Raw genomic sequence first — 57671 nt, 5'->3', positions numbered from 1 at the left:
AGCGTCGGGCCAAGAGTCCGTTGCCTGCCCAGAAAGTAGAGCAACCGACAGAAGTATTGGCGCAGGCAGCCAAACGTCAGGTGGAAGAAGAAACACGCCAGCGAAAGTTGGTGGATTCGTTGCGTAATGCACCCAGGTTATCGGCAGACGCGGCGAAGCAGACGCCTGCTTCATCCAGGCAAGGTGTGGACCTTCATGCATTGCGGCAACAGGCGAGTGAGATCGCCCGCCTGGAAGCGGAAATCAGCCGGGAGCAGGACATCTATAACCAGAGGCCGCGTAAAGCCTTTGTCGGCGCCCGCTCCAAGGCGGTTGTGGAAGCACGTTATGTTGATGATTGGCGCTTGAAGATAGAGCGTATTGGTAACCGGCTATTCCCCACCAATAAGCGTGGTGAGCGTTTGTATGGCCGTTTATTGGTTACCGTCGAGATTCATGCAGATGGGCGCAAGGTGTTGGTTGGGTTTGACCGCCGGCCTGGTTTTAGCTCAGACCCTGAGCTGGAAGCTGCGGCCCGGCGGATTGTAGAAAATTCGGCGCCATTTCCTCCATTGCCAACGGGTGTGGTTGACGCGTCTGGTAAGCCTGCGGATATTTTGTCGATTACCCGCACCTGGACTTTCCGTCGTGGTGGCGACAACAGCCTTGAACAGGTGTCTAGTAATTAAGAGCCTGTCTACGATCTTGCTGCGCAGCTTTGATTCGGGCTTCTGTACAGAAGTACAGCCGGTTTCTGCGCTACGCTTCACCCTGCTGACGGTTGCTCGCGACAGATCGTAAACAACTTCTAACGGACTAATGTTCGGGCAGGTCGCGCTGGGCGCCGGTGGAGATGAAGTTCGAACCTTCTTCGGCAAGACGGCGGGCCTGTTCCAAGGTGCGCTTCAAATGCGGAAGCGCACGACCGATTTCCTCTGGGTGTTTTTCTAGAAGCTGGGCAAGCTGGTGCAGTTGGGTCAATGGCTGAGCCAGGCCGGCGCAGATATTTTCGAGCAACTTCTCTTTGATCAGCGAATCCGCTTCCAGCGCTTCCATCTCTTTTTTGTACCGTGACTCACGCAACTTATAAGGCGCGATATCCTGAGCGATCAGGCTGTAGCCACGTAAGGCCCCCCCTTTTTTGTGTCCCAAAAGGGTAAGGACAACCGGCAAATTACGGCCGTCCCGGCTTAAGAGCGCCAATTCGCCATGCCAGCTGCCTTCGCTGGTCGCCAGTGGCAGGCAGGTTTGCAGGAAATGCGGTTGAGCCCATGGAGGCAGCAGATCGGTGATAAAGAGACTGTCCACGGCTTCCGGTTGGACTTTCAGCATCCGTTGGCCGGCCGGGTTCAGGTTGCGCAGTTTACCCGCGGTGTCAGCCCAGGCAATGGCATCCTGGCTGCGCTCGTACACCTCCTCGTATACGCTGTGTAGCTGCCGCATGTGCCGTTGGCTGTCCATGTCACGCAGGGACGTCAGTACACAGTCTCGGCCTGCATGGCGGATTGGGCTGCTGACTGCTTCAACCCAACGTGAATCGCCATCGCGTGGCGTAATCATCCAGTCATAACGTTGGGTGAGCCCCTCTCTTACTGCTTCGATATGACGGGCTTCGGCACGCGCATCGAAACCTTCGGTGTAGGCAGAAAAGTCACTTAGGCGTTGGCGCAGCAACTCGGCTCTACCGCAGGCCAGCAGGGCAAGCGTGGCGGCATTGGCATCCAGAATATCGAGGGTGTTTGCATCGCGTACCAGCAATGCATCGGCAGCGGCGGTGAAAACCGTGTTGCCAAAGTCGTGACGTATCGCCGAGGTTGAAGGGGTTGGTGTGGGTGTGACCAGGCAGTCTATGCGAATTGGCTCGCCAGCTGCGTTGCTGATAAGCCGGCATTGCTGACAAACCCAGGTGAGATCGCCTTCTTCGCTGACAAGGCGGTAAGTCAATAAAATCCTGTCTTGCCCATCTACGCGTAGTTTATCGAGACTCATCCAGACGGTGGCTTTGTCATCAGGGTGAATCGCTTCCAGCCAGAAATTCGGATGATCGCGCAGCATTGCTGCGGGTTCACCGTACAGCTCGGTGGTAGAGGAGGACAGATAAAGCAGCTTGTCACGGCTGGGTGTTAACGCAAACAATACAGCCCGCAGGTTGGTAAAGATGGCGCGGCTATGCTTGAAACCCTCTGCAATCGTGGATTCTGAGAGGGTAGGGCTGTTCGGGAAATACTTTCGGATGTTTACGCTCATGTCATGAAGCGCTATGAAAGGGGGCGGAAGATATAATCGCCAGCATAGCACTGCAACCTAAACTTGGAGTTCTCCCCTATCCGTATCCTTGGTATTGATCCCGGCTTGCGTACGACGGGCTTTGGCGTGATTGAAGCGCAGGGGCAGTCTCGCGTTTATGTTGCTAGTGGTTGCATCCGTAGTGGCGAGGGCAGTTTGCCCGAACGTCTTCACGTATTGCTGAAAGGTGTACGGGAGGTCTGCGATCATTATCGGCCGCAGCAGGCCGCTATTGAGCAGGTCTTCGTCAATGTGAACCCACAGTCCACCTTGCTGCTCGGGCAGGCTCGTGGTGCGGCGATTTCAGCGTTGGTGCTGGCTGGCTTGCCGGTGGCGGAATATACGGCCTTGCAAGTCAAACAGGCCGTAGTGGGAAATGGTCATGCGGCGAAGGAGCAGGTCAGCCATATGGTGCAGCGGCTGCTCAGCTTGAATGGCGAGCCCCAGGCCGATGCTGCAGATGCCCTGGCTTGTGCGCTTGCCCATGCGAGCCATGCTACGGGTGGGCTGGCGACGGTTGGCATGAAGTCTCGACGGGGGCGCTGGGTTTCCCTTTAACTTTTTTGAGTTGTTTCACGGTCGCACAGCGGCATCGTGAGCAGGTCCTAGTCTTTTATTCTCGAACTCGATTTGATAGAAAGTCCGCCATGATCGGCAAACTGACCGGCACGTTGCTGGAGAAGCACCCTCCCCATATTTTGCTGGATGTTCACGGAGTGGGTTACGAGCTGGATGTGCCAATGTCCACGCTGTACGTCTTGCCGCATGCTGGAGAGCTTGCTTCGCTGTATGTGCACTTCGTGGTGCGTGAAGATGCTCAGCTTTTATACGGCTTTGCCAGCCGGACTGAACGTGAAACCTTTCGCCAATTGGTCAAGGTAAGTGGTATCGGCCCAAAGATCGCACTGGCGGTGTTATCTGGTATGACGGCGGATGAACTTGCTACGGCCGTGGAGGGGGAGGACGCCGCCCGCCTTGCCAAAGTACCAGGCATCGGTAAGAAAACGGCCGAGCGTTTGGTGCTGGAGTTGCGTGGCAAGCTGGTAGGGACAACGCCTCTGCAAGCCAAGGTTGCAACTACCCTGTTTGCAGTGCAGGCAAGTGCGAAGGACGATGTCGCCAATGCGCTGCTGGCACTTGGCTACAACGCCAAGGAAGCGGAGGCCGCCATCAAGCAGTTGCCGGAAGAGATAGGTGTCAACGACGGTATTCGCCAGGCCCTGAAGTCTTTGGCCAAGGTGTAGCCATTGTGATTGCAGGTCTTTGATAAGAAAGTGAAAGCAATGTTGTGCGCAGCAGTGCAAAATGTCGCAATGCATGGCGAAATACTAGCGACCGTCACAGATATTTTAGAAATCCATCGAACCTGTTCAAAGTCTTGCGAGCTCGGATAAGGTAAGGCGAAAACTTCTGAAGAGGTAGGGTCTACACAGGGTAAATGCGCATTCCGAGAATGGCTTTTACGTTGTATTTACTATGATTTGCGAGATTTTGAACAAAGCATTTGGTTGCTTCCCTAATAGCATACCCAGACAGTGAAATAATGATTCAGTCCGATAATCTTGCCAGTACTACGGAACGCATTGTTGCGCCCAGTCGCCAGTCCAGCCAGGAGGAAGCGTTGGAGCGGGCGTTGCGGCCCAAGCAGTTGGACGAGTATGTGGGGCAGGAAAAAGCGCGTGGCCAGTTGGAGATTTTTATCCAGGCAGCCAAGCAACGCGGTGAAGCGCTAGACCATGTGCTTTTGTTCGGGCCGCCTGGCCTTGGCAAAACAACGCTTGCCAATATCATTGCCCGTGAGCTTGGTGTGAATTTGCGCCAAACCTCTGGCCCGGTGTTGGAGCGCGCGGGTGATTTGGCTGCCATGCTGACCAATCTTGAACCGCATGATGTGCTGTTTATTGACGAGATTCATCGTCTCTCGCCGGTTGTTGAGGAAATTCTTTACCCTGCGTTGGAAGATTTTCAACTCGACATCATGATCGGTGAAGGCCCGGCTGCAAGATCGGTGAAGCTGGACCTGCCGCCCTTCACCCTGGTTGGCGCAACCACGCGGGCAGGGATGTTGACCAATCCATTGCGTGATCGCTTCGGTATTGTGGCCCGCTTGGAGTTTTACACGCCTGAAGAGTTGACCCGTATTGTTACGCGGTCCGCAGCATTGCTCAATGTACGTATCGACGAGCAGGGGGCATTTGAAGTGGCAAGGCGTTCCCGAGGTACGCCGCGGATTGCGAACCGGTTGCTAAGGCGTGTGCGGGATTTCGCTGAGGTGAAATACGATGGCCATGTCAGCCGTGAAGTGGCCGATGCGGCCTTGTCCATGCTGGATGTGGATCATGCCGGGCTGGATGTCATGGACCGGAAATTGCTCTCTGCGGTAATCGAGAAGTTTGGAGGCGGTCCTGTTGGGTTGGATAATGTCGCTGCAGCAATTGGTGAAGCGTCCGATACCATCGAAGACGTGCTGGAACCCTACCTGATACAGCAGGGTCTACTGCAGCGTACCCCGAGAGGGCGGATGGCTACACTGATCGCCTATGAACACTTTGGGCTTAAGCCGGCGGAATAATCAGCTGTTGCTGAGCGTACTGCGATTAATTGTTGTTCAGCTTGTGCTCAGCTTTAGTACCTAATAATGTGCGGTTCCACATTTTGGATACGCACCAGAATCAATCAGAAGGAAAGTCCGTTTGGAAGCTTCATTGACTCAAAACAATATGTCCATCTTCAGCCTGATCAGTGACGCCAGTTTGGCGGTACAGCTGGTTATGCTGGTGCTCTTGGTGTTATCACTGATGTCATGGTGGTTTATCTTCTCCAAGTGGTTTGGTTTGAACCATGCTCGGAAGAGAACCGACAGCTTTGAAACTGCATTCTGGAGTGGATCGGATCTGAATTCCCTGTACCAGCAGATCAATCGTGAAGGTCATGGTGTGGGGATGGAAAAGGTATTCGAAGCCGGATTTGCCGAGTTTCTGAAACTACGCCGTCAAACCGGGCTCGACTTGAGCGATTTGATGGATGGTACCCGTCGCGCCATGAAGGCCGCTTTCCAGCGGGAAGTGGACCGCCTTGATGCGCATGCCAACTTCCTGGCTACTGTGGGCTCGATTTCTCCTTATATCGGCCTTTTTGGCACGGTGTGGGGGATCATGAATGCGTTTCTGGGCTTGTCGAACGTGGGGCAGGCTACTTTGTCCCATGTCGCGCCTGGCATTGCAGAAGCCTTGGTGGCGACGGCTATCGGCTTGTTTGCAGCTATTCCGGCAGTGGTGGCATACAACCGGTTTGCCCACGATGTGGATAAGCTGGCGAACCGCTTTGAAAGCTTCATGGAAGAGTTTTCCAACATCCTGCAACGACAGGCGGCCAGATAGTGCTGCAGCGATTAGTGCGCCAGTTACTGATCGGCCTGCTGGCGCTGACTGCGCTAGCGGCGCAGGCAGGCGGGTTGTTTCTGTGGGAAGCGGAAAATGCTGGTAAGCGGGTCTGGTTGCTGGGTTCCATTCATGTGGGCAAGCTAGACTTCTATCCTCTGCCCGAGCCTATGGAAGCGGCTTATGTCCAAGCGGATCGTGTGGTTGTTGAAGCGGACATCAGCGACCCGAGCGTAATGAAAACGCTGCTGCCTCAGGCGCTGTTGCCAGAATCGAAATCGGTAAGTGACTTCCTGACCCCGGACCAGAACCAGCAGCTCGACATCGTGTTGAAGCAGTTGTCCTTGCCCCGTAAGCATGTTGAGAGGATGAAGCCCTGGTTGTTGGCAATATCGTTATCGGCAGTCGGTATGCAAGCCCAGGGTTTTTTGCCCCAGCATGGTGTGGACATGCATTTTCTGCAACGTGCCAAGCAGGATAAAAAAGTGGTGGCGGAGCTGGAGTCTCTTCAGGGCCAGTTTGCGGTCATGAACGGCTTTACAGATGAAGAGGCCGTCGCCTTACTGGATGCCACGACAGGCACCTTGGCGCGCAATGAAATGAAGTCGCTGCTGGAGGAGATGGTTGAAGCGTGGCGAAACGGAGACAGTGAGCGCATGCAAGCGCTGCTTGAGGCCAGCCAGCCAGATACACCTGCTCTGCGCAGTATGAATGAGAAGCTATTTGCCCGGCGTAACCGTGCAATGGTCGAGAAAATCATCAACCTGGCTGGGACAGGTGTTCCGCTCGTGATTGTCGGTGCAGGCCATCTGGTTGGTCCCGATAGCATCCTGGCCTTGTTGCAAGCACGCGGTTTCCGCGTCAAACAATATTGAGAAGCGAGATATGGCTCGTCGTGTTCGCCGCATCAAGGCGGAAATCAATGTAGTGCCCTATATCGATGTGATGTTGGTGCTGTTGGTTATTTTTATGGTCGCCGCGCCGATGTTGCAGCCTGGCGTGGTGAATCTGCCATCGGTGGACAAGGCAGATCGTGCGTTGGATGTGAAACCAATCCGGGTGGAAGTTGATGCCAAGGGCACGTTGATTCTGGCGGATGGTGCAGAGAAAACTGAAATTGCGGATGCAGATGCCTTGGTGGTGGCGGTGAAAGCCCGCACGGTAAGCCAAGCTCGTCCGGTGGTGATTGCAGCCGATAAAGAAGTCCGTTACGACGCGGTGATTCAGGTAATGAATGCTTTGAAGAAGAACGGCGTGGATCGCGTCGGTCTGGCGGTGCAGCCTCAAAAATGAGCCATACAGATCGACTCGAGGAGCATCGAGCGCTCTCTTTTGTGCTGGCGGTGCTGATGCATGGTCTGATAGCAGCTATGCTGTTTTTCGGATTGCAATGGCATACCAAGCCGGCTGCGCCGACGCAGGTGGAATTGTGGGCTGGCGAGTTGGAGGCGTCTCCAAAGCCAGAAACAGAGGTGCGGCCAACGCCACCTACGCCGCGCCATGTGAATGAACCTGAGACGCAACACACGAAGCGCCCGGATATTGCAGAGGAAAAGCCAAAGCCGGTAAAACAGCCGGAAAAGCTTAAACCGGAACCTAAACCAGAGCCGGTAAAGAAAGTCGAACCGCCCAAGCAGCCGGAACAGAAAAAGCCGGAACCTCAGCCTAGCAAAACTTCTCCCAAGACTGAGAGTGGGCAAGGCAAGCTGGAAAGCGATAAGGCTGGTAAGTTGAAGGCTCCGCCTATTGATGCAAGTGCAGCGCTTAATGCGTTGGAGAAGCGTCAGCAGGCTGCGGAAGCGAGTGCAGCGGCCAAGGCTTTCGAGCAGTACATGGAATTGGTGCGGAATAAAATCCGTCGCAACATGAGTTACCCCGACGATGGCGCTGGTAATCCGGAAGCTGAGTTTGAAGTGCGTTTGTTACCGGATATGACTGTGCTGGATGCAAAGTTGATCCGTAGCAGTGGCAGTGCAGCATTTGATGAGGCTGCCTTGCGTGCTATTTTGCGTGCAGCCCAGTATCCGCCATTGCCCGCAGAGGTCGAGTTCCGTACATTGCGGCAACATAAACTGAAATATCGACTAAAACCTTAGGCCAACGATTGAATATGTCTCTGATCAAGCTGCCTCGCATCCTGTATGTATTTGCTCTGCTGGCATTCTTTACTGCCTGGGCTGATGTGACCATTGAGGTAACCGGTGCTGGCGCTCGCCAGTTTCCAATTGCCGTGGCTGACATGGCGGGTGAAGCGCAGCTTAAAGAGCCAATCACTGCGGTGATTCGTGCTGACTTGGCGCGCAGTGGCCGCTTCAATTTGGTTGAGACGGGTGGCGTGGTGCCGTCGGAATCGCCTTTGGTTGAGCTGCCGGTTTGGCGTGACAGAGGGGCCGACAGCCTTACCGTCGGTTCGGTAAGGGTGGATGCCGCTGGTTTGACATACATTCGCCTCCGGGTTTTTGACAACCTCGGCCAGAAACACCTGGCCAGTTTCGAGATTGTTGCCAAGCCAAACCAGCTGCGCCGTGCAGCTCATCAACTTGCCGATCAGATCTATGAATTGTTGACGGGTGATAAAGGCGTGTTTGCTACCCGCATCGCTTTTGTCCAGAAGCAGGGTAAGCGTTTCAGTTTGCAGATTGCAGATGCGGATGGTCAGAACCCGCAGACAGTGGTGGCCGCAAACGAGCCCATCATGTCCCCAAGCTGGTCGCCTGATGGCGGTCGTCTGGCATATGTCAGTTTTGAGCGCAGGAAGCCAGTTGTCTTTGTGCAGGATTTATATGCGGGCACCCGTAAGGCAGTTGCTGCTTTCAAAGGCAGTAACAGTGCGCCGGCCTGGTCACCTGATGGGCGCAGTCTTGTGGTGACGTTGACGCTGGATGGTATCTCCCAGCTTTATCTGATACCGGCCGAGGGCGGTGCGCAGCGGCGTATTCAGCGTAGCCCGGGTATTGATACCGAGGCAACGTTTTCACCAGATGGTCAGTCTATTGTCTTTACCTCTGACCGTGGCGGCAGCCCTCAGCTTTATCGTGCGTCGCTGCTGGGCGGTGATGCAGAACGTATCAGCTTTGAGGGCAGTTATAATGTCTCGCCGCATTATTCTGCCGATGGAAAGACGCTGACATTTATTCGGCGCGAGACGGGTGGTTTCCGGGTTGCGACATTGGATTTGAGCAATCGCCAGACTTTGACGCTGAGTAGTGGCAGCTATGACGAATCGCCGAGTTTTGCACCCAATGGCAAAATGATTCTGTATGCCTCTGAAGTTGGTGGTCGTGGAACGTTGGCAACGGTGTCGAGCGATGGCCTGGTCAAACAACGTTTGATGGCCGAGGGCGATGTGCGTGAGCCAGCGTGGGGGCCGTATGCTGGCCAGCTTCCGCTCACTCGTCTACCTTTCAACCCCTAAAGCCCACGCGTACTTCAAAGTCCGCTAAGCTATTTGATTTTGCGGCTTTTTGCCTAATTACACTCAAGGAGAAACCCTTCATGATGAAAAAGACACTTGCCAGCGCGACTTTGCTCGCCCTGTTGACTGCATGTGCCAGCACGCCAGCACCTGCTCCGACTCCTGAGCCTGTGCAGGTGGATACCAAGCCTGCAACACCGGTCGACAATACTTACAAGCCAGTCGAGCCAGCCAAACTGGACCCGCTGAAGGATCCGTCGAACGTGCTGTCCAAGCGTGGTGTGTACTTTGACTACGATAAGTACGATGTCCGTGCCGACCAGGCTGCGTTGGTAGAGGCTCATGGCCGTTACCTCGCTTCCAACCCAGGCCGTTCGATGCGTATCGAAGGTAACGCTGACGAGCGCGGCAGCCGTGAATACAACCTGGCGTTGGGCCAGAAGCGTGCTGAAGCCGTACGCCGTGCTCTGAGCACTGTCGGCGCTCAGGACAAGCAAGTCGAAGCCATCAGCAATGGCGAAGAAAAGCCACGTGCTACCGGTCATGACGAAGGCAGTTATGCTGAGAACCGTCGTGCTGATATGGTTTACGACGGCGAGTAAGCTCTGGTGCTTTGCTAGAGGAGCTTAGGACCTATTTAATGATCTTGCTGTTGACCGTGCAACCGGTTTTTGCGGCAGATGGAATAGGTTCGAAGTCAAATAGCGCCCCGTGCTCTTGTACGGGGCGTTTTATCATGGAGTCCAAGCATGCTGAACCGGCTACTACCTTTTGCCTTGCTGAGTGCGCTGGCCCTACCTGGCCATGCGGGTTTGTTTGATGACGATGAAGCGCGTAAACAGATTTCCGAGATTCGTAATCAACACGAAAACCGGCTAAATGAGCAGCAACGCCGCATTGACCAGATTGATAGCCGCAGTGGTCAAAAATTGGTCGAGGTGTTGGGCCAGATGGGGGAGTTGAATCAGCAGATTGCCCAGTTGCGTGGGCAGCTGGAAGTGATCACATTCAATTTACAGAATCTGCAGAAGCGCCAGCAGGATTTGTATGTGGACCTTGATGGCAGGTTGCGGGCGATAGAAGAGGGTGTGCCGTCCGGGGGTAACCCTTTATCGCATGCACGTAGTGCCCAGTCAGAGGCTGAGGCTGCGACAGCCTATGAGGCAGCCTACGGTCTGTATCGTGAGGGTAAGCTTAAGCCCGCCATGGCTGCGCTAAACGAAGTCAGCAGCAAGTATGCTGGGACACAGGCAGCACCAAATGCCCTGTTCTGGCTGGGTATGGCCCATGCCCGTTTGGGTGATGGCAAGGGGGCATTGGTGTCGTTCCGTAAACTTGTCGACGGGTATCGTGATCACGCCAAGGCGCCCGATGCTTTGCGCGCCATGGGTAGCCTGCAGTTAGATATGGGTGACCGAAAGACTGCTGCCAAAACCTTTAAAGAACTGGTAACCAGCTATCCGGGTACGGAAGCAGCCAAGGAAGCAGAAAAAGAACTTAAGAAGCTGTAATTCTCGTTATGGGTCAGCCCCGATACATAGTTGCTTATATTCTGTGCGGGGCATTTGGGTAGCACACAAGCTCCATGCATTGGCATAGTCGTATCGTGAGCAGACTTAGTTCTTCGGTGCTACCGTTGGCTTATTCCAGCGCTGCGTCTTTTTCGTCCTCAGGCTTAGGCCTTGCCCAGAACAATCGGTCGGGTATCTGTTGCCCCATACCAGGGCGATACGCATTTTGTAGCGTTTGCCACGCGTAGTCTTCTGCTTCACGCGCAGCCTGCGGAATATCCATACCGTTGGCGACGAAAGCGGCGAACGCTGCGGATAAAGTGGTGCCCGCGCCATGGTAGCTGCCAGACAACCTTTCCCAGCTATCCAACCGCACCCGGCCGGAACGGTTAAACAAGGCATTGTTCACCGTTGATGTCTTTTCGTGGGTGCCTGTGACCAATACATATTCCGTACCGAATTGCCGAATACGCAGCGCAGCCTCATCCATGGTCATATCGTCTTGTTCGTCGGGGTCGTCAGTGGCCAGATGGCGCGCCTCAAGACTATTGATGGTGAGTATGGTCGTATGCGGCAGCAGGAGCTCACGGATGGCACCGATCATTTCCTCGTCAGCAAAGTCGTCGCTACCGCCCGTGGTGAGCACCGGGTCCAGAATCAGCGGGATGTCCGGATAGTCCGCAGCGATTTCGGCGACGACAGTCAGATTCTCCAGGCTGCCGACTACACCGACCTTGATGGCGGTAATCTGCATGTCTTCCAATAGAAAGCGCGCCTGGTCAGACACCATGTCCGCTTCAATGGCGAGGAAGTCCTCGGTACCGGCGGTATCCTGTACGGTTACAGCCGTGATGACGGGTAAGGGATGACAACCGAGAGATGACAAAGTCAGGATATCTGCGGCCAAGCCACCCCCTGCAGAAGGGTCGTTTGCTGCGAAGACGAGGACAATGGGGGGAGCTGGATTCATGAAGCGCTATCTTGAAATGAGTGGATAACTTGGGCTGGATCATGACAAAACAGCGGCCAAGGTTGGACAATACGCTAGAATTTTAGCCCATCGTGTCCTTCCCCTCGATTGCTCAGCTATGAAAAAGTATATGTGTCTGATTTGTGGCTTTATCTACGATGAAGCCGCCGGCCATCCTGACGATGGTATTGCACCCGGTACGCTATGGAGTGATGTGCCAATGAACTGGACTTGCCCAGACTGTGGTGCACGTAAGGAAGACTTCGAGATGGTGGAAATCTGAGCGCAGATGTGTTGTGCAAACAGCGCGGCCAGCTTTTTGCCACCTATGTTTTGGAGGTTCGATCATGTTGAAACGCAGTTTTACCTTGCTTGGCTTAAGCGCTGGTCTTTTGCTGAGCGCTTGTCAGCAAGTCAATACCACTGAGGGTGGGGCTATCGGCGTTCACCGTAAGCAGACCATGTTTACGATGCTGTCGTCCGAGCAGGTTGATCAGATGGCTGCCGAATCCTATGCGGCTACGCTCAAGCAGGCGCAGAGTAAAGGTATCCTGAACAAAGATGCTGCCATCACGGGTCGGGTCAAGGCGGTGGCAAAGCGTTTGATCCCGCAGGTAATCGTGTTTCGTAAGGATGCACTGGCCTGGAAATGGGAGGTCAATGTGGAGGACAGCCCAGAGCTGAACGCCTATTGCGCCCCGGGCGGCAAGATCATGTTCTTCACTGGCATCATCGAAAAGCTCAAGCTTAACGATGACGAAATTGCCGCCATCATGGGACATGAGATGGCCCATGCGTTACGCGAGCATGGCCGTGAACGCATGAGCAAAGCCTATGCACAGCAGATGGGTGCCAAATTGCTCTCGGTAGTAACTCAGGGCCAATACGACGGCTATATCGGCCTTGCGGGTAAAGTGACCGATGTCGCCTATAACCTGCCGAACAGTCGCCAGAATGAGTCGGAAGCCGACGCCATGGGCATCGAGCTGGCTGCACGTGCCGGGTACGACCCCGGTGCTGCTATTTCGCTATGGCAAAAGATGAGTGCAGCCTCAAAAGGCCAGCCGCCACAGTTTCTTTCCACTCACCCATCAAACGAGACGCGCATCAGCGAGCTGCAAGCCAATATTCCCAAGGTAATGCCGCTTTACCAGGCAGCCCGTAAGAAGAACTAGCCTTCTGGTTTTTCCTTTTATGGAAACAACTTCTCAAGAACCAGTCCAAGGTGCAGTACCTAAAGTAAGATGCAGCCGGTTTTCGCCGGCTGCTTTCATCTGGAAGAGGCATATGCTCTGGGTTAAAGCTTTTCACATTATCTTTGTCATGAGTTGGATGGCGGGGCTGCTTTATCTGCCACGCTTATTCGTCAACCATGCTATGGCAACCGAACCCGCTACGCAGGCGCAATTGCAACTGATGCAACGCAAGTTGCTACGGTTCACGACGATTCTGGGCAAGATAGCGGTCATCTTGGGCGTGTGGTTATGGCTGCAATGGGGCTTTGGTGGCGGTTGGTTGCATGCCAAGCTGGCCCTGGTGCTGGTATTGATCGCCTTTCATGTCTATTGCGCCATGCTGGTGCGTGACTTTGCCGCAGGGCGTAACACACGTAGCCATGTCTGGTACCGCTGGTTCAACGAAGTCCCCACCCTGTTGATGATGGCAATTGTCATCTTGGTGGTTGTGAAGCCTTTTTGAGGTGCAGGATGGCTAAAGAAATTGAGCGCCGCTTTAAGTTAAAAGACGATAGTTGGCGTGGCTTGGTGGAAGGCGAATGGCTTAAGCAGGGTTATTTGTCGGTCGAGCGTGAACGGACGGTGCGGGTTCGAATAAAAGGCGACGATGCATGGTTGACGCTGAAATCCAATATCTCCAATGTCTCGCGCCACGAATTCGAATACCCGATTCCCTTGCAGGATGCCGAGACAATCCTGGCAGCCATGTGCCCGATGTTGGTGGAAAAGAAGCGCTATCGTATTCAGCGGGACGGGCATCTTTGGGAAGTAGACGAATTTTTTGGCCAGAATGCGGGCTTGGTGCTGGCTGAGATCGAGTTGAATGATGAGTCGGAAGCCTATGTACGCCCCGATTGGTTGGGTGAGGAAGTAACCGAAGACCCGCGCTATACCAATGCCTATCTGAGCAAGCAGGCGTGGCCAACCTGGCCCGAGAATCGGTCTGCCTGACGCAATACAGTTTTCCTTGTTCCTGTCCTTGTGATGGGACAGTCTCATTGAGCGCATTCTGCGCGAGTTGATCGGATCGGAATTTCCCATGAGCAAGAACGAACAGTTGTTTCAGCGTGCGCAACGCCATATTCCTGGCGGCGTGAATTCACCGGTACGTGCTTTTGGCGCGGTTGGTGGTACGCCACGCTTTTTCCAGCGTGGTAGCGGCGCGTACGTGTGGGATGCCGATGACAAGCGTTATATCGACTATGTGGGTTCCTGGGGACCGCTGATTCTGGGTCATACCCACCCGGCGGTAGTGGAGGCGGTTCAACAAGCAGCTGCACAGGGAATGAGTTTTGGTGCGCCTACCGAACGTGAGATTGACCTAGCGGATCTGTTGTGTGAGATGTTGCCCTCCATGCAGCAGGTTCGGTTGGTGTCCAGCGGTACCGAAGCGACCATGAGTGCTATCCGGCTGGCGCGTGGCTTTACGGGGCGTGACAAGCTGATCAAGTTCGAGGGTTGCTACCATGGCCATTCGGACAGCCTGCTGGTCAAGGCCGGGTCCGGTTTGCTGACTTTTGGCAACCCTTCCAGCGCCGGTGTGCCGGCCTCGGTGGCGGAGCACACGGTGGTGCTGGCTTATAACGATGCGGCTCAGCTCGAAGAGGTTTTCGCTACCCAGGGTGACCAGATTGCAGCCATCATCGTCGAGCCCTTCTGCGGCAATATGAATCTGGTGCGGCCTTCGGTCGAATTTGTTGCTGCTATGCGCAGGCTGACTGAAAAGCATGGTGCGCTGCTGATTTACGACGAGGTGATGACGGGCTTCCGTGTGGGACTTGGCTGCGCCCAGGGACTGCATGATGTCAAACCTGACCTGACCACACTGGGTAAGGTTGTGGGCGGAGGTATGCCATTGGCGGCATTTGGTGGCCGTAGCGACGTGATGGCGAAGATTGCGCCGCTGGGCCCGGTTTACCAGGCAGGTACGCTCAGTGGGAATCCGGTAGCGGTTGCAGCGGGAATTACCACGCTGGAATTGATTCGCCAGCCAGGGTTCTTTGCCGCACTGACTGCCAAGACACGTGCGCTGGCAGAAGGCTTACAGGCTGCTGGGCGTGCTGCGGGGCAGACCTTCTCTGCCGATTCGGTAGGCGGTATGTTTGGTGTGTATTTCACACCAACCCCGCCTAAGTGCTATGCGGATGTGATGAGCAGCGACAAGTCGCGTTTCAATGCCTTTTTTCATGGTTTGCTGGACGAAGGTGTATACATTGCACCGGCTTTGTATGAAGCCGGGTTTGTGTCGGCAGTCCATACTGATGAAGACATCGCCGCTACGGTATCTGCAGCAGAACGGGCTTTCGCTCGCCTTGGGTAAGAAGTCTTAAGCTGGCAAGAAGCCACCCGACCGGGTGGCTTCTTTCATTTGAAACCTTGTCGCAACCTCAATCACTGCTGCGCAGTAAGAACCTGTTTAAAGTCTGCTATGCGTTAGCAATACGGCGTTAAAAACACCCTCGGAATGCTCATTTACCACACGTAAACTCCGCTTCCTCGGCTGTTTTCGCCTTGTCTTGCTCTAGCTCGCGAGACTTTAGATAGGTTCTAAGATCAAACAGATTCTAAAAGTCATCCTGTGGGTTTTCTGCGGCTGCAATAGCCGTTGCATTGCGTGCTTCAAGGGCTGCAACACGCGCTTCCAATGCAGTCAGCGCTTCACGTGTCTTGGCGAGTACTGCTTGCTGTACTTCAAACTCTTCACGCGTAACCAAATCGAGCTTCGCGAAACTGGCGCTGAGCACCGCACGTAGGTTCTTCTCGATATCACGTGCTGGTCCTGTGGCCATCACATCGGCGATCTTGCCGCTTACTTCATCGAACAGGCGTTGGGCCAGCATGGGATTTCTCCTTGGGTAAGTGATTTGAGGTGCAGTCTATGAACTTGTTCAGGGCCTGTCACGAGTAACCACCTGTGTAACACAAGTTTTGAAATGCGCTATGGGCATATATATGGGGGCATGTTTCCGATGCACCAGTATCGCGCGATGGTAAATAGATGCGCACTGAAACTGTGCGGTTATGATCGCTAGCTCGATGGGTTGTTATCTAAATTATTGATAATAAATAGGATATTTGTTGGCATGACACGTGCTATTCGTGCCTTGTCGAGTTAGTGGCCTGTCCATTCAAAGGAGCGAAGATGAAGTTCGTTACCGCCATTATCAAGCCGTTCAAGCTTGACGAAGTGCGTGAAGCTTTGTCCGCCATAGGCGTACAGGGAGTGACTGTCACCGAGGTCAAGGGATTCGGCCGCCAGAAAGGCCATACCGAGCTGTATCGTGGTGCAGAGTATGTGGTGGACTTTCTGCCTAAGGTAAAGCTGGAAATTGCCGTGAGAGAAGACATCCTGGAGCAGGTTATCGAGGGGATCGAGAAGGCGGCAAATACAGGCAAAATCGGCGATGGCAAGATTTTTGTCTTCGACCTTGAGCAAGTCATTCGTATCCGTACCGGTGAAACCGGCGCGGAAGCGTTGTAAGCCCTAAGGGAGGACTGAGTCATGAAAAAGCTACTTACGGCACTGGCTTTGGCTGGCGCGATGAGTCTGGGGAGCGCCTGGGCGGATGAACCAGCCACTGCGGCTGGTACCGCTGTTTCAGCAGAACAAGTGACAACAGCGGTAAGCGATGCAGTACAGGCACCTGCTGCTACTGCTGAACCCACGACAGGTGCTGCACCGGCTGCAGCACCAACGCCGACAAGCAACAAGGGTGACAATGCCTGGCTGTTTGTTGCCACAGCCTTCGTGATTTTGATGTCCATCCCTGGTCTGGCGCTCTTCTACGGCGGCCTGGTGCGCTCGAAGAATATGCTCAGCGTACTGGTACAGGTATTTGTGGTGTTCGCGCTGATTTCCATACTGTGGGTTGCGTATGGCTACAGTGTGGCGTTTACCGAGGGTAACGCCTTCTTCGGCTCATTCAGCAAATTGTTCCTCAAAGGTGTGACGCCGGATTCGCTGGCGGCAACCTTCAGTAAGGGCGTAGCGATATCAGAGCTGATCTATGTGGTGTTTCAAGGCTCGTTTGCGGCGATTACCTGCGGACTTATCGTCGGGGCCTTTGCCGAACGCGCCAAATTTGCAGCGGTGCTGGCTTTCGTGGTGCTCTGGTTCAGCTTCAGCTATCTGCCCATGGCGCATATGGTCTGGTATTGGACTGGTCCGGATGCGTATATCAGCCAAGCGGCGGCAGATGCAGCAACCGCCACCGCGGGTTGGTTATTCCAAAAGGGTGCGCTTGATTTTGCCGGTGGCACTGTGGTGCATATCAATGCGGCTGTGGCAGGTTTGGTCGGTGCGTACTTCGTAGGTAAACGTCTGGGTTATGGCAAAGAAGCGATGACCCCGAATAATCTGACCATGACCATGGTTGGTGCGTCACTGTTGTGGGTAGGCTGGTTTGGTTTCAATGCGGGTTCTGCATTGGAGGCCAACGGGGTTGCGGCTCTCGCTTTTCTGAACACATGGATAGCGACTGCGGTTGCGGCGTTCTCCTGGTTGTGTGTCGAGTGGTTGTGGAAGGGTAAGCCTTCCATGCTGGGCGCGGCATCGGGCGCTGTGGCGGGACTGGTTGCGATTACCCCTGCCTGTGGCTTTGTCGGTGTAATTGGCGCAATGGCTATCGGTTCGATTGCTGGCGTGGTTTGCCTGTGGGGTGTACACGGTCTGAAGCGGTTATTGGGGGCAGACGACGCACTGGATGTGTTCGGGGTCCATGGCGTAGGTGGAATTTTGGGCGCCATTCTGACCGGCGTGTTTGCCGACCCATCCCTGGGTGGTACAGGCATCTGGGACAATGTAGCCAATAAGGTCGCCGAAGGTTATTCCATGGGCAGCCAAGTATGGATACAAACCCAGGGTGTACTGACGACACTGGTATGGTCAACGGTTGTTTCGGTTATCGCCTATAAGCTGGTTGATCTGACCATCGGCCTACGTGTACCGGAAGATGAGGAACGCGAAGGGCTGGATCTGACCTCGCATGGCGAGAAAGCCTATAACCTCTGATTCAAGCCTGGATACGAATCACGTATCCCCATTGGTGCGATCCGGAAACGGCCTGTCATGAGACAGGCCGTTTTTACGATGCCAATCTTGCTGCGGAAGTACATATGGTTGCTAACCTGCAGTGCAGCACGATCTTGCAGATACATATGTGTAAAGCTGATTCATCGGGGAAGCACCGCAACTTGTGTGGCAACCAGCCATCAGACTGGTGGGTTTTGGCAGAAATGCGATTTTCTGTAGAATCCACTTTTTGAAACAGGGGATTTTCCGATGATCCAAGTCGGCCTCGTCATGGGCAGCAATTCTGACTGGGAAGTCATGCAACATGCCGCCCGCCAGCTCAAAGCCTTTGGCATTCAATTCGAGGCGCGTGTCGTCTCTGCCCACCGTACACCTGATCTACTCTACGAATACGCCGAAACCGCTGAAGCGCGTGGCCTGAAGGCCATTATCGCGGGTGCTGGCGGTGCTGCCCATCTGCCGGGCATGCTGGCTGCCAAAACGGTTGTGCCGGTTCTTGGTGTGCCTGTTCCAAGCAAATACCTGCGTGGTGAGGATTCGTTGCTGTCGATCGTGCAAATGCCTAAGGGAATTCCTGTGGCGACATTTGCGATCGGTGAGGCGGGGGCTGCGAATGCCGCCTTGTTCGCTGTGGCGATGCTGGCCAATGAAATCCCCGATCTGCGTATCAAGCTGAACCAGTTCCGCGAAGACCAGAAGAACACTGTGTTGGCTATGAGCCTGCCAGAAGTCGAGTAAGCATGGCGACCAAACCCATATTGCCGCCCGCGATGCTGGGCATACTAGGTGGTGGCCAGCTTGGCCGCATGTTTACCGTCGCTGCAAAGACCATGGGCTATCGCGTTACGGTACTTGACCCGGATGCCAACGCGCCTGCTGCTGACTTTGCAGATGTACACCTGTGCGCAGCTTATAACGACCAGGCTGCCCTGAAGACCTTGGTAGAAAGTTGTGCTGCGGTCACCACGGAATTCGAGAACGTCAACGCCGATTCGATGCGATGGTTGGCCCAGCATGTTCCAGTCAGCCCCTCTGGCGATTGCGTCGCCATTGCTCAGGACCGCATTCTGGAAAAGAGCTGGATTCGCAAAGCGGGCTTGGCTACAGCCCCTTATCTGGCGCTGGAGACGGTTGAAGACCTGAACCACGATCTGAGACCTTATTTGCCCGGTATTCTCAAGACTGCCCGGCTTGGTTACGACGGCAAGGGGCAAGTGAGGGTGGCGACTGCGGCAGATGCCCGTGCCGCCTATGCGGACCTTGGTGGTCAGGCATGTGTATTGGAAAAGATGTTGCCGTTGGTTTGCGAAGTATCGGCCATCGTTACCCGGACGAATACGCACGAAGTGGCAGTGTTTCCTGTTTCAGAAAACCGCCACGCCAAGGGCATTCTGGATGTCAGCATTGTCCCGGCGCAGGTGGATGCAGCCGTGGCGGCCAAAGCCCAGCAGATGGCAATTCAGTTGGCTGAAGCGCTCGACTATATCGGTGTGCTGGCCGTGGAGTTTTTTGTGCTGGATGGTGACGAGCTGGTACTGAATGAAATTGCGCCGCGCCCACACAATTCTGGCCATTACACGATCGATGCCTGCCTGACCAGCCAGTATGAACAACAGGTGCGTGCCATGTGTGGTTTGTACCCGGGTAAGACGGACCTGATGTCCCCGGTGGTCATGGTGAACCTGTTGGGTGACGTCTGGAAGGATGATGGTGCGGAACCGAACTGGAGTGTGCTGATGCAGGCGCCGAATGTGCATTTGCATCTTTACGGTAAGAAGGAAGCACGCCCTGGCCGCAAGATGGGGCATTACTGTGTGTTGGCAGACTCGGCAGAGAATGCACTGGCGCAGGCTGAGGCCATCAAGGATACGCTTTGATCTGATGTAAGTTGGGCGCTCTGCCTGACATTTGTAATCTGTTAGTGCTAAGCACCTGATCACGGCGGTACCTAGTAGGATCGTGAACAAGTTCTTAGCCTGATATCTAGGGAAACATGGCATGGACGGCCTGACCACTACCAATCTGACCAGTCTGAAGAAGATCTACTCCGGTAAGGTGCGCGATCTATACGAGATCGACGGCAAACGCATGTTGATGATCGCGACCGATCGGCTATCTGCTTTTGATGTCATCCTGAATGAGCCTATCCCTGCCAAGGGTAAAATACTCACAGCCATTTCCAACTTCTGGTTCGACAAGCTCAAGGATGTGGTGCCCAGCCATTTCACTGGTGAGCAGCCTGAAGATGTGGTCAGCGCAGAGGACCGGCCGCAGGTAGAAGGCCGTGCTGTTGTGTGCAAGCGGCTCAAGCCGGTGCCAGTTGAGGCCGTGGTGCGTGGCTATCTGGCTGGTAGCGGTTGGAAGGATTACAAGGCTTCTGGCGTTGTCAGCGGTGTGACATTGCCCGCTGGATTGCGTGAGGCGGATAAACTGCCCGAGCCGATTTTTACCCCTTCGACCAAAGCCGCCGTGGGCGACCATGATGAGCCGATCTCGTTCGAACAGACTGCGGACCTCATTGGTACGGAGCTTGCCGCTAAGGTGCGCGACACAGCCATCAAGTTGTACATGGCTGCCAGTGAATACGCGGCGACACGCGGTATTATCATTGCCGATACCAAGTTCGAATTTGGTCTGGATGAGAACGGTACGCTGTGCCTGATGGATGAGGCCCTGACACCGGATTCAAGCCGGTTCTGGCCAGCTGACCAATATCAGCCAGGTAGCAATCCGCCAAGCTACGACAAGCAGTTTGTGCGTGACTGGCTGGAAACCACGGGTTGGAACAAGACGCCACCGGCGCCGGCTCTGCCAAAAGAAGTCGCCGAACGGACGGCTGCCAAGTACCGCGAAGCTTTAGAAAAGCTTACTGGTTAGGAAGTTTGTTCAAAGTCTGTCACGAGCGGTTGTAAGCTGGATTCAGAGCAAACATAAGCCCTGATCACAGCTGCGCAGTAAGACTGTGAAGAGATGTTAAGCGGTTTTTGCCGTCCAGGAAGGCCTGTTGTTTCTGCCTATAATGCTGCTATCCAAATCGCAGCCAGCACAGGCAGGAAACGGCAGGCCTTTATGTTTTCAGGGCTGATCAAGAAGCTCTTTGGCGAGAACAATGCGCCAACCACCCCTGCAACCAAACCGGTAGCTAGCAAGCCAGTAGTCACCAGCAAGCCGGTTGTGGGTGTTGGCCTGGGGGCTGCGCCGGGCGAGGCGGGCTTTGTGGCGGGTGCGCATACAGAAACCATGTTGCAGCGCGAGATCGTTGTGGATCGTGATCTGCAGATCATGGGCTACAACTTCCGACTGCGCGATAGCGTCCTCAAGCGTAAATCCAAGATGGCCAATTCGGTCCTGCGCTTGTACGACGAAGTGCTATTGCGCAATTTCCTGGCGGAAGAGGCGACCAAAGCCTTCGGTACCAAGCGAATTGTGTTGGAAGTATCGGTCTGGGCACTTGAAAGTCCTTTCCTGTCAAAGCTGCCGCATGGCCGGTTTGTGTTGATGGTGCATTACAACGAGGAATATTTTCAGAATGCAATCGACCATGTTGGTTTGTTGCAAGGCTTGAAAGATCAGGGCTTTCAGTTAGGCTTCGACAGTTTCCCGCTGGTGCCTGAACTGATGGGCTTATTGCCGTTGGCGGATTTTCACAAGCTTTCTGTTGCCGAGTACGACCTGACCCGTCTGTCGCAGGCAATTTCGGCGGTAAATCAGGCTGCGCCTGAGTCGGCCGTGCTGGTGGGTGATATCCATTTCTACGAAGAGCTGCAAGTGTGCCGGCAGATGCAGGTGCAATACCTGCAGGGCAGCTACCTGCGTTGCAAGGAATTGTCTGAAGCCGATGCGGTGGATGCGAGCTATTTGCGTCTGATTGAAGTTCTGAACCTGGTACGGGCCGATGCCGAAGCGACGGTTGTGGCGAATGCCATGAAGTACGACCCGATGCTCAGCTTCAAGCTGCTGCGTTTTGTGAATTCACCCGGTGCAGGCTTGGTGACCAAGGTTGATACGCTGGATAGGGCGATGATCGTGCTTGGCAACAAGCAGCTTTATCGGTGGTTGTCACTGCTGCTCTTCGGTCATGAGCGGCAGGAGGGTGACCAGGACATTCTCTTGGAAACCGCCTTGGTCCGTGCCCGGATGATGGAGACGCTTGGGGCGAAGCAATTCAAGCGTGCTGATCTGGACCTGCTTTTCACCGTTGGCATGTTCTCGATGCTGGAGCCGCTCTTGCGCCAACCCATGGTCAAGATACTCGAAAAGCTCAATCTGCCAGCCGATGTCAACCAGGCGCTGCTGGAACGTAAAGGCCGGTTCGGTCCTTTATTGAATCTTGCCCTGATGTGTGAGGATGGCAACTTGGCGGAAGACCCAGCCCTTTTTGCGGCCGCGAATGTCACCAAGTCTGAGGTAAACCTTGCTCAGCTTGAGGCCATGCTTTGGGTTGAGGAGGTGGTCTAGTGCTGGATTGGCGCTAAGAACCTGTTCACGATCTTACTGCGCAGCTGTGATCAGGGCCCATGTGCTGCTCGAAGTCCTCATGTACTCCAGTACATTCAGGCTTCTGCGCTGCGCTTCACCCTGCTGACAGCGGCTCGCGACAGATATTGAACAGGTTCTAAGAAGGCCAAGGAAAATTAATTGCATAGTATTGATTTGCATGGGTTAAATGAGCATTTCTAGGTTGCCGTCAACACAGTATCGTTGGGGCTAAACAACCTTCATACAGGCTCGTAGCACGCTTTAGTCATGCCCAAAAAATACGTCGCTCTGTTCGTCATTTTGATTCTTGCCAGTGCAGCTGTCGGCTACCGCCTATTACAAGCATCCAGCAATTCTCCGGCCCCTACCGATGCTCAACCCAGCCAGAAGTCCGTTGCGGAAGCTGGTCCGACAGCCGACCTGGCTGCTTTGGCGACAGTATTGGGTAACTATCGCAAGATCATTGTATTGCTCGCAGATGAGCAGAATTTGAGCGAGGCTGAGCGGCAGACTGCGACCACGGTTGGTCAAGCGCTGTTTCACGACAAGCTGGAGCAGGAAGCAAAGCTGGGCGACCAATTGGACAACTTGGTCCAATCGTCAGGCACTGCACGTTTTCAACAGATGGATAGCCTGCTCAACTATATCGAATCGGACCCCAACCTGTTTGACGCCGACAGATTGGCGTTTCGCGAGTTATTACGCAGCTTGCAGCGCAGTGTTGCGCGTGACAGTAGCCTGCAGGCAATCAAACTGCACAAACGCATTGGAGAAGACCTGGACGCATTGGCGGAGATCGAACGCCAGTACGAGCGGGAAATCAGCCAGATATTCAGCCGTTTCGATACCCGCGCGATTGTACTTAAGCGGGAGAAATGGGAAGACTATTTAGCGAAGTTGAACACCCGCTACAAGCGCGAGCAGATCTTGAAGGACTTTGGCGTCATCACGCCGTATCCCAAATTGCCGCGCGATGAAGGCAACAAGGAGATATTCGGTTACCAGATGGCGCCGAAAACGGTGGCGCTGACCTTTGATGATGGTCCGCATTCCCAGTACACGGAGGAAATTGTCGCCATCCTCAAGCAATACAATGTGCCCGCAACCTTTTTCCAGGTGGGCCGTAATCTGGGTACCTTGGATGCGAAGGGCAATGTACGCCTAGGGCCCAATGCCAAGATCAGCCGCAAGCTGATGGCCGATGGCTATGCCTTGGGCAACCACAGTTACTCCCATATTCAGCTGTCGAAACAAACCGGTGATGCGCTCAAGGCGGAGATCAACAATACCGACGTGTTGTTACAGGCGGTCGACAAACAGCGCCAGCCCTTGTTCCGTTTCCCTTACGGTGCGCGTAACAAGGAGGGCATGCAGGCACTGTCTGCAGCGAAGTTACGTTCGGTAATGTGGAATATCGACTCATTGGACTGGGCTGACCCGGTTCCCAGTTCGATTGCTGACCGGGTTTTGCGCAGCGTGGACAAAGAGGGCAGAGGTATCATCCTGTTCCACGATATTCACGAACGCACCATCAAAGCCCTGCCATTGATCCTGGACCGGCTAGTCGCCGAGGGGTATCGCTTTGCTGGCTGGGATGGCAGTGATTACAGCGCCAAAGGTGAAGACCCTGTAGCTGCTACCAAGACCATCACAACGGGTTATGCGGATTCCTGGGCGATTGTTATCGGCATCAACGACTACGCCAAATGGCCCAAGCTGCAATACGCGGTTAACGATGCCGATTCCATGCGGCAGATTCTGTTGGATAAGTTCGGGTTCGCGCCAGAGCGGGTGCTGACCCTGAAAAATGGCGAGGCAACCCGCAACGGCATTTTGGCGGCATTCCATGACAAGCTGGCACATGGCGGGCTGAAGAAGAACGACCGGGTGTTTGTGTTCTTCGCAGGGCACGGTGCCACCCGTAAGCTCAGTTCAGGGCGGGATATCGGCTACATCATCCCCGTCGATGCAGACCCGGAAGGAACGGCAACCGACGCTATCCCGATGACGGAGATTCAGAACATTGCCGAGAGTCTGGCTGCCAAGCATGTATTTTTCGTGATGGATGCCTGCTACAGCGGTTTGGGGTTGACGCGAGGTGCCAGCAACAGCTTCCTGCGTGAGAATGCCAAGCGTCTGGGGCGGCAGATGTTGACGGCCGGCGGTGCTGATCAGCTGGTGGCGGATGGCGGCCCGGGCGGGCATTCGATCTTCACCTGGACTTTGCTGCAGGGCCTGAATGGTAAGAGCGATTTGAATGGCGATGGATTGATCACTGCGACGGAACTGGCGGCCTATGTGGCGCCTGCTGTTGCCGGGGTTTCCGCGCAGACGCCAGCTTTTGGCAGTTTGCCCGGGTCGGAAGGTGGGGACTTCGTCTTTGAATTGCCTGCCGATACGGAATTCCTCAGCGCAGGCACCAGCCAGCTGGGTGGCGATGCGATTGCCCTCAACCAGAAGCTCGATGCCACTCGCCCGACTACACCACCTGTCGAGGCAGGGAAAGCACTGGCGGTTGCGGCTGTCACAGTCAAGGACTTGCAAGGTAAGGAGCGCACGCTGGCGCCACCCCCACTGGTAAGCAGTTCCACCCGGCAACTTGCTCAGCGTGCTAACGATAGAGGCTTACAGCTCTACAAGGAAAAGCATTACGCAGAAGCAGAGCAGCAGTTTACCGAGGCGCTGAAGCTACGGCCTGACTTTGCCCTGGCTGCGAATAACCTGGGTTTCGTCTATTACCGGCAAGAGAAATATGTTGAGGCCGCACGCTGGTTTGAAAACACGATCAAAGCCGACCCTTCGCGTGCCATAGCGTATTTAAACCTTGGCGACGCCTACGCGAAATCGGGTGATCGGGAAAAGGCGAATAAAGCCTACCGCACCTACTTGGCGTTGGCGCCAAAGGGACCTGCCGCGCCTTATGTTCAGAAACAGCTGGATACTGGCGGTACTTGAACTCCGTTATCAAGGATGTAGAAAAAGCCCGGTTAATTCGGGCTTTTTCTATTTGGGCGTTCCCCCTTGCGTGGGCTTTCGGGCAGCACATAAGCCCTGACCAAGGCTGCGCAGTAAGATCGCAACAGGTTCCTAAGTGAGGATTTTCTTCATCCGCTCACACGCCCTCACCAGACCTCGGGTAATACCCGGTTCCCAAGCCGAGTGGCCTGCATCCTGCACGAATTCCAGTGTCGAACCCGGCCATGCCTGGTGTAGCTCCCATGCCGATACCGGTGGGCACAGCACGTCATAGCGGCCCTGGATGGTGATCATGGGCAGATGGCTGATTTTGCCGACCTGGGCCAGCAAGTCGTTTTCCGGCAGGAAGATATGGTTGACGAAGTAGTGTGCTTCTATCCGCCCAACGCCCAGCGCTACGCCGTCAGCTCCGTAATTGGCCAGTACGGCAGGGTCCGGGTGCAGCGTTGCACATTCACCTTCGTAAACGCTCCAGACCTTGGCTGCGGGCATATGTACGGCTGGGTCCGGGTTGTTCAGGTATTTGTGGTAGCTGCTTAGCAGATTGTTGTGCTCGCTTTCAGGCAAAAAGCCGGCAAATCGTTGCCAAGCCTCGGGGAAGAATTGACGCATGCCACGCATGAACCAGTCGATTTCCCATTGACGGCAAAGGAAGATGCCGCGCAGTACAAAGCCTAGGCAACGGTCCGGGTGGGCTTCGCCATACGCCAGTGCGAGGGTAGACCCCCACGAGCCGCCAAATACCAGCCACTTTTCCACATCAAGCAATTCACGCAGGTATTCGATATCAGAGATCAGGTGCTGGGTGGTGTTGTCGCGTAATTCGCCCACTGGCGTGGAGCGGCCTGCACCACGTTGATCGAAAATCACGATGCGGTAAAAGGCAGGGTCGAAGAACTGTCTGTGTTTGGGGCTTGCACCAGAGCCCGGGCCGCCATGCAGGAACAACACCGGTACCCCATTGGGGTTGCCTGATTCTTCCCAATAAAGGGTATGGGTGGCATCGATCGGCAGCATACCGCTGCGATTGGGCTCGATGGCGGGATAGAGTTCACTGCGTTCGGTCACGGACAATATCCTTGAAAATGCTGAACCCGTATGATACGGCTGGCTTGCGGGCTCGGCCACCTGGCTGTGGGGCCAGACGTTGCAGCATGAACACGCGGCAGGTCTTACGACGGGTAAAATAGCAAAAATTTCATTTTGCGAGCCTGCCATGAGCGCCCCCGAATCCAATCTGACTGTTGATCTGTCCGGGTTGAACTGCCCTCTGCCTATCCTGCGCGCCAAGAAAGCCCTGGCTGATTTGCCCAGCGGCACGGTACTGCAGCTGATTTGCACTGACCCAGGTACCCCGAGTGATTTCGAGGCATTCTGCCGCCAGACCGGCCACACCTTGAGCCACCAGGAACAGCAGGATGGCAAATTCCTGTTCTGGCTGACCCGCCGCTAACCTTTTTGCCGCTTCCCCGGACCATTCCATGACGCAACTTACTTTGATCCGCCCCGATGACTGGCATCTGCACCTGCGAGATGGCGAAGCACTGAAAGCCGTATTGCCCGATACCGCCCGCCGTTTCGGCCGCGCGATTGTCATGCCTAACCTCAAGCCACCGGTACGTACGGTGGAAGAAGCCGCTGCGTATCGCGAGCGCATTCTGGCGGCTGTGCCTGCCAATATGAAGTTTGAACCCTTGATGACGTTGTACCTTACCGACGTGACGCCACCCGAGGAGATCGCCAAGATCAAGGAAAGCGGGTTTGTGAAGGCCGTCAAGCTCTACCCGGCTGGGGCCACGACCAACTCGGACGCTGGCCTGACAGATATCAACAAAGCCATGCCGACGTTGGCTGCGATGGCCGAGTTGGGTGTGCCTTTGCTGGTACATGGCGAAGTCACCGACCCCGCCGTGGATGTGTTCGACCGCGAAGCGGTGTTTATTGACCGCGTGATGAAGCCCTTGCTTGAGAAGCTGCCGACCTTGAGGGTGGTGTTTGAACATATCACCACCAAGCAGGCAGCCAATTTTGTCTGGAGCGCCGGTAATAACGTGGCAGCCACGATTACGGCCCACCACCTGTTGATGAACCGCAATGCCTTGTTCCAAGGGGGCATACGTCCTCACCACTATTGCTTACCTGTGCTTAAGCGTGAAATCCACCGCGAAGCGTTGATGGACATGGTGGCAAGCGGCAGCCCGAAGTTCTTTCTGGGTACAGACAGTGCTCCGCATGGCAAATCGACCAAAGAAGCAGCCTGTGGTTGCGCCGGTATGTACACCGCCAACAATGGTATTGAACTCTATGCGGAAGCCTTCGATACATTAGGGGCGCTGGACAAACTGGAAGGCTTCGCCAGCCGCTTCGGGCCAATGTTCTATGGTCTACCTGCCAATGACGACACGATCACCTTGGTGAAGGAAGAGACACGAGTGGCAATGGAACTGCCCTATGTAGGGTCGGATACATTGGTGCCGCTGCGGGCGGGGGAGGCGGTTGCCTGGCGACTCGCCTGACCTGTGAAGAGATCTGCTGCGCGTCAGCTATACGGTGTTGAAAACAGCTTCCAGCCCGGAGGCTGTTTTTCTTTGGAACCTGCAAAAACAAAACAGAAAGCAAGGGAGTGGTGCGGGTAGAGCCAGAAGAATTAGCAGGGGAAGGATGTAATGCATGGGGGAGGGCTACGGCCGCCTTATGGGAGACCGTATCCGGACCGACCACCTTGTGGGGGGAAGATACGGAAAGCAATGCTACTGGGAGTGGTTACCCGGTGCGGTCTACCGACTAATCGCCAACCTGTGGATGACAGGCCCTATGCGAGCAGAAGGCGAAGCCGGCACGGTAATGAGTGAATGGCCCGGTGCAGCATCGAATTGCAGTATTCCAAAGCCGAACCAATGTATCTACCCATACTCCCATATCTTGCATGCGATGTCGGATTTGCGTTGTTCGACTGCAACAAAGGGTATTTGTTGTCTGCTACTGCGGTGATTTGAAATCACGAGTGGGAACACAACATCACCAGGCGAAATACCGGCTGCCATGGTGTTTCAACCATTCACGCTTCTGTTTCCAATCTGGGCAGGCACTGGCGACCAGATCCCAAAACCTTGGAGAGTGATTCAGTTCGACCAGATGGCATAGCTCATGGATGACGACATAGTCGAGCACCCCGAGCGGTGCCTGCATCAGCCGCCAATTCAATCGGATCACGCCGTATGCAGTACAGCTGCCCCAGCGGGTTCCGGCGCTGGATAGCTTGAACCCGCTGTATTGCAGGCCTAACCGGCCGGCCCACAATGCCAGACGTTCTGCCAGAAAACTGCGTGCCTCGCGCCGCATGAGCTTTTCCAGCGCCAGTGGAATTGCGTCGTCACTATTGGCATTCAGGCACAGCGTGTCTGCTTCGACACTTGCGCGCTTGAACCCCAATGCCAGACTGCGCGTTTCACCCAGCCAATCGATCTCGCTGCCTGATGTCAGCGGTGGTGCTGGTTGGCGTTCGGCAATGGCATCAAGACGGCTGAGTATCCAGCCTGCTTTCTTATGCAGGATGCCATCCAGCTCGGTAAGCGGGAAACGATTGGGAACGGTAACCACCAAGCCGTGTTGGCTGATTTGCAAGCCCACGCTACGGCGGGCCGAGCGTTTGAGCTGTACGCTGACGGCACGGCCTGCCAATGTGAATGAACGGCGGTCTTCAGCCTGCGAGGGCATTGCCATGTGTATCTGTTGATTTACGGGTGGTGGGCCAGCAAGGGCCTACCCCGCTGATGCGTTCCATCTCGGTCTCGATCCAGGTTTCCACCTCACGGCCGACCTGATCGGAATGCTTGCCGATCGTGGAGATGGGTGGCCCGATGGAGATGGTGATTTCACCGGGATACTTCAAGAAACTGTTGCGCGGCCAGAACTCGCCGGCATTAACCGCTACCGGCACTACTGGCACACCGGCCTTGCATGCGACCCGTGCGCCACCATATTTGTAATGCCCACGTTGTCCTGCCTGCACGCGGGTGCCTTCTGGAAACACGACAATCCATGCGCCTTTTGCCAGCCTTTCCTTACCTTGCCGTACCAATTGACGGCTGGCTTCGTGCGGGTGGGAACGGTCCAGTGCAATCGGCCGCAGGCTCCACATGCCCCAGCCAAAAAATGGAATCCACAAGAGTTCACGCTTCACCACCCACACAGTCAGAGGCAGCAGCGTTTGCAAGGCCATGGTCTCGAAGGCGGACTGGTGCTTGCTCATCACCACTGCGGCGTTTGCCGGCAAGTTCTCTTGCCCGATCACCCGGCCCTTCAGCCCACAAGTGACTTCCAGCCACCAGATGGCGAACCAACACCAGTAGCTGATCACCCGGTAACGCACCGAATAGGGCAGGGGCAGGGCCAACATGCAGCCGATGGCGCACAACACCGTGTTTAACGCCCATCCTGCCATATACAGTGCCGAGCGTAACCACAGCATCACGATTCCTCTTGGTCGATGAGGTCGAGCACCGCTTCCATCAGGTCGTAGAACACCTTTGTGTCGGGTGGCAGACCGCCTGTTGCCAGGGTTTTCTCACCTTTGCCGGTACGCACCAGAATCGGTTGTGCGCCCACTGCTTCGGCCGCTTCCAGGTCACGCAGGCTGTCGCCCACCACAACGGCTTTTTCCAGGCGCACATCGAAGCGTTGTGCGATGTCACGGTACATGCCGGGCTTGGGCTTGCGGCAGTTGCATTCCATGTCTGCCGTATGTGGACAGAAGAAAATGGCGTCCACTCTTCCACCCACACTGGCCAGCATACGGTGCAGCTTCTCGTGCATGGCATTGAGTTCCGCCATGCCGAAGAGCCCCCGCCCGATGCCGGATTGGTTGGTGGCGATCACCACCCGCCAACCCACATGGTTGAGCAGTGCAATGGCTTCCAGACTGCCGTTGATAGGCACCCATTCGGCAGGTGATTTCACAAAATCGTCGCGATCCTGGTTGATAACGCCGTCGCGATCGAGGATGACGAGTTTCATGGCAGTGTGGATGGTTATTAGTGAGGCATACGGCGTTGGGCGCAAGGCCCTGGCCAGCATGCTGCACCAAGGGTCAGTCGGCTAGCAGCGAGATATCCGCCACCTGGTTCATCAACTCACTCAATGTCGCCAGGAGAGCCAGGCGATTGCCGCGTATGGCGGCATCGTCAGCCATCACCATCACGCTGTCGAAGAAGGCATCGACCGGTGCACGCAGGCCAGCCAGCTGTTTGAGCGCACTGGTGTAATCATGCGCAGCCAGCGCGGCTTTGACTGGTGTTTGCAATGCGGTGAGTGCGCCATGCAGATCGCGTTCGGCTGCTTCCACCAACAGGTTAGCGCTGATAGCGGGTAATTGGGTACCTTCGGCGACGTTCTTCTTCAGGATGTTGCGTATGCGCTTGTTAGCGGCGGCTAAAGCGGCGGCTTCGGGTAATGCCTTGAACTCGGCGACGGCTGAAAGGCGCAGGTTCAGTTCATCAAAGCGGCTTGGCGCATCGAATAGCACAGCCTCGATGTCGGCAGCCGGGAAGTCGGCAGCCAGCAGGTTCTTCAGGCGTTCCAGCATAAAGCCGAATACGCCATTCACTGTATCTGCGGCCACCACGCCTGTCGGGAAGGTTGCGGCGGTTTGCGCCAGTAGTTCCTTCAGGTCCAGCGGCAGGCGTGCTTCCACAAGCATACGCAATACACCCAGCGCTGCACGGCGCAGAGCGTATGGGTCTTTGTCGCCAGTCGGGATCAAACCAATCCCCCAGATACCGACCAGGGTTTCGAGCTTGTCGGCAAGCGACACTGCTTGGGCAATCGGGCCTTCAGGCAGGCTGTCGCCAGCGAAGCGCGGGTGGTAATGGCCTTCGACGGCAGCTGCAACCGTTGGATTCTCGCCATCCAGACGGGCGTAGTAGGTACCCATGATGCCTTGCAGCTCGGGGAACTCGCCAACCATATCGGTCAAGAGGTCCGCCTTGGCAAGGTGGGCTGCACGCGCGGCCAGGGCTGCATCGGCACCAAGGGTTTTGGCGATGTTGGCGGCGATGGCTTCCAGACGCGTTACACGTTCGAGCTGACTGCCGATCTTGTTGTGGTAGACAACGTTCGCCAAGCGGGCCACTCGGCTGTCCAGGCGGTGTTTCTGGTCCTGCTCGTAGAAGAACTTGGCGTCGGACAACCGTGCACGCAATACCCGGCCATTCCCGTGGATGATGTGACTTGGATCGGCGGTTTCGAGATTGGAGATGATCAGGTAGCGGTGGGTCAGCTTGCCTTGTGCATCCAGCAACGGGAAATACTTCTGGTTCTGCTGCATGGTCAGGATCAGGCACTCCTGCGGCACCTTGAGGAAGTCCTCCTCGAAGCTGCCTTCCAGGGCAACAGGCCATTCAACCAACGCTGTCACTTCGTCGATCAAGGCATCGCCACCTGCATAGCTGCAGCCACGCTTGGCAGCCATCTCGTCGAGTTTTTGCTTGATGGTGGCGCGGCGTGCTTCAAAGCTAGCCACCACCTTGCCTTTTTCGCGCAGGGTATCGGCATAAGCATCGGCATTGGCGATTTCAACCGGCCCTTGCGACAGGAAGCGATGTCCACCAGTTACACGGCTGGATTGGAACCCGAGTACTTCACCAGCTACGATATCGCTGCCGTGCAACATCACAAGGCCATGTACCGGGCGGATGAACTGGCTGTCGCGGTTGCCCCAGCGCATCAGTTTGGGGGCGGGCAGCTTTTTCAGTGCTTCAGCAACGATGCCAGCCAAATGGGCGGACAGTGGCTCACCCTTCTTTTCAGCACGGTAGATGAATACGTCCTGTTTGCCATCGCTGGCTTTTTCAAGCTTGTTGAGCTCGTCTGCCCCCAGGCCGACAGAGCGAGCAAAACCCAACAACGCAGGGCTGGGTTGGCCGTCTTTGTAACCCGCCGCAACAGCCGGGCCTTTTTTCTCGACCAGGCGGTCTGGCTGCATAGCGGCGACATTGGCGATCGTAACAGCCAGGCGGCGTGGGCTGGCATAGTTGACCACGGCTGCTTCTGCGGTAGCAAAACCCAGTTTCTTCAATTCACTGCCGATGGTGTCGGCAAACGAGGCGGCCAAACGTGGCAGGGCCTTGGGTGGCAGTTCTTCGGTGAACATTTCGATCAATAGCGTTTGACTCATAAACTTCTTTTTCACTGCAAGGCTGCCAGCCGGCGCCTTAATGGGTTGATCCAGACTCGGGTTTGAGCCGTTGTATTTTGCACAGCGTGGCGTTCGCTGTGCCTATCCCTTTTTGCTCTCAGCGGCTTCTTCCTTCTGCTTGGCCAGTCCGCAGACCTGGCGCACAAAGTCGGCTTTGTAGTTGTCGCTACCAGTGGGTTCAAAGGTCCACTGAAAGCCCGGTACGTCGCGGCGACTGGTCTCGTCGTCATCTTTGTCGTGCCGTTCCACCGCAACACCTGCCATTTCGGCCTTGGTGCAGTTGATCGCAAAGCGGGAATATTCCTTGCGGTAGTCGTCCTCGTCCTTGAAGTCTGGCGTTTGGTCCGACTTGAATTCGCGCAGCACCCACACATACACAAGCGGGTCGTTGTAACCATCGGCATCGTCGGTTTCGATACTGTTGAAATCAACCTTGGTGTCGAAATCCGGCAACTGGCCATACAACCGCCAATCTGCTTCGTCCTTATCGGGAATAGGGATAGGCGGCTCGGCATTCTTGGTATTCATGTAACTGCCGCCACATGCGGCGAGACCGAGGGTCAGGAGCATTGCAGCAGCAGTCTTCATGGCAACCTAGTCCTTTTTCAGCATAGGGAAACCCAATGCGGCGCGGGCATCGTAATAGGCCTGGGCAACACCGCGCGACAGGGTACGGATACGGCCAATATAGGCTGCCCGCTCGGTTACCGAGATGGCGCCGCGTGCATCAAGCAGATTGAAGGTATGGCTCGCCTTCATAATCATTTCATAGCCTGCCAGCGGCACTTGCGCTTCCAGAAGCCGCTTGGCTTCGCTCTCATAGTCGTTGAACTGCTTGAACAAAAGCTCGACGTTGGAATGCTCGAAAGCATACTTCGATTGCTCGACTTCGTTCTGGTAAAACACATTGCCGTAGGTAACGGGGGTGCCGTCGGGCAGGTGGGTCCAGATCAGGTCGTAGACGTTTTCTGTATTCTGCAGATACATAGCCAGCCGTTCCAGGCCGTAGGTGATCTCGCCGAGCACAGGTTTGCAGTCCAGGCCGCCCACTTGTTGGAAGTAGGTGAACTGCGTCACTTCCATGCCATTAAGCCACACCTCCCAGCCTAAGCCCCATGCGCCAAGTGTGGGGCTTTCCCAGTCGTCTTCCACGAAGCGGATATCGTGCACGGTGGGGTCCAGCCCCAGGGCTTTCAGCGAACCGAGGTAAAGATCCTGGATATTGTCCGGGCTGGGCTTGAGCGCAACCTGGAACTGGTGGTGCTGGAACAGGCGGTTGGGGTTCTCGCCATAGCGGCCATCCTTGGGCCGGCGCGAAGGCTGAACATAGGCGGCATTCCAGGGTTCCGGGCCCAAGGCGCGCAGGAAGGTGGCGGTATGAAAAGTACCGGCGCCGACTTCACAGTCGTAAGGTTGCAAGAGCACACAACCGTAGTCGCCCCAGTATTTCTGCAGTGTAAGAATGATTTGCTGGAAGGTCAGCATCGTGACAAGCGCTCGCTAAATGGGTCTACCGTCCGCTGGGTTTTTTACAACCAGGAACAGGCTTCGGGACGATATAAAACACCGATTCTACTTGAACTTAACGCAAGGTTTGCACTGCTGCACCCTGCAAAGCTGAGTCAGCTATAGCCAGCCAAGGTTTCTTGCAACATGTCCATTATTTGAGCGATATGTTGCGTTAAGTCCTCAAGCTGGGTGTGAGCTGGATCTGCTGCCTGTTGCGACATGAAGAGTGTGTGCCCCGCATCTCGCGGGTTTGCGTCAATTGGTATTTCTCTAACCCCATCGTCGCTATAAAACTTGTCGGGACAGGTACGGGTCGCAGGTATCATCGCCAGCATTCCCCCAGCTTTTCCGAGCCCCGTGCTTCACCTCTATCAATCCAACCGTCTCGATACCCTGGCCAGTCTGTTGCAGGGTGTGTTGTCGATACCGCCGGCTGATGTTTACGCCCGCGAGACGATTATCGTCCAGGCTCGCGGCATGGGACGTTGGTTGAGTCTGAAGATTGCCGAACAATTCGGCGTCTGCGCCAATGTGGATTTTCCATTGCCGGCTGGTTTCCTGTGGCAGTTGATCGAGACCGTGCTAGGTCCACAGCCACGCAGTGGCCCGTTCGGCAGCGATGCGCTGGCTTGGCGTTTACATGCTTTGCTGGCGGACCCGCCGGCCGGGTTGGCGGGTTATTTGTCGGTGCGTTACCCCCATGCATTGCAGGATGTGGCTGTTGTAGAGAACGAGCGGCATGCCTATCTGGCCGAACGCAGGCGTTGGCGACTGGCTACCCGCATTGCCGATGTATTCGACCAGTATCTGGTTTATCGGCCCGACTGGCTGCAAAGCTGGGAGGCAGGCCACAGTCTGGGCCTGGGTCCGGATGAAGTATGGCAGATGGATCTGTGGCGTAAGCTGGCGCTAGATCGTAGCAGCGCCCACCGTGCGGACCTGATGCAATCGTTGATCAACCGCCTGCATGACCCGGCACCCCTGAATTTACCTGAACGCATTGTGTTGTTTGGTAGTACCAGCCTCCCCCCTTTGTTGCTGCAGGTATTGCAGGCCCTGGCTGTGCGTATTGATGTGGGCTTGTTCGCCCTTAACCCCAGTAGCGCACCGTGGGGCGATATCAGTAGCCGTGGCGATGCGCATGGTGTAGGGGAACGGCTGCTGGCCGCCTGGGGTGCGCAGGGGCGGGTGTTTTTCGACGAATTGGCGGGTGTGGACGCACTGACCAATCTATTCGACGAGACACCGCCATCCGCAAGTCTGCTCAAACAGTTGCAATACGATGTGCTCACCCTGCAAACGCGGTCTGCGTTGATATTGGATAACCAGGACCAGAGCCTTGCTGTGCATGCCTGTCATAGCCCGCTGCGCCAGGTGGAGACGCTCAAGGATGCGCTGTTGGCGCGATTGCAGGCAAACCCCAGCCTGCAGCCGGCTGACATTGTGGTGCTTTGCCCTGATATCGACAGCTATTCACCCTATATCGACGCGGTGTTCGGACAGGGGGAACCAACGCTGCCATATGCCGTGGCTGACAAAGGGGGACTGGCTGCTTCACCGTTGCTGGCGGGGTGGCTGGAGTTACTGCGCTTGCCTGATACCGATTGGGAAGCTGACCGGCTGGTCGCGTTGCTGGAAATGCCAGCGCTAGCTGCCGGTTTTGGCCTTGAGGTGGACGACCTTCCTTTGCTGCGCGGTTGGATTGCAGACGCGGGTATCCGACGTGGCCGCGATGGTGATGCTTTCAGTTGGCAGGCGGGGATAGGTCGTTTGTTGCTCGGGGTAGCCATGTCTTGCGATGTTGGGGTGGGCGCTGCCGAATCAACACTCCCCTTGTTCGCCGGTTTGGTGCCGGTGGCGGACCTGGACTTACGGTTTGCGACGCAAGTAGCAGGAATGAGTCGATTCATCCGTACCCTGGCAAGTTGGCAGGATGCGTTGATCCAGCCACGGGCATTGGTGGAGTGGTCGCAACTGCTTGCAGATTGGCTTGGGCGGTGGTTTGTGGAAAGCGAAGAGGATCTGCCCGCGCTCGATACACTACGTGCCGCATTGGTGGAACTGAGCGAGTTGGCCGAACGTAGTGGTGTGGATGCAGCAGTTGGCCGGGTAACGGTACTGGAATGGTTGAACAGCGCATTGCAGGCTGGTTCCAGCGCCGGGGGCTTCTTGACAGGTGGTGTTACCTTCGCACAGCTGATGCCTATGCGTAACCTGCCTTTCCGGGTGGTGGCTGTGCTGGGGCTCGATGATGGCCACTTTCCACGCGACAGCCAGCCCGATGGATTTGATCTGATCGCCCGTCACCCACGCCGCGGAGACCGGGCCAGGGCCTTGGATGAGCGCTGGCTGTTCCTGGAAACCGTACTGGCGGCGGGCGAGAGCCTGCTTTTGTTCTATACCGGCCGCGATGTGCGAAGCGATGTTGCGCTGCCACCCTCGACGGTGATTGCCGACTTGCTCGACGCGATTGATAGCGGTTGGCAGGATGCCGCGGGCCAGCCTGCCTCGCGGCGGATAGTGCATACTCACGCGTTGCAGCCGTTCTCGCCTCAGCAGTTTGCCGAGGATGCCAGTCTGCCGGCATTCGACCCACGTTGGGCCAGTGTGGCCCGGCTGGCTGGCCATGGCAGTGGTTATCCACCCAACTTGGCAACAGCCAACCTGCCGTCTGAACACCTTAAAGAAGTTGCCCTGGCCGATTTACTGGCTTTTGCCAGCGATGCTAGCGCTTGGTTTCTGCGTCGGATTGGTGTGCGTTTCGAGCGCAGCGAAGCGGCGTTGGCAAGCCGTGAACCTTTTGCCTTGGATGGTTCGGCAGAACGCACTTTGCTGCAACTGGCCGGCAATGATGGGGATGTGGCCGATAACCTTGCGTTGCTGGGGCATGGCGCAGCTTTATTGCCAGAAGGATTGGCTGGCGAAATCTGGGCGGAACGTGCGGCGGAGAAGTTTGGCCCGGCATTGTCGCTGTGGCGGCAGTTCGGCCAAGGTGATTATCCGGTTGAAATTGAAATCGATGGCTTACGTTTGCATGGTCTCTTGCGTGGCCTGGACAGTACCGGCCTGGGTTTGCGTCAGGCAGGCAAGTTACGCGAAGCGGATCGGGTACGCGCATGGTTGCAACATCTGGTGCTGTGCGTTTGCCAACCTGCGGGTGTCGCCATGCAGAGCCGGATGGTGGGCCTGAGTGAACGTGCGGACTATGCCACGCCTATCGATGCCCATGCGTTGCTGGCCGACTGGTTGGCTGCGTATCGCACAGCCCATCAACGCCCATTACCATGGTTGCCGCGCAGCAGCTTTGCCTATGCCGAGGGCTTGGTCGCAAAGCGCGATGGCGGCCCGGAGCGTGCCATGGTCAATGCCCGTAAGGTATGGGACGGGTCTGCACTTCAGACCGGAGAGAGGGACTTCGACAGCGTACGTGCGCTGTGGCGCGGCCAGGCACCGTTTGATGACGATTTCACCGCCATGGCCGAACAGTTGTTACTGCCACTGTTGACGCACGAGACCCGGGGGAAGCTGGCATGAGTGCCGTCTTTTCAGCCCTGGGTGCCCCACTGGATGGCCTGAACCTTATTGAGGCGAGTGCCGGTACTGGTAAGACCTGGACGATCGCCGCTTTGTATGCCCGCCTGGTGCTGGAGAAAGCGCTGAGCCCAGAGCAGATACTGGTGGTGACCTACACCAAGGCCGCCACTGCTGAATTGCGTGGCCGGATTCGTGCCCGCCTGGGCCAACTGGCCGACAGCTTCGAGCGTAACCAGCCGGTAGATGATTTTTGCGCTGCATTGCTTGCCGCCACTACTGAGGACGCCCGGCTGGATGCTGCCAAGCGTTTGCGTACTGCGGTATCGGGGTTCGATGCCGCGGCGGTGTTCACCATCCATAGCTTTTGCCAGCGTGCGTTGGGTGAGAATGCACTGTTGGCGGGCTTGGAGCTGGAGCGCGAGTTCCTGGCTGATGAGGCTGATCTGTTGCAGTCGGCCGCTGATGCAGCCTGGAAGGCAGAAGTTGCTGCGGCGAGCCCGGCTTGGCTTGGTTGGTTGATTGCTAACAAGGCGTCACCCGAAAACTGGCTGAAGCTGCTGCGTGCCTACCTTAGCCACAGTGATTTGCGTATTGCGCTGCCTATAGGTGTCGATGCCGCTGCTTGTGAAATGCGGTTTCAAGAGGCTGCAGTGGTATTGCGTGATGCATGGGTGCAGGATGGAGACGTAGCTTTGCAGTGGCTGGCGACTCGTTCGGAAGCAGGCGAATTTAATGGCTCGCATCGTAAGGATTGGTTGGCGGGTTCGATAGCGCTTTGGCGGCAATGGTTGGCTGGCAACGGTTTGCCAAACGTGGTTGAAGACGAGAAATCTCCAGGCCAGGCCGAGAGCAAAGTACGTCGCCTCTATGCACGTGAACTGGCGAATGGTTTGAAAACCGCGGCGGAAGTACCGGCAGTATTTAACCTGTTCGAGCCCTTTATCAGCACTGCAATGCAGTTGCAGCAGGCCTATGCGTTGCGGCTGGCTGCTACGCATGCCCGTTTGATCGGCGAGCTGGCTGAACGCGTGGCGGAGCGAAAGCTTGCGTTGGGCGTGATGAGTTTTCACGACTTGCTGGTGGAACTTGCGCAGGCGCTGGATGGCCCGAACAGTGCACAGCTGATTGCCGCGCTGCAAGACCGTTACCACGCAGCGCTGATCGACGAATTCCAGGATACTGACCCGCTGCAATTCCGGATTTTCGACCGCCTCTTTAACAGTACGTCAAATCAAGCCAGCGTTTTCCTGGTGGGTGACCCCAAGCAGGCTATTTACGCATTCCGGGGTGCTGAATTGCATGCGTATCTGGCTGCTCGCGCCAAGGTGGATTTGAACCGCCGTTACAGCCTTTCCATCAACCGGCGTAGTACGCCGGCCTTGGTCGATGCGGTAGGCCAGGTATTCAGCCAGTCGGCAACACCCTTCCTGTTAGAGGACCTTGATTACCCCGTGGTGGCAGCCGAAGACGACAAACCGATTCTGACCATAACCGGGCAGCTACAGCCCGCCATGGCGTGGGAATGGTTGGGGGACGAGGCGCTGGGCAAAGGCGAAGCGCGTAGTTTGGCTGCGGCCCGATGTGCCGATCGTATCGCAGCGTTGCTGGCTTCTGGCGTGGCAAAGCTTGGTGAGGAACCGCTGACCGGGGGCGACATTGCCGTGCTTGCTGGCGCGCATGCTGAACTGGAGGCCATGCAGCTGGCCTTGAGCGAGCGGGGTGTGCCCAGTGTGCGTCTCAGCCAGGAAAGTGTATTTGATACCGATGAAGCGAGGGATTTGCTCCAGCTGCTTTCCGCCTTGATCGAACCTTCCGAGCGTGCAGTGCGGGCGGCGATGGCGACTGTCAGCATGGGGCTTGAGGCCGCCGACTTGTATGCCCGTTTGCATGATGAAGCGGCGTGGGAAGCCACCTTGGCTGATTTCCGGCGTTGGCAGCAGCTGCTACATAGCCGTGGCGCGATGGCGGCCTTGAACGCTTGGCTGATCGAGAGTGGTTGTGCCGAGCGTATCGCGGCATGGCGTGATGGCGAGCGCCGCCTTACCAATCTGCTGCACCTGTTCGAATTGATAGAGCTTGCGCGGCGTGAACGACCGGGACTTGCGCCGCTATTGGCGTGGTACCGGAATACCTTGGCGGATTCGAGCGGAGAGAACGAAGGCCGACTGATGCGTTTGGAAAGCGATGCGAGCCGGGTGCGACTGGTGACTATCCATGCATCCAAGGGTTTGGAATACCCGGTGGTCTTTTGCCCGTTTCTTTGGGAAGGCGCGCTGTTCAAGCAAGGTGAGACATTGGCGCTTTGCCACGAGGGCGACGGCAATGTGCTCGACTTCGGGTCCGAACGTTTCGAAGCGCGCCGTGCAGCAGCCAAGCAAGAAAAGCTGGCGGAGAAATTGCGGCTTTTGTATGTGGCGTTGACACGACCAAAGAGTGCCTGCTTTATCGCCTGGGGGGAGGTAAGCGACTTGCCCAGCTCGGCATTGGGTTGGTTGCTTGCAGGTGGTGCAGAGCGGGACCGTAATGCGAATACGCTGAAGCAGGAGGTCGATGCGCTCATCGCCAAGGCAGGCAGCGCTTCGATCATGGGGTGGACTGACAGGTTGCCAGATGTGGCAACCGAGCACATGCAATCTCCGCCTACCCATGGCGATGCCCATCTGGCAAAGCTTACACGCCGTTTAAGCTGGCAGTGGCGGATGAGCAGCTTTTCTGCCTTGACTGCCGGCGTGCATGCCGAATCGCCAGATTACGATGCCAACCCTCGTGATCCTTGGTTGCCAGACCCTGATAAGGCAGGTCTGTTCGATACTTTCCCTGCCGGCCCACGTGCCGGGATTTGCCTGCATACCTTGTTTGAGCATTGGGACTTCCGTAGTCGCGACCGTACCAAACTGGAAGCGCTGGCACACAAGCATCTGCTGGCCCATGGCTTTGATGCCGACTGGACGGGGATGGCGGCGGATCTGGTTGAAGCGACAATGGCCGCACCGGTTACAGAGCAAGGCCGCAGCCTGTATGGATTGCCACCTCAACAGTGTCTGGTTGAGCTTGAATTTACCTACCGCTTGCAGCCATTTGCCTGGGCTGCATTGGCAGCTGTGTTGGCCGACCCGGTGCATGGCATGCCACCTGTTTTTGCCCAGGCTGCAGCGGGCTTAAGTGCAGAAGTCGGTGCTGGTTATCTCAAGGGTTTTATCGACCTCGCCTGCGAGCTGGACGGTCGCCATTATGTGCTGGATTGGAAGTCCAATCGCTTGCTGGGCTATGGCCCGGCCGAACTGGAAACGGCGATGGCAGAGGAACACTATTATCTGCAAGCACTGATCTATTGCGTGGCCTTGCATCGCTACCTGTGTTGGCGTAAGCCCGGGTACGACTACGACCGAGACTTTGGTGGTGCGCTCTATCTGTTCTTGCGTGGCATGCCAAATGGCGGTGTTTGGCGCTACCGGCCTACGCTCGGTTTGATCCACGCGCTGGAAACCTTGTTGTGCGGGGCGCCACGATGAACACCACTACCTTAGCCCCGTTTGCAGCTGAAATTGTTGAATGGCTGGCAGTACATTTTCCTGCAGCTAACAAAGCGGCTTTGCTTGGTGCGGGCCTGGTTGCCAGTCGGGCGGCTGAAGGACATGTCTGTGTCGATCTGCCTGCCGAGGCGGGGCGGCATTGGAATGGCGAAGTTCTGCCGGATTGGCTAACTTGGCGTGTTGCATTGAAAGCCAGCGGCTTTGTAACAGGACCCACAGGTTTTGCGCCTTTGGTGCTGGATGGCAACAATCTCTATCTGGCCAGGCTATGGGCAGATGAGCAAGGCTTGGCGGATTTGCTGCGCCAGCGTGCGGGCCAAACCGGGCTCGATCCGGCGGCTGCTCGTAAGGTGCTGACGCCGCTGTTTGCCGGTACCGCGGCTGACGATGGCCAACGTCTGGCGGCGGCAACTGCGTTGTTGAACCGGATTGCCTTGATTTCGGGTGGCCCCGGCACTGGTAAAACCACCACGGTGGCCAAGGTGCTGGCTGCACTGTTGCAATTGGAGCCGGACTGCCGCGTTGTACTCGCCGCACCGACAGGCCGGGCTGCTGCACGCATGGTGGAAGCGTTGGATAGCGCTAAGCAGCAGTTGGGCCTGGATCTGGTTACGCAGGCTGCTTTGCCGCATCAAGCGCAGACCTTGCATCGTTTGCTGGGGTACCGGCCCGATTCCGCCACACCACGCCATGGGCCAGATAATCCCCTGGCCCTGGATGCGTTGGTAGTCGATGAAGCGTCGATGATCGACTTGGCGCTGTTTCGCCGTTTGTTACAGGCATTGCCGGCGCATGCCCGGTTGATTATGTTGGGCGATCGTGACCAATTGGCCTCGGTAGAGGCAGGCAGTGCATTTGCAGAGCTTATACGGCTGGCTGGCCATACCTTGGAAGGTGCGGCGCGTTTGGCGGCAGCTACCGGGACCAAGTACCGCGCCGCTACTTCCGCCATACCATTGGGTGACGGCATTGCACTGCTGAGCCGCAGTCATCGTTTTGGGGCCGATAGCGGTATCGGTGAGCTGGCGCGTTGTGCCAATGCGGGTGATGTGAATGCTGCCTTGGCAGTACTGCGGGAAGGCCGTGCAGATATTGCCTGGCAGGCGGGTAGAGTCAACGAGTGGGTGCCCACAATGCTGGCAAACTTGGGGCCTGCCTTGGCTGGCTACCGCGTTGCTATTGCAGAGGGGGATGCGGCTAAAGCGTTTGCCGCATTTAATCGGCTGCGGTTGTTATGTGCTGTACGTGAAGGACCGGCAGGGGTAGCGACTGTGAATCGGCTGATCGAAACCCGCTTGATGCAGCAGGACATAAGACGCAAACCTTGGTATGCCGGCAGGCCGGTGATTGTACGGGCCAATGAGACAACACTGGGTTTGGCGAATGGCGATGTCGGGCTTACATTGATGGGGCCAGATGGTTTGAGGGTGGTATTCCCCAGTGGTGAGGGTTGGCGTTCGTTGGCTCCGGCGCGATTGCCAGCGCATGAAACGGCCTTTGCGCTGACGGTGCATCAATCGCAGGGTTCAGAGTTTGAAGCGGTCTGGTTGTTACTTCCCGATGAGGAGTCGGCAGTATTAAGCCGTAGCCTTGTCTATACCGCGCTGACCCGGGCACGCAAGAAGGTGATGTTGTGGGGATCGGGCACGACGTTGGCGGTTGCGCTGGGGCGGGAGATGCAAAGGGGGAGTGGTTTGGCTGCCCGTCTCATCTAAAAGTCTGCTGCGCGTCGGCAATACGGAGTTGACAATCCCCTCGGAATGCTTATTTACCCTTTAGTAAACTCCGCTTCCTCGGGTGTTTCCGCCTTGTCTTGTCTTGTCTTGTCTTGCCTTAGCTCGCGAGACTTTGAACGTGCTTTTATTACAAGCTTTGCGAACCTTGGTGTGGCTGAGAAGATATCCAATAGCTTGATCACTGCTGCACAGTCAGGTCGTGAGCAGCACTTTGTATCAATGGCTGGGGTGCTTTTCCCTATTTTTCACCCACGCTTCCAACGCATCAGCAGTCATGGGCTTGGCGAAATGATAGCCCTGGGCGATGTCGCAGCCTTCATTTTGTAGAAAAGCCAGCTGTTCAGCGGTTTCCACCCCCTCTGCGACTACCTTCAGGTGCAGGCTTTGGCCAATGCGGATCACCGCGCTGGCGAGTGCACGGTCACCCGGGTCTTCGCTTAGGTCGCGTACGAAGCTTTGGTCGAGCTTCAGCTCATTGACTGGGAAGCGCTTCAGATAGCCCAGGCTGGAATAGCCGGTGCCAAAGTCATCCACCGCCAGTGTGAGGCCCATATTATTGAGGGCCTTCAATACACTTAAGGTGTCGTCGTCACGCTGCATCATCAGGCTTTCGGTGATTTCCAGTGTCAGCTGCGATGGGGGCAGCATGTGACGATCCAATGTTTCAACCACCCGTTTGTAGACATTGTCGTGGCGGAATTGGCGTACAGACAGGTTCACCGCGATGCGCGGTATGGGTATCCCGTTACGTTGCCATTCGGCCATCTGCCGGCACGCTTCATTCAGTACCCAGGTGCCAATCTCGTCGATCAGGCCGCATTCTTCGGCAACGGGAATAAACTCGGCTGGTGAAACCATACCCCATTGCGGGTGCCGCCAGCGCACCAAGGCCTCAAGGCCGTGCAGCTGGCCATCCGCAATGTAGACCTGCGGCTGGTAATTCAGCAGCAATTCGTTGCGAGCCAGTGCCACCCGCAAGGCGGCTTCCATCTTCAACCTGGCCGATGCGTTCTGGTTCATCTCATAGTGGTAGAAGCAGTACGCGTTGCGGCCGCCTTCCTTGGCCCGGTACATCGCGGTATCAGCATTCTTGAGTAGGGTGTCGTAGTCCTCCCCATCGCTGGGGTAGAGGCTGATGCCGACACTGGCGGAAGGATTCAGCACAATACCGTCGAACTCCACCTTTTCTGCGGCGGAGACGATCAGTTTCTCGGCAATGGTTGCAGCGCCGCCCATATCGCAATCGGGCAGCAGCAATACAAACTCATCGCCACCAAGCCGGCATACGGTATCGGAGTCGCGTACCAGCGCTTCCAGCCGCTTGGCGATAGCCTGTAGCAGGCGGTCGCCACTAGCGTGACCAAGCGAGTCGTTGATGGTCTTGAAACGATCGAGATCGATAAATAGGAGCGCTAATTGGGTTGAGTCGCGTTGTGCCCGAGCCAGCGCCAATTCAACCCGGTCGGCAAACAGAGTGCGGTTTGGCAGGCCGGTAAGGCTGTCGTAAAAGGCGAGTGTGTGGACGCGCGCTTCAGCTGCGCGGTGTTCGATGGCGATACCTGCCAGATGGGTGCAGGCATTCAGCACTCGGCGGTGGTAGTCGCTTGGGCCACGCTTTTCACGGAAATAAAGCGCGAAGGTACCCAATACCCGGCCATCGCTGGCGTGGATGGGGGTGGACCAGCAGGCGGCAAGACCATGCTGTAGCGCGAGCCCCTTGAAGTCCGCCCAGAGCGGGTCTGTGGAAATATCGTTGACCTCAATGCTGCGGTCAAAGTAAGCCGCAGTTCCGCAGGACCCGATGGTGGGGCCAATACGCACGCCATCGATGGCCTGGTTATAGCTTTCGGGCAGGCTGGGGGCGGCACCGGTGAATAGCTGGTCCCCTTCTAGCACCAGAATTGAGCAGAAAGCATCTTTGGTCAGCATCTCCACGCGTTGTGCCAGTAGCTTTAAAAGGTGCGAAATGTTGTATCCGGCAGCAACAGCTTCCAACGCATCGTGCTGCAGGCTCAGCATGCCCTCTGCTTGCACCTGCTCGCTGATATCGAGCGTGTACGACACCATGAACTCCTCACCCTCAAAGTTTAGGTAGGAGGCATGGACTTCGATGTCGATAAGGGTGGAGGGGATACGCAGCGCTTCCGAACGCTGGCGAAGCGAGCCGGTGGTCTTGATGCTTTCCCAGAGTTTTGGCCAATTCAGTTCGCTGATGCCGAGATTGAAGAGCCAGATCGGTTCGTTAATCAATTTTTCGTGCGGGCAATTGACCAATTCGCACGCGTATTGATTGGCGTAGTTGATTCTTCCGTCCGCGTTTACCCAGACCACCGCAATGCGTGCCTGCTCCACGCTGAATTGCGTTATCCGCAGCCAATGCTCGGCAGCCTTTTGCGGGGTGATGTCATGGATGATGGAATGCAGCAACGTACGGCCGGCTTGATTGATGGCCGAGGATTGCACCTCGACGTCGCGTATCTCGCCGCTCTTGAGCCGGTGCTGGAATTGAAAGTAGTACGTTTCCTCCATGGTAGTGTTGGCCATCCTGGCGGCAACCTGGTCCGGGCTGAGGGTATTGATCTGGTTGATATTGAGCTGAACGAAGGTTTCGGCGTCATAGCCATAAAATGCGCAGGCAGCTGGATTGGCAGCAACGATCCGGCCATCTTTGGGGTCGATGATCAATTTGACTGCACCGCTGTGTTCGAATACAGCCCGGCTTGCCCGTTCGGTTTCCGCAATACGCTGCTCAGCCTCGCGCCGCCAGCTGATGTCGCTGACAAAGGCGATTTCCCCTTCATAGGTGCCGTCTGCATCCAATAAAGGGGAGGTGCACATCTGGGTCCACACTTCCTCGCCATTCATCCGACGAAAGCGAAAGTCGTAAGTCCCATGTTTACCCTGCCGGCACTTCTCAAAGTTTTTCTGGACTGAGGGGATGTCCTCTTCATAGACGAAGTCCCAGATCGGCCTGTCGATGATGCTGTCTATTTGCCCTCCCAGGATCTGGGCCATCCGGGCATTCAGGTAATGGGTATTACCGCTGGTGTTGATCAGCCAAATGCCTTCCTCCGCGTCCTCGACGATACGACGGAACAGATGCTCGTCAGTGTGGTTAAGCGAAGCCGGCATGATTTCCCATATGACCTGAATGCGGTCTGCATCACATTAATATATAGGGCCTACCTTTGCTCTTTGCAGTCGTAACGGCGAAGTGGTGCACAGCTTTGCTATGTAAAGAAATGCTGGCGTGTGTTTACCGGCAGGCGCAGTGGCGGATGCGGTGTTTTGCATGAGGCTGGAAAAGACTGGGCTGTGATTGTCCAGAAGTAGCCAGTTGATCAAGTTCCGAGCTTTGAGGGGACAGCAAATACCTGCTGGAACATTGGGGTCAATAATTTATTGCCAAATTCACTGAGATGGTCGTCATCGTAATAAAGGGGCCATCCATTCTGACTTCCCCAATACCGACCATCACGTACCAGGTAGGGAGCTGGATCAAGGAGCTTCACCCCACAACGCTTGGCAGCTTCATATTGGGCTTCTCGAACAAAGGTATGCCGTTTCTGGTATTCCATCTGCGAGATGGAGATTCCGACTTCTCCAAAGCCAAAGACTGCGCGACGAGCCATGAACTTTGGAACATCAATCGGCATTTCAGGAATGGGCTGTACCAAATAGGTTGGTTGTCGCTTAGCAATTAGACAAGCTGTATTGATTAATTTTTCTTTGAATTCGGCAAGAAATTCTGGTGCAGGTGTTGCGTATTTTTTATCAAAGTATATAAGTGGTCTTTTTTTGAGTAATGGGTCGCCATTATGCTGGCCAAATGCATAGACAGATGTACGATTTATAATAATTACCGGAATTTTGGCGTCAAAACTGGATAGCTTCTTTATTGCCCAATCATTGAATGCGTCACAGTGTTGAGTACTAGGGGCTGCTTCAGGAATTAGGTGTACACCCGAAATTGTTGGGCAACTCACATAGCTCCAGTCTATAACGCCATCGCTTTTATTTGGCAACGCGCTTTGTACTGCAGTGGTTAATGCATCTGCATGGCTATCTCCGAGGACAATCGCACGTATATTTTCTCCGCCATAAACACAAGAAGGGGATTGAGTACCCGATGCGCTGAAGCAATGATCTCGATTAGGTTTTACATTATTCGACTCCCGAGATACTTGCTCCCAGTGTGCTGGAATCCTATCTGCTATAGATTGGTGGCGTATAAAGCCTGCGGCAATGACCAGTAATACAGTTGCTGTTCCTATGATCGCGAAATCTGCTCTCGGTTTTAATTGAGCTAAGTACCGGCGTGCAGGTGCTTCCACCAGGCGGTAAGAGGTTTCTCCAATCAAGAGGGTGGCAAGCAAGCCTGTACCAGTCCATTTGGTACTGTCTTGCATGTTGACATAGTTGAGTATGACGACTATTGGCCAGTGCCAGAGATAGATTGAATAGGATCGGCTACCTAGCCATTGTGCAAATATGTTGGCAGTTATAAGGGAATTATGTCGATTTGCCGCTAATAGGAGCATTGTCCCTACAACTGGCAAAAGAGCGAGCCCGCCTGGCCATGCCGAAGTACTATCCAGTATAGTAATCGACATAACAATCAAGCCAAAACCAATTGTTTCTAGGAATATAGCTTGAGCGTATGAGGGTTTGCTTTGTACGGTAAACCACCAAACTAGACTACCAGCAAGCATTTCCCATGCTCTGCTTGGCAACAGATAAAATGCTGCTGCCGGTGTACGCTCGGTTAGATAAACTGACCAGATAAAAGAAAGAGTAAAGGTCAGAATTAATGCGACTTTAACACCTGCTTTACTCCACCATCGCCAGATGAATAATAAGGCAATAGGGAGCAGTAGATAAAACTGCCATTCAACGGAAAGCGACCATGTATGTAATAACCACTTTTCGTGCGATGCTGCATCAAAATACCCATCTTCTTTCCGGAATTTTAAATTGGAAAGAAACGTAATGGCATAAATTATATGGCGTCCCAATAAATGATAATCAGGAGTTGGGAGGTAGAACCAGCCTAGTATAAGTAATACGACACATAATAAAAATAATGCTGGAATAATTCTTCTTGCACGCGCTAAGTAGAAATGCCATAAGGAGAATCTTTGTGCTTCCAGTGCGGAAATGACAATACCAGTCATTAGGAAGCCGGAAATAACAAAGAATATGTCGACGCCAACAAAACCACCGCTAAAACCTGAAATACCAAAGTGGTACAGCACAACTGCTAGCACTGCCCAAGCACGGATCCCATTGATATCGATACGGAAAGAGGAGCGCGTAGCAGCAGGAGCCAAAGTTGAGGTCATCGTGAAACTCTAAGGTACTAATGAAGTGGCGCGGACTGTGCATAATCCATGCAGCGCGTTGCTTATTACGTCAGCATCAAGCGCTCTATAAACAGCCCGATCACCATGATGAGCAATGCAGCGATGCCGACGCCGATTACCCAACGTCTTGCGCGACGCCAATACAGGTTGCCGGTGTGACGTTCTTTCCAGTAGCAAAATGCCCAAAGGAGTACGAGGGTGACGAAGAGAATGCGTAGGAATAGAAACACAGGCTTAGATTCGGGCAGGGATATATTGGTGGAATGAGCTAGGCGCTTCTTCCGAATTGTTAAAGCTGACGTATTCCCACGCTTCGGGGTTGGCAAGCAGGGCACGCAATAATTTGTTGTTCATCGCATGGCCGGACTTGAAGCCTTCGAAGCTGGCGATCAATGGGTGGCCGAGGATATACAGGTCGCCGATCGCGTCGAGCACTTTGTGCCGGACAAATTCATCTTCAAAGCGCAGGCCCTCCTGGTTGAGCACCTTGTATTCGTCCAGCACGATGGCGTTTTCCATGCTGCCGCCCTGGCCCAGGTTGTTTGTGCGCATGTACTCGACTTCATGCATGAAGCCGAAGGTACGGGCGCGGGCGATTTCCTTGATGTATGAGGTATTGGCGAAATCCAGCTCTACTGACTGGGCAGCTTTCTGAAAGGCAGGGTGTTTGAACTCAATGGTTAGCTTGACCCTGTAACCGTCATGCGGCGACAGGCGTACCCATTTGTCGCCTTCTACCGCCTCAACGGTCTTCTTGACGCGTACAAAGCGTTTTTTTGCTTTCTGGTCCACTACGCCAGCTTGCTGGATCAGATAAAGAAAAGGGGCGGCGCTGCCATCCATGATAGGCATTTCCGATGCCGTCACATCCACAAGCACATTGTCTATGCCCAGGCCGGCGAAGGCAGACATCAGGTGTTCGATGGTGGCGACCCGAACCCCGTCTTTGATCAACGTGGAGGAGAGGCGCGTGTCATTGACGAGTTCCGGTCCAACCTTGAAGGCCGGCTGACCAGGTAGATCGGCGCGTCGGAACACAATGCCGCTGTCAGTATCTGCGGGCGAGAGAGTGAGTTCCACCTTTTCGCCGGAATGCAGGCCTACGCCAACAGCGTGAATGGGTGACTTCAGGGTGCGTTGATAAATCATGGAGGGCGCTCAATTTAACCAAGCCGCGCCAGAAACGGAGTATGGCTCTCCTTTCCCTTGAGAGAGCAAGGGACGGAAGCGCATAGACGCTGGCGGCGAGAAGGCCTCGATTTTACCGTATGGCAAACTCGATGCTGATTAAACATTGCTATGGCGGCATTAGGCGAACAGAACCGATAGCCCTGTTGAGGCAAAAGCGCCAAGCACCCACCTTTGGCAGGTTTGAATTAAGCAGAATGTCGGCTGGGCCGGTGTCCCGGCTTCATGTTGTGAGACGCAGCCGTACACAAGGTACGGCGGCTATCACAGGCAGGAAAGCGGGGTGCACCGTCGCCGTTTTCTCATCCCGATCAGTCCGCCTGCTTACGCAGGAAGGCTGGGATATCCATATCACCGCCGGAAAACGCCGGGCTGCGCTGTGACTCTACAGCTACGCCACCACCGTTGCTGCCCCGCTGGTTACGGCGCATGACGGCAGGTACGTCGAGCTCGTCATAATTCGGCATACCGGCATCGTCAGTACCTGTGCGATGGACGATATGCAGGCTTGGCGCTTTCTTCGACTCATGGCCGCCCAGACCTGTGGCCACCAGGGTCACTCGGATCTTGTCACCCATGTTTTCGTCGAAAGCGGTACCAAAGATGATGCGTGCATCGTCTGCGGTATAAGCCTTGATGACTTCCATCACCTCATGCACTTCGCGCATCTTCAGGCTGAAGTCGGCAGTGATGTTGACCAGCACGCCGCGAGCGCCATTGAGGCTGATGTCTTCCAGCAAGGGGCTGGCGACAGCGGACTCGGCGGCAATACGGGCGCGGTCTACACCTTCGGCGTGTGCCGAACCCATCATCGCCATACCCATTTCGGTCATCACGGCCTTCACGTCGGCGAAGTCCACGTTCACGAGACCGGGTACGTTGATAATTTCGGCGATGCCCGCTACCGCGCCACGTAGCACGTCATCAGCCGCTTTGAATGCATCCTTGAAGGAGACATCCTCGCCAAGCACCTGCATCAGCTTGTCGTTGGGGATGATGATCAGTGAGTCGACATACTTGTTCAGCTCTTCAATACCCGCTTGTGCCGCTTTCTGACGCTTGCCTTCGAAGGCGAATGGACGTGTTACCACGCCTACGGTCAGGATGCCGCGCTCACGGGCGATTTCCGCCACGATGGGGGCTGCACCTGTACCTGTACCGCCACCCATGCCAGCGGTGATAAAGACCATGTCGGCACCATCGATCATCTCGGCGATGCGTTGACGGTCTTCTTCGGCTGCGGCGCGACCAATATCAGGGTTGGCGCCAGCGCCAAGGCCCTTGGTCAGGTTGCTGCCAAGCTGTACCACGTTATCAGCGCGATTGCGCTTCAATGCTTGCGCATCGGTATTGGTGCAGATGAACTCCACACCGGTCACGCCGGAATCGATCATGTGATCGACAGCGTTGCCGCCGCAACCACCCACGCCAATCACCTTGATCCTAGCGACTGGTGCGATGTCCTGCGCTGCTTCTAAAAACGAAATAGGCATTGCTCTCTCCTCTTTGCCCAAAGTAAGTACTTCAATAAGAAAGTGCCAGCGATACTCGGCTGTCGACTTTCAACTCAGAAATTCCCCTGAAACCACGTCTTCATGCGTTCTAACAGGCCGCCTATACTGGCTCCCTGCATTGATTTGTAACCATTGCGCTGGGCTTGCTGCCTGCCCAGTACCAACAAACCTACAGCGGTGGAAAAACGCGGGTTTTTCACGACTTCTGCGAGTCCGCCTACGTACTTGGGCACGCCCAAGCGCACTGGCAGGTGGAACACTTCTTCGCCTAGTTCGACCATGCCTTGCATCTGGGCCGAACCTCCGGTGATGACAATGCCGCTGGAGAGTCGCTCCTCAAAGCCGGAACGACGGAGTTCGGCCTGCACTAGGCTGTACAGCTCTTCTACTCGTGGCTCGATGACCTCGGCCAGGGTCTGGCGATTCAGCTGACGCGGACCGCGCTCGCCGACACCAGGTACTTCAATCATTTGCTGCGGGTCTGCCAGTTGACGCAGGGCCACACCGTGAGTGCGCTTGATGTCCTCTGCTTCCTTGGTGGGGGTGCGCAGGGCCATGGCGATATCGTTGGTGACCTGGTCACCAGCGATAGGAATCACCGCGGTATGCCGGATAGCACCATCGCAGAACACAGCGATATCGGTAGTGCCGCCGCCGATATCAATCAGGCAGACGCCCAGCTCCTTCTCGTCCTCGCTCAGCACCGACATCGCACTGGCCAGGGGTTGCAGGATCAGATCATTCATTTCCAGGCCGCAACGACGCACGCACTTGGTGATGTTCTGTGCCGCGCTGATGGCGCCCGTGACGATATGCACCTTCACTTCCAGGCGCACACCGCTCATGCCCAAGGGCTCCTTCACATCCTCCTGTCCGTCGATGATGAATTCCTGGGTCAGGATGTGCAGGATCTGGTGCTCGGTAGGGATATTGACGGCACGTGCCGTCTCAATCACCCGGTCGACATCGGCCTGGGTGACTTCCTTGTCCTTGATTGCGACCATGCCGTGCGAGTTGAAGCTGCGGATATGACTGCCGGCAATGCCAGTCAACACCTCGCGAATCTTGCAGTCCGCCATCAGCTCAGCCTCTTCCAGCGCGCGCTGGATGGCCCCGACAGTGGACTCGATGTTCACCACCACGCCTTTTTTCAATCCCTTGGACGGAGCCTGCCCAAGGCCGATGATTTCCATACGGCCATCGGGCAATACTTCGGCCACCAGCGCCACGATCTTCGAGGTGCCAATGTCGAGCCCGACCAGCAGGTTCTTCGTTGTGTTCGGTTTATTCACCGTCATTCTCCAAATGCACTGTTCGCTACCTTCCCACGTCAAGTTGTCTTGGGGGCAGGTTTGGGCTTTGGCTTGGGCGTAGGTACGCCACCGGGAAGCCGAACCGCAAACCCATTCGGGTAACGCAAATCTACATAAGAAATCGGACGATTGATCACCGCCAGCGTGCGCGGGTAGGCCTCAACAAACTTGGCCAATCGTTGTTCCGGGTTGTCCCGGCCGATTTCCACCAATAACTTCTCATCCAGTTGCAACCGCCACGCACGCCGGGGCGAAAGCCAGATATGGCTGGGCTTGCGTGAGATAGCTAACAACTGATCGCGAAAGCCGACATAGCCCTGCGCCATCTCGAATTCGCTGCCTTCCGGTCCTTCCAGCACCGGCAGCATTTCATTGCTGGCGGCGTCAAAACGCTCGCCATACGTATTCAAAAGACCCACCGAACCCCAGCGGGCCAGCGCGGTGTGCTCTTCGATCGCCACATCGAGCCGGTCGGGCCAGCGTCGACGCAGGTTGACCTGCCGAACCCACGGCAGCTTTTCGAATGCAGAGCGGGTCTTGTTCAGATCCAACGTGAAGAAAGTACCCTTAAGTTCGTTCTTCACGATGTATTGCAACTGCTCGCGCGTGACATGCGACAAGGTGCCATCCACCTTGATCTGCCGTACCGGGAACAATGGTGAATGCACAATCACCAGCAACGCTGCATACAGGAACAGCAGTACCGCCAATGCGATCAGCAGGTTGGATAGCCAGTTGAGGGCTTGGGGCTTATCCCACATGGAGGTTTCCTAGCTGCGTTGACCATTGTGTGCGACCGGCAAAGCCGGTCGGGATTGGCCATTGTTTCAACGTCGCCATGTGTCCGTGATGGATTCCCACTCCCTCCGCCCTCGCCTGCTGGCGAGGGAACCTCGCTGCGCTCGTGGTGTGGCGGCTTTCCGATTGCGTTGACCATTGTGTGCGACCGGCAAAGCCGGTCGGGATTGGCCATTGTTTCAACGTCGCCATGTGTCCGTGATGGATTCCCACTCCCTCCGCCCTCGCCCGCCGGCGAGGGGACCTCGCTGCGCTCGTGGTGTGGCGGGCTTCCTGTTTTGCGTACATACGATGTTGTGCTTGCATTGCAGGCGCACGCACACAGGTCAGCATTGCTGCTGCTTGTGTTGCTTGGCGGTTCACTGCATTTACTTGCACGTTGTTTCCTTTATGTCTTCAACGTGGTGTCGAGAATGCTCAACACCAGGTCCTCATAACTCATCCCGGTGGCTTTCGCGCCCATGGGGAAGAGGCTGTGGCTGGTCATGCCGGGAGCGGTGTTGACTTCGAGCAGGTAGGGGTTGCCGGCTTCATCCATCAGGAAGTCGACACGCGCCCAGCTTTCACCGCCTATGGCCCAGAATGCCTGCTTCACCAATTCGGCGATTTCAGCTTCACGAGCGGGCGCGAGGCCGCAAGGGCAGCGATATACCGTGTCGTCGCGGAAATACTTGGCTTGGTAGTCGTAGAACTCGGTGGCTGGCTCGATCTTGACCATGGGCAGAACGGTGTAGCCCTTGACTGGGTCGCCCATAACCGGTGCGGTGTATTCGCCACCACCAATAAACTGCTCAGCTAGCACCAGCCGATCGTATTTGCGGGCTTCGGCATAAGCAGCTCTCAGCTCGCCTTTGGCCTTGACCTTGATCACACCGATGCTGGAGCCTTCGGTGGCGGGTTTGACAAACAAGGGCAAGCCTAACTGTTCTTCTACGCTTGCGAAGTCGCTGTTTTCGTCCAACAGTTCGAACGCAGGAATCGGTAGACCGAGTGCACGCCAGAGCAACTTGGTACGCAGCTTGTCCATGCCGATGGCCGAAGCCATCACGCCGCAGCCGGTGTAGGGAATGCCCAGAAAGTCGAGCGCACCTTGGATGGTGCCATCTTCGCCGCCAGGGCCATGCAGAATCAGAAATGCGCGCGTAAAGCCTTCATCCTTCAGTGCCGAGATGGGCTTGTCCTTTGGGTCGAATGCATGCGCGTCTACGCCGCGGCTTTGCAGCGCGTTCAGAACGCCCGTACCGCTCATGATTGATACTTCGCGCTCTGCCGAGGTGCCGCCAAAGACGACGGCTACTTTTCCGTATTTGTTCATGCTTTTGCTACCAGTTTGGCAGGGATGGCGCCGATGGAACCGGCGCCCATTGTTACGATCACATCGCCGTCGTGGGCGTGTTCCAGAATCGCTGTTGGCAGCTCAGCCACGTCTTCTACAAACAGGGGCTCAACCTTGCCGTGTACACGAACGGCACGGCTCAGCGCGCGACCGTCGGCAGCGACGATGGGCGATTCACCTGCGGCATAGACCTCGGTAAGCACCAACGCGTCAGTGGTTGAAAGGACGCGGGCGAAATCCTCGAAACAGTCGCGGGTACGGGTATAACGGTGGGGTTGGAACGCCAGCAGCAAGCGCCGATCAGGGTAGGCCCCGCGGACAGCGGCCAGTGTGGCGGCCATCTCAACTGGATGGTGGCCGTAGTCGTCGATGACGATGGCGCGGCCGCCCTGTGGCAGAGCGGTTTCGCCATAGTGTTGGAAACGCCGTCCAACACCGCCGAAATCGTTAAGCGCCTTTTGGATGGCAGTTTCGGATGCGCCAACTTCCAGGCCGACCGCGATAGCGGCCAAGCTGTTCAATACATTGTGGTGGCCCGCTGCATTGAGCGTGATCTCGATGCGGTACTCAATACCGTTTTTCCACACCGCATCGAACCGCATCTGGCCGCCAGGAAGGGCAACGATGTTTTCGGCGCGCAGCGTGGCGTCCGGGCTAACCCCATAAGTCGTCATCGGCTTGGAGACCATGGGCAGGATGGCGCGAACATTCGGGTCGTCGATACACAACGCTGCCCGGCCATAGAAAGGCAGATGGCTGAGGAAGTCGAGGAAGGCTTGCTTCAGTTTGACGAAGTCGTGACCATAGGTGTCCATATGGTCGGCATCGATATTAGTAACGACAGCCAATACCGGTTTGAGCATCAGGAAGGACGCATCGGACTCATCGGCTTCCACGACGATAAAGTCACCGCTACCCAGCTTTGCATTCGTGCCGGCAGCGGTGAGCTTGCCGCCGATCACATAGGTCGGATCGAGCCCTGCTTCGGCAAGGATGGAGGCGATAAGGCTGGTAGTGGTGGTCTTGCCGTGCGTACCGGCCACCGCAATACCTTGGCGGAAGCGCAATAGCTCGGCCAGCATCATGGCGCGTGGGATGACCGGTGCTTGGCGTGCACGTGCTGCCAGTACTTCCGGGTTGTCTGCCTTGACGGCGGTAGAGGTCACCACCACATCGGCGTGCTGCTGGTAGCTTGCATCGTGGCCGATAAAAACCATCGCCCCCGCTTCGCGCAGACGGGCTGTCGTCGCACTTTCGCCAAGGTCTGAGCCCGATACGTCAAAACCCAGATTCAGCAGGACCTCCGCAATACCACACATGCCGGCACCACCGATGCCGACGAAGTGTATGCGTTTGACCTTGTGTTTCATGCCGTTACTTCCTCAATGATGTCCGCTACCACCTGTGTGGCGGCGGGCAAGGCTTTGTTTCTGGCTGCCTCGGCCATATTCACGAGGCGCTCGCGTGTTAGTTCAGTCAGTTGCGCCGTAAGCCATTCGGGCGTGAGGTCGCTCTGCTGGACGAGAATGCCGGCACCGGCATCGCTCAGGTATTTCGCATTGCCGGTCTGATGGTCGTCCACGGCATGGGGGTAGGGCACCAGGATGGATGCGACGCCAGCAGCAGCCAGTTCGGCTACCGTCAGCGCACCTGCCCGGCAGATCACCAGGTCGGCATCTGCGTAGGCCTGGGCCATATCGTCGATAAACGCTATACATTCGCCGGTTACACCAGCTTGTGCGTAGTTGCTGCGCAAGGCATCGATCTGTTTGGTGCCAGCCTGATGCGTGACTTGCGGTCGTTGATCGGCCGGGATGAGCGCAAGCGCCTGTGGCACCACGGTGTTCAGTGCCACCGCGCCCAGGCTGCCACCCACCACCAGAATGCGCAGCGGGCCGCTGCGGTTGACAAAACGTTCGGCAGGCGCAGGCAATGCAGCGATATCCGATCTTACCGGGTTGCCTACCAAGGTCCCGCGGGCGGCAAAGGCGCTTGGGAAGGCGGTAAGCACATAGTCGGCAAGGTAAGACAAGACCTTGTTGGTTAGGCCTGCCACCGAGTTCTGCTCATGAATGACCAGTGGTTTCCACAGCAAGGTGGCGGCCAACCCGCCGGCGAAACCGGTAAATCCACCAAAGCCGATCACCGCATCAGGCCGGTGGCGGAAGATGACCGCAACCGATTTCCACAGCGCAATAGCCTGCTCCATAGGCTGTACCAACTTGCGCACCAAGCCTTGCCCACGTACTCCACCGATGGACAGCAGTTCGATGGGAATGCCGTGGTCAGGCACCAGTTTGGCTTCCATCTTGTCCTTCGCGCCCAGCCACACCACGGTCCAGCCACGTGTCTGCATTTCTTTCGCGACAGCAAGTGCTGGGAAGATGTGACCACCTGTACCGCCCGCCATGACCATCAGGGTACGTGGGCGGCTGTCAGCCTGGGATGTGCTGGAGGCTGCGTGAGCAGCTGCCTTGTAATCAGCAGGGACATCCGGTTGATGAACGTGTGAGAGCACCGGCTGTACGCTCGTGCTGCTGTTCTGTTCATCTTTCACAGTCCACGACTCGCTCATACCGTATACCCCCCCATCAGCTGGCGGTTTTCCCAGTCCACGCGCAGTAGTACGGCCAACGCAATCAGGTTGGCCAGGATGCCCGAGCCACCGAAGGACAGAAGCGGTAGGGTGAGGCCCTTGGTAGGCAGCAGGCCCATGTTCACGCCGATATTGATGACCGACTGCACACCCAGCCAGATGCCGATACCCTGGGCGATGAGCGCCGAGTAGTAGCGTTCGAGCTTGGTGGCCTGTATGCCGATGATGAAGGCGCGGAATATGACCCAGCTGAACAAGAGAACAACTGCGGCGATGCCGATAAAACCAGTTTCCTCGGCGATGATGGCCATCAGGAAGTCGGTATGGGCTTCGGGCAGGTAGCTGAGTTTTTCGACCGATCCACCCAGCCCCACCCCGAACCATTCGCCGCGGCCAAAGGCGATAAGCGAATGGGAAAGTTGGTAGCCCTTGCCATAAGGATCCTTCCAGGGGTCCATAAAGCCCACCACCCGCGCCATGCGATAGGGTTCGACGACGACGAAAAGCACGAAGCCGATCATCAGCGCTACCATCAGGCCGCCAAACAGACGCCAATCGAAGCCGCCCAGGAACAGAATCCCCATGGCGATGGCGGTGATAACGGCGAGTGCGCCGAAATCGGGCTCGGCCAGCAGCAGTACACCGGTAACCAACATCACCACGAACATCGGCACAAAGCCCTTCACTAGGCTGTGCATGTAGGCCGCCTTACGGACTGTGTAGTCAGCGGCGTAGAGCACCACGAAGAACTTCATCAGTTCAGATGGCTGCAGGTTGATGACGAACAGCGACA

At 56.0% G+C, this 57671-nt stretch carries 50 protein-coding genes (2 of these 50 cut by a window edge); 30 read left to right on the top strand and 20 right to left on the bottom strand.

Features of this window, described 5'->3' with window-relative positions; genetic code table 11:
- Positions 1 to 668, top strand: partial view of an energy transducer TonB family protein gene (locus tag ACUHMQ_RS03290; protein WP_445294019.1) — the 3' portion only. The gene continues 175 nt to the left of window position 1, outside the view; 668 of the gene's 843 nt are visible here — the last part of the coding sequence; its start codon lies beyond the left edge, outside the window; its stop codon occupies positions 666 to 668.
- Positions 669 to 795: 127 nt separating this feature from the next.
- Here the strand turns inward: ACUHMQ_RS03290 and ACUHMQ_RS03285 are convergent, their stop codons facing one another.
- Positions 796 to 2226, bottom strand: coding sequence for a PAS domain-containing protein (locus tag ACUHMQ_RS03285; protein WP_445294018.1), 1431 nt, complete (start codon positions 2224 to 2226; stop codon positions 796 to 798).
- Between the two features lie 63 nt (positions 2227 to 2289).
- Here ACUHMQ_RS03285 and ruvC point away from each other — a divergent pair, with 63 nt between their 5' ends.
- The 10 genes from ruvC to ACUHMQ_RS03235 all read left to right on the top strand — a co-directional run bounded on the left by ruvC (position 2290) and on the right by ACUHMQ_RS03235 (position 10571).
- Positions 2290 to 2823: a crossover junction endodeoxyribonuclease RuvC gene (gene ruvC / locus ACUHMQ_RS03280; RefSeq protein ID WP_445294017.1), complete on the top strand. Its 534-nt coding sequence runs from the start codon at positions 2290 to 2292 to the stop codon at positions 2821 to 2823.
- A gap of 89 nt (positions 2824 to 2912) precedes the next feature.
- Positions 2913 to 3509 (top strand): Holliday junction branch migration protein RuvA, encoded by a 597-nt coding sequence (gene ruvA, locus ACUHMQ_RS03275; RefSeq protein WP_445294016.1) that lies wholly within the window; start codon positions 2913 to 2915, stop codon positions 3507 to 3509.
- 299 nt (positions 3510 to 3808) lie between these two features.
- Positions 3809 to 4837: a Holliday junction branch migration DNA helicase RuvB gene (ruvB, locus tag ACUHMQ_RS03270; protein ID WP_445294015.1), complete on the top strand. Its 1029-nt coding sequence runs from the start codon at positions 3809 to 3811 to the stop codon at positions 4835 to 4837.
- A 133-nt stretch (positions 4838 to 4970) separates the two neighbouring features.
- Positions 4971 to 5645, top strand: a complete 675-nt coding sequence (gene tolQ / locus ACUHMQ_RS03265) for a protein TolQ (protein WP_445294014.1) — start codon at positions 4971 to 4973, stop codon at positions 5643 to 5645.
- Positions 5645 to 6520: a TraB/GumN family protein gene (locus tag ACUHMQ_RS03260; RefSeq protein ID WP_445294013.1), complete on the top strand. Its 876-nt coding sequence runs from the start codon at positions 5645 to 5647 to the stop codon at positions 6518 to 6520. Before tolQ ends, ACUHMQ_RS03260 begins: the two co-directional genes overlap by 1 nt.
- Before the next feature lie 10 nt (positions 6521 to 6530).
- Positions 6531 to 6938, top strand: coding sequence for a protein TolR (gene tolR / locus ACUHMQ_RS03255; RefSeq protein WP_445294012.1), 408 nt, complete (start codon positions 6531 to 6533; stop codon positions 6936 to 6938).
- Complete coding sequence (locus tag ACUHMQ_RS03250; RefSeq protein WP_445294011.1) at positions 6935 to 7741, top strand: TonB family protein; 807 nt, start codon at positions 6935 to 6937, stop codon at positions 7739 to 7741. Before tolR ends, ACUHMQ_RS03250 begins: the two co-directional genes overlap by 4 nt.
- 14 nt (positions 7742 to 7755) lie before the next feature.
- The gene (gene tolB / locus ACUHMQ_RS03245) at positions 7756 to 9060 is read left to right on the top strand and encodes a Tol-Pal system beta propeller repeat protein TolB (protein WP_445294010.1); all 1305 of its coding nucleotides are present in this window, start codon (positions 7756 to 7758) and stop codon (positions 9058 to 9060) included.
- An 80-nt stretch (positions 9061 to 9140) separates the two neighbouring features.
- Positions 9141 to 9662: a peptidoglycan-associated lipoprotein Pal gene (gene pal, locus ACUHMQ_RS03240; protein ID WP_445294009.1), complete on the top strand. Its 522-nt coding sequence runs from the start codon at positions 9141 to 9143 to the stop codon at positions 9660 to 9662.
- A 147-nt stretch (positions 9663 to 9809) separates the two neighbouring features.
- The gene (locus ACUHMQ_RS03235) at positions 9810 to 10571 is read left to right on the top strand and encodes a YbgF trimerization domain-containing protein (protein WP_445294008.1); all 762 of its coding nucleotides are present in this window, start codon (positions 9810 to 9812) and stop codon (positions 10569 to 10571) included.
- 130 nt (positions 10572 to 10701) lie between these two features.
- On the opposite strand, the gene thiD is transcribed toward ACUHMQ_RS03235, so the two are convergent.
- A complete protein-coding gene (thiD, locus tag ACUHMQ_RS03230) occupies positions 10702 to 11541 on the bottom strand; it encodes a bifunctional hydroxymethylpyrimidine kinase/phosphomethylpyrimidine kinase (RefSeq protein WP_445294007.1) in 840 nt (279 codons plus the stop codon).
- 118 nt (positions 11542 to 11659) lie between these two features.
- On the opposite strand from thiD, the gene ACUHMQ_RS03225 reads away from it, so the two are divergent.
- The 5 genes from ACUHMQ_RS03225 (at position 11660) to hemL (ending at position 15096) form a co-directional block, all read left to right on the top strand.
- Entirely contained in the window at positions 11660 to 11824 is a 165-nt protein-coding gene (locus tag ACUHMQ_RS03225) for a rubredoxin (RefSeq protein WP_445294006.1), read from the top strand.
- Positions 11825 to 11888: 64 nt separating this feature from the next.
- Complete coding sequence (locus ACUHMQ_RS03220; protein WP_445294005.1) at positions 11889 to 12716, top strand: M48 family metallopeptidase; 828 nt, start codon at positions 11889 to 11891, stop codon at positions 12714 to 12716.
- A gap of 112 nt (positions 12717 to 12828) precedes the next feature.
- Positions 12829 to 13239 carry a CopD family protein gene (locus ACUHMQ_RS03215; RefSeq protein ID WP_445294004.1) on the top strand — a complete coding sequence of 137 codons (411 nt, stop codon included), beginning with the start codon at positions 12829 to 12831 and terminating at the stop codon, positions 13237 to 13239.
- 8 nt (positions 13240 to 13247) lie between these two features.
- Positions 13248 to 13727, top strand: coding sequence for a CYTH domain-containing protein (locus ACUHMQ_RS03210; RefSeq protein WP_445294003.1), 480 nt, complete (start codon positions 13248 to 13250; stop codon positions 13725 to 13727).
- A gap of 88 nt (positions 13728 to 13815) precedes the next feature.
- Positions 13816 to 15096, top strand: coding sequence for a glutamate-1-semialdehyde 2,1-aminomutase (gene hemL / locus ACUHMQ_RS03205; protein WP_445294002.1), 1281 nt, complete (start codon positions 13816 to 13818; stop codon positions 15094 to 15096).
- A gap of 244 nt (positions 15097 to 15340) precedes the next feature.
- On the opposite strand, the gene ACUHMQ_RS03200 is transcribed toward hemL, so the two are convergent.
- On the bottom strand, positions 15341 to 15616 hold the full coding sequence (locus tag ACUHMQ_RS03200; protein WP_445294001.1) for an accessory factor UbiK family protein: 276 nt from the start codon (positions 15614 to 15616) through the stop codon (positions 15341 to 15343).
- Between the two features lie 302 nt (positions 15617 to 15918).
- Here ACUHMQ_RS03200 and glnK point away from each other — a divergent pair, with 302 nt between their 5' ends.
- From glnK to ACUHMQ_RS03165, 7 genes are all read left to right on the top strand, one after another.
- The gene (gene glnK / locus ACUHMQ_RS03195) at positions 15919 to 16257 is read left to right on the top strand and encodes a P-II family nitrogen regulator (protein ID WP_445294000.1); all 339 of its coding nucleotides are present in this window, start codon (positions 15919 to 15921) and stop codon (positions 16255 to 16257) included.
- Positions 16258 to 16278: 21 nt separating this feature from the next.
- Positions 16279 to 17787, top strand: a complete 1509-nt coding sequence (gene amt, locus ACUHMQ_RS03190; RefSeq protein WP_445293999.1) for an ammonium transporter — start codon at positions 16279 to 16281, stop codon at positions 17785 to 17787.
- Between the two features lie 270 nt (positions 17788 to 18057).
- Positions 18058 to 18546 (top strand): 5-(carboxyamino)imidazole ribonucleotide mutase, encoded by a 489-nt coding sequence (gene purE, locus ACUHMQ_RS03185; RefSeq protein ID WP_445293998.1) that lies wholly within the window; start codon positions 18058 to 18060, stop codon positions 18544 to 18546.
- Positions 18547 to 18548: 2 nt separating this feature from the next.
- Positions 18549 to 19685 carry a 5-(carboxyamino)imidazole ribonucleotide synthase gene (locus tag ACUHMQ_RS03180; RefSeq protein WP_445293997.1) on the top strand — a complete coding sequence of 379 codons (1137 nt, stop codon included), beginning with the start codon at positions 18549 to 18551 and terminating at the stop codon, positions 19683 to 19685.
- Between the two features lie 121 nt (positions 19686 to 19806).
- Complete coding sequence (locus ACUHMQ_RS03175; RefSeq protein WP_445293996.1) at positions 19807 to 20685, top strand: phosphoribosylaminoimidazolesuccinocarboxamide synthase; 879 nt, start codon at positions 19807 to 19809, stop codon at positions 20683 to 20685.
- A gap of 192 nt (positions 20686 to 20877) precedes the next feature.
- Positions 20878 to 22266 carry an EAL and HDOD domain-containing protein gene (locus ACUHMQ_RS03170; protein WP_445293995.1) on the top strand — a complete coding sequence of 463 codons (1389 nt, stop codon included), beginning with the start codon at positions 20878 to 20880 and terminating at the stop codon, positions 22264 to 22266.
- 288 nt (positions 22267 to 22554) lie between these two features.
- Positions 22555 to 25242, top strand: a complete 2688-nt coding sequence (locus tag ACUHMQ_RS03165; RefSeq protein ID WP_445293994.1) for a polysaccharide deacetylase family protein — start codon at positions 22555 to 22557, stop codon at positions 25240 to 25242.
- A gap of 132 nt (positions 25243 to 25374) precedes the next feature.
- Here the strand turns inward: ACUHMQ_RS03165 and pip are convergent, their stop codons facing one another.
- Complete coding sequence (gene pip, locus ACUHMQ_RS03160) at positions 25375 to 26331, bottom strand: prolyl aminopeptidase (protein WP_445293993.1); 957 nt, start codon at positions 26329 to 26331, stop codon at positions 25375 to 25377.
- Between the two features lie 148 nt (positions 26332 to 26479).
- Here pip and ACUHMQ_RS03155 point away from each other — a divergent pair, with 148 nt between their 5' ends.
- The 3 genes from ACUHMQ_RS03155 (at position 26480) to ACUHMQ_RS03145 (ending at position 28254) form a co-directional block, all read left to right on the top strand.
- A complete protein-coding gene (locus tag ACUHMQ_RS03155) occupies positions 26480 to 26716 on the top strand; it encodes a sulfurtransferase TusA family protein (RefSeq protein WP_445293992.1) in 237 nt (78 codons plus the stop codon).
- A 28-nt stretch (positions 26717 to 26744) separates the two neighbouring features.
- Positions 26745 to 27779 carry a dihydroorotase gene (pyrC, locus tag ACUHMQ_RS03150; protein WP_445293991.1) on the top strand — a complete coding sequence of 345 codons (1035 nt, stop codon included), beginning with the start codon at positions 26745 to 26747 and terminating at the stop codon, positions 27777 to 27779.
- A gap of 154 nt (positions 27780 to 27933) precedes the next feature.
- Positions 27934 to 28254 carry a hypothetical protein gene (locus tag ACUHMQ_RS03145; protein ID WP_445293990.1) on the top strand — a complete coding sequence of 107 codons (321 nt, stop codon included), beginning with the start codon at positions 27934 to 27936 and terminating at the stop codon, positions 28252 to 28254.
- 27 nt (positions 28255 to 28281) lie between these two features.
- Here ACUHMQ_RS03145 and ACUHMQ_RS03140 read toward each other — a convergent pair whose 3' ends face one another.
- From ACUHMQ_RS03140 to glyQ, 6 genes are all read right to left on the bottom strand, one after another.
- The gene (locus ACUHMQ_RS03140) at positions 28282 to 28986 is read right to left on the bottom strand and encodes a M48 family metallopeptidase (protein ID WP_445293989.1); all 705 of its coding nucleotides are present in this window, start codon (positions 28984 to 28986) and stop codon (positions 28282 to 28284) included.
- Complete coding sequence (locus ACUHMQ_RS03135; protein WP_445293988.1) at positions 28964 to 29734, bottom strand: lysophospholipid acyltransferase family protein; 771 nt, start codon at positions 29732 to 29734, stop codon at positions 28964 to 28966. Before ACUHMQ_RS03135 ends, ACUHMQ_RS03140 begins: the two co-directional genes overlap by 23 nt.
- Positions 29734 to 30279: a D-glycero-beta-D-manno-heptose 1,7-bisphosphate 7-phosphatase gene (gmhB, locus tag ACUHMQ_RS03130; protein ID WP_445293987.1), complete on the bottom strand. Its 546-nt coding sequence runs from the start codon at positions 30277 to 30279 to the stop codon at positions 29734 to 29736. Before gmhB ends, ACUHMQ_RS03135 begins: the two co-directional genes overlap by 1 nt.
- A gap of 73 nt (positions 30280 to 30352) precedes the next feature.
- Positions 30353 to 32437: a glycine--tRNA ligase subunit beta gene (glyS, locus tag ACUHMQ_RS03125; RefSeq protein WP_445293986.1), complete on the bottom strand. Its 2085-nt coding sequence runs from the start codon at positions 32435 to 32437 to the stop codon at positions 30353 to 30355.
- Positions 32438 to 32539: 102 nt separating this feature from the next.
- Complete coding sequence (locus ACUHMQ_RS03120) at positions 32540 to 33046, bottom strand: surface-adhesin E family protein (RefSeq protein ID WP_445293985.1); 507 nt, start codon at positions 33044 to 33046, stop codon at positions 32540 to 32542.
- A gap of 6 nt (positions 33047 to 33052) precedes the next feature.
- Positions 33053 to 33943, bottom strand: a complete 891-nt coding sequence (gene glyQ, locus ACUHMQ_RS03115) for a glycine--tRNA ligase subunit alpha (RefSeq protein WP_445293984.1) — start codon at positions 33941 to 33943, stop codon at positions 33053 to 33055.
- A 318-nt stretch (positions 33944 to 34261) separates the two neighbouring features.
- Between glyQ and recC the strand changes: the two genes are divergently transcribed.
- From recC to recD, 3 genes are read left to right on the top strand one after another with little or no spacing between them, the layout of a single operon-like run.
- Positions 34262 to 37501 carry an exodeoxyribonuclease V subunit gamma gene (recC, locus tag ACUHMQ_RS03110; protein WP_445293983.1) on the top strand — a complete coding sequence of 1080 codons (3240 nt, stop codon included), beginning with the start codon at positions 34262 to 34264 and terminating at the stop codon, positions 37499 to 37501.
- A complete protein-coding gene (gene recB / locus ACUHMQ_RS03105) occupies positions 37498 to 41013 on the top strand; it encodes an exodeoxyribonuclease V subunit beta (RefSeq protein ID WP_445293982.1) in 3516 nt (1171 codons plus the stop codon). The genes recC and recB overlap by 4 nt, the downstream gene beginning before the upstream one ends.
- Positions 41010 to 42749, top strand: coding sequence for an exodeoxyribonuclease V subunit alpha (gene recD / locus ACUHMQ_RS03100; RefSeq protein WP_445293981.1), 1740 nt, complete (start codon positions 41010 to 41012; stop codon positions 42747 to 42749). The genes recB and recD overlap by 4 nt, the downstream gene beginning before the upstream one ends.
- 237 nt (positions 42750 to 42986) lie before the next feature.
- On the opposite strand, the gene ACUHMQ_RS03095 is transcribed toward recD, so the two are convergent.
- Both ACUHMQ_RS03095 and ACUHMQ_RS03090 read right to left on the bottom strand, forming a co-directional pair.
- The gene (locus ACUHMQ_RS03095) at positions 42987 to 45902 is read right to left on the bottom strand and encodes a sensor domain-containing protein (RefSeq protein WP_445293980.1); all 2916 of its coding nucleotides are present in this window, start codon (positions 45900 to 45902) and stop codon (positions 42987 to 42989) included.
- 209 nt (positions 45903 to 46111) lie between these two features.
- Positions 46112 to 48112: an acyltransferase family protein gene (locus ACUHMQ_RS03090; protein ID WP_445293979.1), complete on the bottom strand. Its 2001-nt coding sequence runs from the start codon at positions 48110 to 48112 to the stop codon at positions 46112 to 46114.
- 48 nt (positions 48113 to 48160) lie between these two features.
- On the opposite strand from ACUHMQ_RS03090, the gene ACUHMQ_RS03085 reads away from it, so the two are divergent.
- Positions 48161 to 48292 (top strand): hypothetical protein, encoded by a 132-nt coding sequence (locus ACUHMQ_RS03085; protein WP_445293978.1) that lies wholly within the window; start codon positions 48161 to 48163, stop codon positions 48290 to 48292.
- 75 nt (positions 48293 to 48367) lie between these two features.
- Here ACUHMQ_RS03085 and lpxC read toward each other — a convergent pair whose 3' ends face one another.
- From lpxC to ftsW, 8 genes are all read right to left on the bottom strand, one after another.
- Positions 48368 to 49279, bottom strand: a complete 912-nt coding sequence (gene lpxC / locus ACUHMQ_RS03080; RefSeq protein ID WP_445294026.1) for a UDP-3-O-acyl-N-acetylglucosamine deacetylase — start codon at positions 49277 to 49279, stop codon at positions 48368 to 48370.
- Positions 49280 to 49632: 353 nt separating this feature from the next.
- Positions 49633 to 50814: a cell division protein FtsZ gene (ftsZ, locus tag ACUHMQ_RS03075; protein WP_445293977.1), complete on the bottom strand. Its 1182-nt coding sequence runs from the start codon at positions 50812 to 50814 to the stop codon at positions 49633 to 49635.
- A 74-nt stretch (positions 50815 to 50888) separates the two neighbouring features.
- Positions 50889 to 52127, bottom strand: coding sequence for a cell division protein FtsA (ftsA, locus tag ACUHMQ_RS03070; RefSeq protein ID WP_445293976.1), 1239 nt, complete (start codon positions 52125 to 52127; stop codon positions 50889 to 50891).
- 38 nt (positions 52128 to 52165) lie between these two features.
- Positions 52166 to 52909: a cell division protein FtsQ/DivIB gene (locus ACUHMQ_RS03065; RefSeq protein ID WP_445293975.1), complete on the bottom strand. Its 744-nt coding sequence runs from the start codon at positions 52907 to 52909 to the stop codon at positions 52166 to 52168.
- Between the two features lie 425 nt (positions 52910 to 53334).
- The gene (locus ACUHMQ_RS03060; RefSeq protein WP_445293974.1) at positions 53335 to 54261 is read right to left on the bottom strand and encodes a D-alanine--D-alanine ligase; all 927 of its coding nucleotides are present in this window, start codon (positions 54259 to 54261) and stop codon (positions 53335 to 53337) included.
- A complete protein-coding gene (gene murC, locus ACUHMQ_RS03055; protein WP_445293973.1) occupies positions 54258 to 55652 on the bottom strand; it encodes a UDP-N-acetylmuramate--L-alanine ligase in 1395 nt (464 codons plus the stop codon). The genes ACUHMQ_RS03060 and murC overlap by 4 nt, the downstream gene beginning before the upstream one ends.
- Positions 55649 to 56698, bottom strand: a complete 1050-nt coding sequence (murG, locus tag ACUHMQ_RS03050; RefSeq protein WP_445294025.1) for an undecaprenyldiphospho-muramoylpentapeptide beta-N-acetylglucosaminyltransferase — start codon at positions 56696 to 56698, stop codon at positions 55649 to 55651. Before murG ends, murC begins: the two co-directional genes overlap by 4 nt.
- 155 nt (positions 56699 to 56853) lie before the next feature.
- Positions 56854 to 57671, bottom strand: partial view of a putative lipid II flippase FtsW gene (gene ftsW, locus ACUHMQ_RS03045; protein WP_445293972.1) — the 3' portion only. 352 nt of this gene lie beyond the right edge of the window; 818 of the gene's 1170 nt are visible here — the last part of the coding sequence; its start codon lies off the right edge, out of view; it ends in the stop codon at positions 56854 to 56856.

The sequence above is a fragment of the Chitinimonas violaceus genome, from assembly GCF_052601015.1.
This window is presented reverse-complemented; position numbering and strand designations above follow the sequence as displayed.

Coding starts and splice junctions, on each gene's coding strand:
- ACUHMQ_RS03220 (WP_445294005.1), top strand. CDS start 11,889: ATGTTGAAACGCAGTTTTACCTTGCTTGGCTTAAGCGCTGGTCTTTTG.
- ACUHMQ_RS03155 (WP_445293992.1), top strand. CDS start 26,480: ATGAGCGCCCCCGAATCCAATCTGACTGTTGATCTGTCCGGGTTGAAC.
- pal (WP_445294009.1), top strand. CDS start 9,141: ATGATGAAAAAGACACTTGCCAGCGCGACTTTGCTCGCCCTGTTGACT.
- ACUHMQ_RS03215 (WP_445294004.1), top strand. CDS start 12,829: ATGCTCTGGGTTAAAGCTTTTCACATTATCTTTGTCATGAGTTGGATG.
- ACUHMQ_RS03210 (WP_445294003.1), top strand. CDS start 13,248: ATGGCTAAAGAAATTGAGCGCCGCTTTAAGTTAAAAGACGATAGTTGG.
- glnK (WP_445294000.1), top strand. CDS start 15,919: ATGAAGTTCGTTACCGCCATTATCAAGCCGTTCAAGCTTGACGAAGTG.
- glyQ (WP_445293984.1), bottom strand. CDS start 33,943: ATGCTGACCTTCCAGCAAATCATTCTTACACTGCAGAAATACTGGGGC.
- murG (WP_445294025.1), bottom strand. CDS start 56,698: ATGGTCATGGCGGGCGGTACAGGTGGTCACATCTTCCCAGCACTTGCT.
- ACUHMQ_RS03165 (WP_445293994.1), top strand. CDS start 22,555: ATGCCCAAAAAATACGTCGCTCTGTTCGTCATTTTGATTCTTGCCAGT.
- ACUHMQ_RS03095 (WP_445293980.1), bottom strand. CDS start 45,902: ATGCCGGCTTCGCTTAACCACACTGACGAGCATCTGTTCCGTCGTATC.
- ACUHMQ_RS03235 (WP_445294008.1), top strand. CDS start 9,810: ATGCTGAACCGGCTACTACCTTTTGCCTTGCTGAGTGCGCTGGCCCTA.
- ACUHMQ_RS03060 (WP_445293974.1), bottom strand. CDS start 54,261: ATGAACAAATACGGAAAAGTAGCCGTCGTCTTTGGCGGCACCTCGGCA.
- amt (WP_445293999.1), top strand. CDS start 16,279: ATGAAAAAGCTACTTACGGCACTGGCTTTGGCTGGCGCGATGAGTCTG.
- pyrC (WP_445293991.1), top strand. CDS start 26,745: ATGACGCAACTTACTTTGATCCGCCCCGATGACTGGCATCTGCACCTG.
- ACUHMQ_RS03170 (WP_445293995.1), top strand. CDS start 20,878: ATGTTTTCAGGGCTGATCAAGAAGCTCTTTGGCGAGAACAATGCGCCA.
- ACUHMQ_RS03140 (WP_445293989.1), bottom strand. CDS start 28,986: ATGGCAATGCCCTCGCAGGCTGAAGACCGCCGTTCATTCACATTGGCA.
- ACUHMQ_RS03065 (WP_445293975.1), bottom strand. CDS start 52,909: ATGTGGGATAAGCCCCAAGCCCTCAACTGGCTATCCAACCTGCTGATC.
- ruvA (WP_445294016.1), top strand. CDS start 2,913: ATGATCGGCAAACTGACCGGCACGTTGCTGGAGAAGCACCCTCCCCAT.
- ACUHMQ_RS03085 (WP_445293978.1), top strand. CDS start 48,161: ATGCAGCGCGTTGCTTATTACGTCAGCATCAAGCGCTCTATAAACAGC.
- recB (WP_445293982.1), top strand. CDS start 37,498: ATGAGTGCCGTCTTTTCAGCCCTGGGTGCCCCACTGGATGGCCTGAAC.
- ACUHMQ_RS03090 (WP_445293979.1), bottom strand. CDS start 48,112: ATGACCTCAACTTTGGCTCCTGCTGCTACGCGCTCCTCTTTCCGTATC.
- tolR (WP_445294012.1), top strand. CDS start 6,531: ATGGCTCGTCGTGTTCGCCGCATCAAGGCGGAAATCAATGTAGTGCCC.
- ACUHMQ_RS03145 (WP_445293990.1), top strand. CDS start 27,934: ATGGGGGAGGGCTACGGCCGCCTTATGGGAGACCGTATCCGGACCGAC.
- ACUHMQ_RS03175 (WP_445293996.1), top strand. CDS start 19,807: ATGGACGGCCTGACCACTACCAATCTGACCAGTCTGAAGAAGATCTAC.
- ruvB (WP_445294015.1), top strand. CDS start 3,809: ATGATTCAGTCCGATAATCTTGCCAGTACTACGGAACGCATTGTTGCG.
- gmhB (WP_445293987.1), bottom strand. CDS start 30,279: ATGAAACTCGTCATCCTCGATCGCGACGGCGTTATCAACCAGGATCGC.
- ACUHMQ_RS03200 (WP_445294001.1), bottom strand. CDS start 15,616: ATGCTGGCCCAACGCCTGTTCGATGAAGTAAGCGGCAAGATCGCCGAT.
- recD (WP_445293981.1), top strand. CDS start 41,010: ATGAACACCACTACCTTAGCCCCGTTTGCAGCTGAAATTGTTGAATGG.
- ACUHMQ_RS03135 (WP_445293988.1), bottom strand. CDS start 29,734: ATGCTGTGGTTACGCTCGGCACTGTATATGGCAGGATGGGCGTTAAAC.
- ACUHMQ_RS03285 (WP_445294018.1), bottom strand. CDS start 2,226: ATGAGCGTAAACATCCGAAAGTATTTCCCGAACAGCCCTACCCTCTCA.
- tolB (WP_445294010.1), top strand. CDS start 7,756: ATGTCTCTGATCAAGCTGCCTCGCATCCTGTATGTATTTGCTCTGCTG.
- hemL (WP_445294002.1), top strand. CDS start 13,816: ATGAGCAAGAACGAACAGTTGTTTCAGCGTGCGCAACGCCATATTCCT.
- ftsZ (WP_445293977.1), bottom strand. CDS start 50,814: ATGCCTATTTCGTTTTTAGAAGCAGCGCAGGACATCGCACCAGTCGCT.
- murC (WP_445293973.1), bottom strand. CDS start 55,652: ATGAAACACAAGGTCAAACGCATACACTTCGTCGGCATCGGTGGTGCC.
- ACUHMQ_RS03250 (WP_445294011.1), top strand. CDS start 6,935: ATGAGCCATACAGATCGACTCGAGGAGCATCGAGCGCTCTCTTTTGTG.
- thiD (WP_445294007.1), bottom strand. CDS start 11,541: ATGAATCCAGCTCCCCCCATTGTCCTCGTCTTCGCAGCAAACGACCCT.
- ACUHMQ_RS03180 (WP_445293997.1), top strand. CDS start 18,549: ATGGCGACCAAACCCATATTGCCGCCCGCGATGCTGGGCATACTAGGT.
- purE (WP_445293998.1), top strand. CDS start 18,058: ATGATCCAAGTCGGCCTCGTCATGGGCAGCAATTCTGACTGGGAAGTC.
- ACUHMQ_RS03120 (WP_445293985.1), bottom strand. CDS start 33,046: ATGAAGACTGCTGCTGCAATGCTCCTGACCCTCGGTCTCGCCGCATGT.
- glyS (WP_445293986.1), bottom strand. CDS start 32,437: ATGAGTCAAACGCTATTGATCGAAATGTTCACCGAAGAACTGCCACCC.
- ACUHMQ_RS03225 (WP_445294006.1), top strand. CDS start 11,660: ATGAAAAAGTATATGTGTCTGATTTGTGGCTTTATCTACGATGAAGCC.